Source organism: Janthinobacterium sp. UMAB-56, from assembly GCF_900095265.1.
Lineage (GTDB): Bacteria > Pseudomonadota > Gammaproteobacteria > Burkholderiales > Burkholderiaceae_D > Janthinobacterium.
On sequence record NZ_LT607651.1, the window covers coordinates 73,541 to 130,634 of the forward strand.

Below are 57,094 nucleotides of genomic sequence, written 5' to 3' on the forward strand. Positions count from 1 at the left end.
GCTGGGCCGCCAGGCGGGCCTGGCCGCGCGCGACAGCTATGCGGCGCACACGGCGCTGTTGCGCCAGGCGGCCAAACTGGGCCAGCTGGTAGCCGACCGTTCGCACCTGAGCCTGGACCCGGACGCGGGCGCCAATCACCTGAGCGCCGCATTTACCGCCACCCTGCCCGACCTGGCCGAGAGCCTGTCGGATATCGCCGGGCGCGGCGCCGCCTATATCGACACGGGCCTGTTCGAGGCGAATGAAGATCAACTCGTCAACGCCAACACCCTGATCGCGCGCCACGAACTGGAACGCCTGCCGGCCCGCTTCGACGAAATCGTCGCCGCCAAGCCGCAATTGCGCGCCAGCCTGCAGCCGGCACTGAAAGCCGTGCCGGCCGCGCTGGCCTTCCTGGAACGCACGAAAAACGAAGTGACGAATTCCTACGACCAGACCTCGGGCGCGCAATTCCACGCGGCCGGCATGCAAGCCATCGATGCCCTGCACGCACTGTCCGGCGCCTCGGCCAGCGCCCTCGACGGCTTGCTGGCGCAGCGCATCGCCCGCGACGAGGCGCGCCGCGCCCTGATCCTGGCAGCCATGTTGCTGGTGCTGCTGGCTGCCGCCTACCTGTGCGCGGGCTTCTATGCCGCCTTCGCACGCGATGTGGCGCAATTGCGCGTGGCCGTCGGCGCGGCGGCGGCGGGCGACCTGTCGCAACGCATCAGCTCGCAGGCGCATGACGAAATCGGTGACCTGGTACGCGACTTCGGCGCCATGACGCACGGCCTGGCCACCCTGGTGCAGGAAATCCGTGGCGGTGCGGCCGTCATCGCCGCTGCCGGCGCCGATATCGCCCACGGCAACGCCGCCCTGTCCGGCCACACGGCCACGCAAGCGGACGCGCTGGGCGCCACGGTGGACTCGATGCGCGAGCTGACGGCCACCGTGGGCCGCAACGAAGCCCACGTAGGACAGGGGCGCACCCTGGTGGCGTCGGCGGCCGAGGTAGCCCTGCGCGGCGGACAGACCGTGGGCGCCGTGGTCGAGACCATGGCCTCGATCAAGGCCAGCTCGCACAAAATCGTCGACATCATCGGCGTCATCAACGGCATCGCCTTCCAGACGAATATCCTGGCCCTGAATGCGGCAGTGGAAGCGGCGAGAGCCGGCGAGCAAGGACGCGGCTTTGCCGTCGTGGCATCCGAAGTGCGCAACCTGGCGCAGCGCTCGAACGAGGCGGCGCTGGAAATCAAGCGCCTGATCGGCGATTCGGTCGCCACCGTGGATGCGGGCGGCGACCTGGTGAATGCCGCCGGCAGCACCATGCGGCAAGTTGTCGATGCCGTGCAGCAAGTAGCCGAGGTGATCGGGCGCATCAGCAGCGCCGGGGCCGAGCAAAATGGCGAGATCACCCGCATCAACCAGGCGCTGGCGCAAATCGACGACATGACGCGCCAGAATGCCGGCCTGGTGGACGAGGCGCGCGCCGGTTCGCAGCGCCTGCACCAGGAAGGCGAGGCGCTGACGCAGGCCGTCAGCCGCTTCCGCCTGGGACCACACGACGCGCCCGGCACGCGCCAGGCGAGCGCCGCAGCCGTGCGCGACGGCCTCCCCAGCGTGCGTCCGGCCGGCCTGTGGAGCGCCAATAAACCGCGCGTCATATCACAAAATCGCGCAGAACGGCGCAAGGCTAGCTAGCCTAAAGTGTGCGCGTAGGACTGGGACTACAATTTCGCCTCAAATGAGACTACAAAGTGGCGACTGCTAATCTTATGTTCGCCACTTACATAAGCTTTTAAAGTAGCTACATCGCGCTCTGCACTGCGTAGTCGAAAAAAGTGCCGTCACCACACGGCGTCGGCAACTGTTTTTGACCAGCAACGCAGCAGTCGCACTCCGATGTAAAAAGCCTGTGAGGAATACTATGAACCATACTCAACTTATCACCCCGGTCCAGAAGAACCAATTGCTGCCGCGCGCCATGCCGGCCGCCGGACGGGAAATCAAGCTTGCGTCGCGGGTTAGCCTCAGCAGTGCCCAACAGAATGAATTGCTGGCAGCCCTGCCGCGCGCCGCACTCGAATCGCTGTTCGAAGACCTGGAACTGGTAGAACTGCCTTTCGGCAAAGAATTGTATGCCTACGGCAACAGCATGGAATACAGCTATTTCCCCACCACCGCCATCATTTCGCTGCTGTATGTGATGGAAGATGGCGCCACGACGGAAATCGCCGTCGTTGGCCATGAAGGCGTGGCTGGCGCCTCGCTGCTGGCAGGTGAGCGCGCCATGTGCACGGCCGTCGTGCAAAGTGCCGGCTACGGTTATCGCCTCAAAACGCAAAGCTTGCGCGACGCCTTCAACCAGGGCGGCGCCCTGCCCCAGTTGCTGATGCGCTATACGAATGCCCTGTTTGCGCAAATGGCGCAGAACGCCGTCGGTGGCCGCCACAGTTCGATCGAGCAAAAGCTGTGCCGCTGGCTGCTGGACCGCCTGGACCGCTCACCATCGAATGAATTGAAAGTAACGCAAGAGCTGATTTCCATCATGCTGGGCGTGCGCCGCGAAAGCATAACGGCCGCCGCCGGCAAGCTGCAGGAAGAAGGCTTGATCCATTATCGCCGCGGCAATATCACGGTGCTGGACCGCGCCGGCCTGGAATGCTATGCGGGCGAGTGCTACAAGGTCGCCAAGACGGAATATGACCGTTTGCTGCGCGACGTCTCACGCTGCTGATGGGGAGCTGCCGCTGACCCGGCAGCACGGACAAAAAAATGGCCGGGCTGCATGCCCGGCCATTTTTTCATCACAAGCAAATTACGCTTCGGCATCTGCATCGATGTCTTCCGGCTCCGGCGTCAACGGCAGGGGAATCACGGCTTCCACGCAAGTCCCCTTGCCTTGCGGCCCCGGGCGCACGGTGAGGGTGCCGCCCAGCAGCAAAGCCCGTTCTCGCATGCCCAGCAAGCCATGCGACATGGGTTTTTGCAGCGCATCTTCGGTAATGCCGATGCCGTCGTCGATGACGCGCAGCACCAGGCCATGCTCATTGCGTTTCAAGGTCACGCTGACCATGCCGGCCCGTGCATACTTCAGGATATTCGTCAGCGATTCCTGCACGATACGGAACAGGGCAATCGTCAGGGTGGCTTCGCGGTTGTCGATATTGATGGCCACGTCCGTTTCACAGCGCACGGCACTCATGCGCGCAAAATCCTCGCAATAACTTTCGATGGCGGCGCACAGGCCCAGGTTGTCCAGCAGGCTGGGGCGCAAATCCTCGACGATGCGGCGCTTGAGTTCCACCGTTTCCAGCAAGGTGGCCTTGGCGCGGCGCAATTGCGCGGCCAGTTCCGGCTGCGTGTGCGTCAGTTGCTGCGTGACGGCGCCCAGGTCCATGCTGATGGCAGTCAGGTTGGCGCCCAGCTCATCGTGCAGTTCGCGCGCCAGGCGCGCCTTTTCCACTTCATTGACGCTGATCAAATGGCGCGACAGCACGGATAATTGCTCCGTGCGCTTGCTGACCGTCGATTCCAGGGTGTCATTGGCATTTTGCAGCGCATACTCGACGGCCGCGCGATTCTGGAAGCTGCGCCGCACCAGTTGGTAAAACATGATCAGCACGAGGATGGCCAGGGCATTGATGCCGATGCCAAGCAGCACGGCTTTCTGGTACTCATGGTAAAAAGCGGCGCTGCCGGACGACAGCGCTTCATTCTGCTCGCGCGTCATGATCACCACTTGCAGGCGAATCTCGTCCATGGTGGCGCGGTCATCAGTCACGCGGGAAATGTTGACGATCTCGGCCAGCCCGCCCTGCTTGTAGACATCGATGGACTGTTGCAGCATCGACATCTTGCGACGGATCAAGCTTTTCAGCTGGGCCAGGTTCTTCAGCTGGGTAGGACTGCCTGCCAGCAAGGTTTGCAGTTCGTTGAATTCGTTTTCGATTTCCGTGGCAGCCGTCTTCGACGGCCCCAGGTAGGTTTCGGAGCCGGAAATGAAATAGCCGCGCAAGCTGCTTTCCGCATCGAGCACGAGCACGTTCAAATACTGCAGGCGGTCCGCCACGCGGGCACTCTGGCTGAGCAAGGCGTTCGTGCCCTTCAGCGATTGCAGATTATGATAGAGACTGAAACCATTGAGTACAAGCAACAAGGCGCAAGTGACGCACAGGATGGTTTTGTACAGGGGCAGGCGGTGATTCGGGGCCGGTTCAGCGGTGAAATACATCCTGGTGTGCATCCTTAGCAAGGTTCGGCGCGGGAGAAAGCGCCGGCGCCGGCCAATTATAGTCCTCGCCACAGACTGCTGCACTGCACAATGCGTGCTGGCTAGCTGGCTGAGCGATCATGTTTCCATGATCGCACCGCTGCGCTAGTCAAGCAAATTGTTTTTCATTGCGTAATAGGTCAAGTCGCTGTTAGATTGCAAGCCCATTTTTTCCATGATGCGCGTACGGTAAGTACTCACCGTCTTGATGCTCAGCGACAAGGCCACACCGATATCGGATACGGTGGCGCCGCGCGCCAGGCGCAGAAAGACCTGGAATTCCCGGTCCGACAATTCCGTATGCAGTGCGGCATTCGTATCGCGGTCGAACGACTGCGCCAGCAACTCGCCCACGGTGGAACTGACGTAGCGGCGCCCCTGGAATACGGTGCGCACGGCCGTCATCAGCTCATCGGCCTCGCATTCCTTGTTCAGATAGCCGTTCGCGCCCATCTTGAACAGGTTCAGCGCGTACTGCTGCGCGGGATAGCCGCTCAGTATCAGCACGGGCAATTCCGGCTGGCCCTGGCGGATCGTGCGCAAGGTATCGATGCCGCTCTGATCGGGCATGGCGATATCGAGCAACAGTACATCACAAATTTCGCGGCGGGCGATATCGAGCGCTTCGCGCCCGGTACCGGCTTCCGCCACCACACTGAAATCGCTTGACGACGAAAAAATCTGTTTGAATCCAGCTCGTACTATTTGGTGATCATCACAAATGGCAACGCGTATCATTGTTTCCCCTTAAATTTTCCTGGCCTGGGAAAGACTACCGGAACCTGAACGCTGCTCCGGTTCAGCGTCACTAACAAAAACGCAACATTAGTATTATATTCAAAAAATGGCATGCCGCAGGGTTGCGGCAGCACCCAGGCGGCACGCCCATACGGCATAGTCAGCGGTATCGGACAACCCCACCTATATTGGTGCGCATCTTATTTTAGCAAGTTTAATATCGCAATTAATTCGTTGCGTATCCACACGCGGTCCATCGGTTCCTCCTGCGGCAAGGCGGGCACGGCCGGCAGCACCGGCAGCTCATCGACGACGGCATACGACGCGCCACGGCTATCGAGCTTGTTGCGCGCGCCGCTGATGGTAAAGCCCTGCTCGTACAGTAATTCGCGGATACGGCGTATCAGCAGCACCTCATGGTGCTGATAATAACGACGGTTGCCACGTCGTTTGACCGGCTTGAGCTGAGAAAACTCCTGTTCCCAGTAGCGCAACACATGCGGTTTGACGCCGCACAATTCGCTCACCTCGCCGATTGTGAAATAGCGTTTGGCCGGAATGGGCGGCAAGGCGATCAACTCGGTTTTACTGACGCGCTCGTTCATCGCCACTCACTCAGGCAGCACGGGCCAACGGACTGGTCTCTTCGACCATGCTTTTCAGCTTCTGGCTCGCATGAAAAGTCACGACACGGCGCGCCGTGATAGGGATTTCTTCGCCCGTCTTCGGGTTGCGGCCCGGCCGTTGCGGTTTGTCGCGCAGCTGGAAATTGCCGAAACCGGACAATTTGACGGCCTCGCCGCGCTCGAGCGCATTGCGGATCTCGTCGAAAAAGGTCTCGACCATATCCTTCGCTTCGCGCTTGTTCAGGCCCACTTGCTCGAACAACAGTTCGGCCAGCTCCGCCTTGGTCAAGGTGGGTAAATCTTTTTCCGCATCCTGGCGCACTTTGGCAACCAGCATGGCCCGATGCAGATCGGCGGCCAGTGCGGACTGCAGTACGGCGGAATCGACGTCGCTATTATTAATTTTCCTGCCCTGCCTTTTCTGTGCGCCCGAGCCCGCCAATTGGCAAGCCCGTCAACGGTTGACGACGGAAAGGCCGTCACACCAGGCGACGGCCTTTCCGATAATTACGAACGCAGTTTCGCGTCGTGGCCCTGCTTGGCCGCATCGATCAGGACAGCCATCAGGCCATCGACGACATCGTCTTGCAGGGTATTTTGAGTATCTTGCAAGCTAATCCGGAAAGCAAGGCTTTTTTCATCCGCTTCCAAGCCTTTTCCACGATATTCATCAAATAAAACAATGGCTTGCACGATACGCGCTGCCGGGCTTGCCTTGGCGGCAAGCTGGAAGCTGTCGAGCAGATCCTGCACTGCCACCGATTGCTTGACGACTACGGCCAGATCGCGGCTGGCGCCAGGGAACTTCGAGATTTCCTGGTACGCAGGCACGACTCTTTGCGTCAGGGCAGCGGCGTCGACTTCGAACAGCACGGGCGCCAACGGCAAGTCGTACTTTTGCATCCAGCGCGGGTGCAATTCACCGATGAAACCGATCACCTTGCCATCGAGCTCCACGTTGGCGGAACGACCAGGATGCAGGGCCGGATGCTGCGCCTTGGTGAAACGCAAGACCAGCGGCGCGAACAAGGCCTCCAGGTCCGCCTTCACGTCAAAGAAGTCGACCGTGCGCGAGGCCTGGCCCCACTGCTCCTCAGCCACCGCGCCGTAGGCCATGGCGGCCACGCGTTTTGGCTGGGCGTAGCCGGCCACCGACAGGGGGCCGTTTTCCACGCTGTCGTCACGCTGGTAGATGGCGCCCACTTCGAAGATGCGCACACGGTTCGTCTTGCGGTTCAGGTTGTAGCGCACATTGGCGATCAGGCTGCCGATCAGCGAAGAACGCATCACGCTCATCTGGCTGGCGATCGGGTTCTGCAATTTGATCGGCTGCGTGTTGCCCGAAAAATCGCGCTCCCATGCCGTATCGACAAAGCTCATGTTAACCACTTCCTGGAAGCCCAGGTCGGCCAGTTCATGCCGTACCGCAAACAGGGAGCGGGTGTTTTCCGGCGCAATCTGCATCACGTTCGCGGCCACGGGCGGCAAGGTCGGGATGTTTTCAAAGCCGTACACGCGCGCCACTTCCTCGATCAGATCTTCCTCGATCTCGATGTCGAAACGGTAGCTGGGCGAAGTCACGGAAAACACGCCATCGGCCAGCGTGAATGGCAGGGCAAGGCGCGTGAAGATATCGGCGATCAGCGCATCATTGAGTGGCACGCCGATGACTTTTTGCGCGCGCGCCGTGCGCATTGCTACGGGTTGGCGTTGCGGCAAGTTCACCACGTGGTCGTCGACGGGGCCGACGGTGGTTGCTGGCGTGCCGCAGATTTCTACGATCAGGGCCGTGATGCGCTCGATATGCTCGACGGTGGTGGCAAAATCGACGCCGCGCTCGAAGCGGTGCGCCGCATCCGTGGAGAAATTCAAACGGCGCGCGCGCCCTTGAATCGCGTTCGGCCACCAGAATGCCGCTTCCAGGTAAATGCTGTCCGTATCGTCCGACACGGAGCTGGCGTCGCCGCCCATGATGCCGGCCAGCGATTCGATCTCCTGCTCATCGGCAATGACGCCGATCCACTCGTCGACGGCAACCGTGTTGCCGTTCAACAGCTTGACGGATTCACCCGCCTTGCCCCAACGCACGTCGAGGCTGCCGTGGATCTTTGCCAGGTCAAACACGTGGCTGGGACGGCCCAGTTCCAGCATGACATAGTTGGAAATGTCGACCAGGGCCGACAGCGGACGCTGGCCGCTACGCTCGAGGCGCTGCTTCATCCAGTCCGGCGTGGCGGCACGGGCGTTCAAGCCGCGGATAACGCGGCCCGTGAAACGGCCGCACAGGTCCGGCGCGCTGACTTTTACGGGCAGGATTTCGTCGCTGGACACCGGCACGGTACGGAACTGCGGCACATTCAGGGTCACGCCCGTGAGAGCCGACACTTCGCGCGCCACACCCAGCACGGACAGGCAGTCCGCCTTGTTCGGCGTCAACTTGATGGTGAATTTCAAGTCGTTCAAAGCAAAGTAATCGCGGAAATTCTGGCCGATCGGCGCGTCGTCCGGCAATTCCAGCAAGCCGGCGTTTTCTTCCGACAATTTCAATTCGCGCGCGGAGCACAGCATGCCTTGCGACTCGACGCCGCGCAACTGGCCCACCTTGATTTCGAAGGGCTTGCCATCGGCACCAGGAGGCAATATAGCGCCAGCCATCGCGCACACGACTTTCAAGCCCGGACGCACGTTGGGCGCGCCGCAAACGATGTTGAGCATGGTGCCCGTGCCGACATCGACCTGGCACACATTCAGGCGGTCCGCATTCGGATGTTTTTCCATCTCCAGGACCAGGCCTACCACCACGTTCGAGAACGGCGGGGCGACAGGGTCGACGTCCTCGACTTCGAGACCGGACATGGTCAGCAGATGGGCCAGTTCGTCCGAATTCATCTTCGGATCAACCATGGTACGGAGCCAGTTTTCGGAAAATTGCATAATCAAGCCTTCAAATGGTCAAAGCTCACAGCGCGAGCGCACAGGCGCTCAAGCGCCATGAATCAAACGGAACAACGCTTAGTTGAATTGTTTCAAGAAACGCAAGTCGCCTTCATAGAACAGGCGCAGGTCGTTGATGCCATAGCGCAGCATCGTCAAGCGTTCCAGGCCGGAGCCGAAAGCAAAACCGATGAATTTCTCGGGATCGAGGCCGAAGTTCTTCACCACGCTCGGATGCACCTGGCCGGCGCCCGACACTTCCAGCCAGCGGCCCTTCAAGGGACCCGAGCCGAAGGCGATGTCGATCTCGGCCGAAGGTTCCGTAAACGGAAAGTACGATGGACGGAAGCGCACTTGCAGGTCGTCCGTTTCGAAGAAGGCCTTGACGAAATTCAGGTACACACCCTTCAGGTCGGCAAAGCTGATGTCTTCGGCGATCCACAGGCCTTCGACCTGGTGGAACATCGGCGAATGGGTGGCATCGCTGTCGACGCGGTAGGTGCGGCCGGGCGCGATGACCTTGATCGGCGGCGTGTGCGTGCGCGCATAGCGCACCTGCATCGGGCTGGTGTGCGTGCGCAGCAGCAAGGGCTTGCCATCGGTGTCGTTGCCATCGATGTAGAAGGTGTCTTGCATGGAACGGGCCGGATGGTTTTCCGGGCTGTTGAGCGCCGTGAAGTTGGTCCAGTCGTTCTCGATTTCGGGGCCGTCGGCCACGTCGAAGCCGATCGAGCGGAAGATTTCTTCGACCCGCTCCCACGTGCGCATCACGGGATGGATGCCGCCGGGCATGCTGCCACGGCCCGGCAGGGTCACGTCGATCGCTTCTGCATTCAGACGGCCTTGCATTTGGGCATCGGCCAGTGCATCACGGCGCGCCGTCAGCGCGTCTTCGATTTGCACTTTGACGGCATTGATCAAGGCGCCCTGCGCCTTGCGCGCGTCCGGGTCCAGCTTGCCCAAGCCCTTCATCATTTCGGTAATCTGGCCAGTCTTGCCCAGGTAGCGGGCTTTGGCGTTTTCAAGTGCGGCAGCGTCTGCGGCGGCGATAAAGTCAGCCTGGGCCGAGACGACGAGTTCTTCTAGGGAGTTCATGCGGCTTTTCCTGTTTTGGAAATCAATCCTGGATTTAGTAATCTAGAACCCAACAATCAAAAACGGAAACGGGGCATAAGGTTCACACCCCTGCCCCGCTCTTTATAACGTCACCCTACGGATGACGTTGTGCAATCACCGATGCTTACGCAGCGATTTTTGCTTTAACTGCGTTGACAATCGCAGCGAATGCTGGCTTGTCCATCACAGCCATATCGGCCAGGACTTTACGGTCCAGTTCGATATTTGCTTTTTTCAAGCCGTTCATGAATACGCTGTACGTTACGCCATGCTCACGGGAAGCGGCGTTGATACGGGCGATCCACAGGCGGCGGAAAACACGCTTCTTGTTGCGGCGATCGCGGTAAGCGTATTGACCAGCGCGCATAACTGCTTGCTTGGCAACACGGTATACACGGCTGCGGCGACCACGGTAGCCTTTAGCTTGAACAAGAATCTTTTTATGACGGGCACGAGCTGTAACCCCACGTTTTACTCTAGGCATAGTAACTCCTTAAATTGAGTGTGAGATTAAGCAGTCGGCATCATGCGGTAGACGGATTTCACGTCAGACGCAGCGACATTGGTGGTACCGCGCAGAGCGCGTTTCAGCTTGGTGGTTTTCTTGGTCAAGATGTGGCGTTTGAACGCATGACCACATTTAACAGTACCACCCGGACGCACGCGAAAACGTTTTTTCGCAGAGCTTTTGGTCTTCATTTTAGGCATAGCAATCTGTCCTCTTACGGACAGCTCCATTTATAACAGGATTGCAGGTGGCAACACGACGCTGCGCTTAGATGCCTGCTTTCACATGTTGTGCAGCGGATGCGAGTCCACTACAGTTTGCGCGGCCCGCACATTGCTGAGCGGGCCGCGCAAATTCTGCCTGGAATCTGGTGCTGCACCAATGCTGGCGCACGCAACGTCGATCCACAGTAAAACGCTATTGTAGCTTACTTCTTCTTCTTAGGCGAAAGAACCATGATCATTTGGCGGCCTTCCATCTTCGGGAACTGCTCGACCTGGCCGAACGGCTCCAGGTCGGCTTTCAAGCGTTCCAGCATGCGGAAGCCAATATCCTGGTGCGCCATCTCACGACCGCGGAAACGCAAGGTGATCTTGGTTTTATCGCCATCCTCAAGGAACTTGATGAGATTACGCAACTTGATATTGTAGTCACCATCATCAGTCCCCGGACGGAATTTGACTTCCTTCACGAGGATGATCTTTTGCTTCAATTTGGCTTCGTGAGCTTTCTTTTGCTCCGAATACTTAAATTTGCCGTAGTCCATCAAACGGCACACCGGTGGCTGCGCGGTAGGCGCAATTTCCACCAGGTCGACGTTTGCCTCTTCCGCCAGGCGGAAGGCTTCAGCCAAACTTACGATACCGAGTGGCTCGTTATCGACCCCGCTTAAACGCATTTCAGGGGCAGTGATTTCGCCATTGATGCGATGTGACTTGTCAGTAGCTATTGTAATTTCCTTTAAAAATCTTGTAAGACGGTCGTGCAGCGAGTTTCCTCGTCAGGCCTTGGTGTCGACTTCATGTTTGAGTCGCTCAATCAGGGCATCGACGGACATGACGCCCAGATCGACATTGCCCCGCGCCCGCACGGCCACTGTATTCGCATCCCGCTCTTTGTCGCCAATTACTAAGATGTAAGGCAATTTTTGTACGGAATGTTCACGTATTTTATAGGTAATCTTCTCGTTACGCAAATCAGCCTGTACGCGCAGCCCCGCTTTGCGCAGTTTTGTTGTAACTTCCTGTACATAGTCGGCTTGCGCGTCGGAAATATTCAATACCGACACTTGCACCGGCGACAGCCACAGTGGCATGGCGCCCGCATAGTGTTCGATCAGGATGCCGATAAAACGTTCCAGGGAACCGACGATCGCGCGGTGCAACATGATGGGCACCTGGCGCGTGTTATCCACGGCGACATATTCGGCGCCCAGACGGCCCGGCATCGACGGATCGATCTGCACGGTGCCCACTTGCCATGCGCGGCCCAGGCTGTCTTTCAGATGGTATTCGATCTTCGGACCGTAGAACGCGCCCTCGCCCGGCAATTCCGTCCATTCCACGCCACAGGCGCGCAGGGCCGAACGCAAGGACTCCTCGGCGAAATCCCACGACTCTTCCGTACCGATGCGGTTATCCGGGCGCAAGGCCAGCTTCACGTCGATATTCGTGAAACCGAAAGCCGTATACACATCCATCGCCTGCTGGTGGAAAGCCGTCACTTCGCCGGCAATCTGCTCTTCCAGGCAAAAGATGTGGCCATCATCCTGCGTAAAGCCGCGCACGCGCATCATGCCGTGCAAGGCGCCCGACGGCTCGTTGCGGTGGCATTGGCCGAACTCGCCGTAGCGCAATGGCAGGTCGCGGTAGCTACGCATGCCATTGTTGAAAATCTGGATATGCCCAGGGCAATTCATCGGCTTCAGCGCATAGGCGCGATTTTCCGATTCCGTGATGAACATGTTTTCACGATAATTATCCCAGTGGCCGGTTTTTTCCCACAGACCACGGTCGAGAATTTGCGGCGCCTTGACTTCCTGGTATCCATTGACCTGGTACACATTGCGCATGTATTGCTCGACTTGCTGCCAGATCGACCAGCCCTTCGGGTGCCAGAAGATCAGACCGGGCGCTTCTTCCTGGAAATGGAAGAAATCGAGCTGTTTGCCCAGCTTGCGGTGATCGCGTTTTTCCGCCTCTTCCAGGTTGTGCAAGTACAGTTCCTGGTCTTCTTTCTTGGCCCAGGCCGTGCCATAGATACGCTGCAGCATCTCGTTTTTCGAGTCGCCGCGCCAGTAGGCGCCGGCCAGCTTCATCAGCTTGAAGACTTTCAGCTTGCCCGTCGATGGCACGTGGGGGCCGCGGCACAAGTCCGTGAACTTGCCTTCGGAATACAGCGACACTTCCTGGTCGGCCGGGATCGAGCCGATCAGTTCAGCCTTGTACGCTTCGCCGATGCCCTTGAAGTAGGCGATGGCTTCGTCCCGCGCGACAACCTTGCGCGTGACTTGCTCATCCTTCTTGGCCAGTTCCGCCATCTTCTTTTCGATCGCCGTCAAATCTTCCGGCGTGAACGGACGCTTGTAGGCGAAGTCATAGTAAAAGCCGTTGTCGATCACGGGGCCGATGGTCACTTGCGCGTCCGGGAACAACTCCTTGACGGCATACGCCAGCAAGTGGGCCGTCGAGTGGCGGATCACTTCCAGGCCGTCGGCATCCTTGTCCGTGACAATCGCCAGTTCGGCGTCTTGCTCGATCAGATAGGAGGTATCGACCAGCTTGCCATCGACCTTGCCGGCCAGGGCAGCTTTGGCCAGGCCGGTACCAATATTGGCCGCAACCTGGGCCACGGTGACCGGGCCGTCAAATTGACGGGCGGAACCATCGGGAAGTCGGATTGTAAGCATATTGATCTCCATATCGGCGCTGGCGCCAGGTAAAACTGCGGTGTGATGGGCAAAATAACTGAAAGGAAAACGCAGACGCAAAAAAACGCGGACTAGCCGCGTTTTTCACTTTCTTGAGACAAAGGAAACCCGTTCGACTAGCGTCACTCCCAAAGCTTGGTAGTAGTTCGCGGTGTCATAACCGGTTTTACCTTTCTCTCTAACTGAATTCTGGTGGGCGGTGAGGAATTCGAATCCCCGACCCCTTGGATGTCGACCAAGTATTCTAACCAGCTGAACTAACCGCCCGTAAAACTTTTGTTGATCATTTTATTTCAAACGACCGCTTGCGGCTTGCGCCAGCTTAAAAAACCATCTACTGCTAAATTCTGGTGGGCGGTGAGGAATTCGAATCCCCGACCCCTTGGATGTCGACCAAGTATTCTAACCAGCTGAACTAACCGCCCCGAAGACCAGCATTATAGAGAGGCTTTCCCAGAATGACAAGGGCTGTTTTACAGGAAACTTTAATCTGTTTTTCATCCGCTTCCCGGGCGTCAGCCCTCTTTATCTAGGGTTGACCCGGCGTGCACGGAATGCCGCTAGAATCGCGACATGAACTCCACCTTATTCAGCTGGCTGAAAACCCTGAGCCGCGTCTGCGGTTTCGAAACCGCCGACTCCTTCCCGCCCGGCCACCCGCATGCGCGCACGCGCTGGAATGGCGCGTACTTCGATATCGCTTCCGACGTGAAGCCGGACGAAATGGAGCGGCGCCTGTGCGCGGCCATCACCAACACGCCGAGTGTCTTCGCCTACATCAGCAATCCCACGCCGCGCATGCAGCGCGCGCTGCTGAACGTGATCCACGACCGGCTGCGGCGCCAGCCCGGCGCGGGCGCCACGGACCTGGTCGTGTTATTGATCAATGCCTACGCCAGCGACCACATCACGGAAGCCGTGCCCGGCCTGCGCACCCTGATCTTCAACACGCAACATGAAGACACGAATCTGCGCGTGCATGCCATCCTGGAATTGCTGGTGGGCACGCCACGGGGGCTGGACGTGATCGACATATAGTCGTCATGCACGATGGGTGGGAACATAACGCGCCCGCAAGCGCATGAACGGCGTTTCCACCCATCTGTATAAGAGCCAGCCTGTGGCGACGCTAACGGCGATACTGAACAGTATCGCCATGAGGCTATCGGGCCCGTAGCCCAAGTCCTGCAAATAGGGCCGCAGCAGGATACACAGTTGCTTGTGCAATAGATAAATCGCATACGACCACAGGGCCAGGCTGGCCGCACCCGGAACCCGCAGTTTATAGAGTGCACTGCCAGGACTCAGTGCCGCCACCAGCAACAGGCTGAAACTGGCGGCCAGGGCAGGATAGCCAAACACCGTCACCCAATAACCATAGTGATCGCCGAGAAACACATAAAACATCAGCGCCGTGCTGACAATTCCTGCCAGCAAGGTCCGATTGCCATAGGCGGTGAGGCGCGCCCAGGCGCTCGGGTGATGGTTTTTCAGCAAGGCCAGCGCCACGCCCGCCACCAGTTCATCGAAACGGCACCAGGACGCGTAATAAATATACTTGTAATAGCCAAGGCCGCCGCGCGGCACTTGCACGTATTCATCCCACAGAGTGGCGCGCACCAGCATGCCAACGATAACGCTGGCGGCCACGGCCAGCCAGGCCCACTGCAGGGATCTGCGACAAGCGGCGATCAATAGCGCCACGGCAGGCAGCAGCACATAGAACTGCTCTTCCACGCATAGCGACCAGGCATGCGAAAACGCCGTGCCCGGCGTCAGATTGATGTTCTGCGTAAAGGTCAGGAATTTCCACAGCGGCAGCAGCGCGCTCTCGCCGCGAAACGCGGGCCACAGATAATACAGGGCCAGCACGACATAAAAGTTGGGCAAGGTGCGCAGGAAGCGCCTCGCATAGAAGCGCGGCAAGGAAAAACCGTGTGCGCCGCGCAAGGAGGCAAAGATCTGGTTACCAATCAGATAGCCGCTGAGGGCAAAGAACAGGTCCACGCCCGTCCAACCGATCTCTCCCCAGAAACCAAACGCCCCGCCGTCGCTGACGAACAGCAAATAATGATTCATGAAGACGAGCACGATGGCCAGCGCGCGCAAGGTATCGAGGCCGGCCAGGCGCGAAGAAGACGAAGATGACGACATGGATATCAGCAAGGAAAAACAACGGTGGCGCCGATCATGCCACGCCGCAACCTTCCGTGGCCAACTTTTTACAGGCGGCCATGGCGAATCCCGCTAAAATATGCCGACCCCGCTTTCCCTTCCCGCAACAGCATAGGATATGTCCAGCATGAGCAGCGCACTCCACTTCAAGTCCATCAACTACACGGGCCAGGGCAGCGGCCCGCGCCTGATCGTCACGGGCGCCGTGCACGGCAATGAAACCTGCGGCACCAAGGGCATCGGCCGCGTGATGGCTGAACTCGACAGCGGCGCCCTCTCCATCGTGGCCGGCAGCGTCACCTTCGTGCCCATCACCAATCCACTCGCTTACGCCAAGGGCGTGCGCAGCGGCGACCGCAACCTGAACCGCAATCTGTTTCCGAACGAGCATCCACAGGATTTCGAAGACCGCATCGCCAATTGGCTGTGCCCCTTGCTGGGCCAGCATGACGTGCTGCTCGACTTGCACTCGTTCAATGCTGACAGCCAGCCCTTCGTCATGGTGGGACCGCGCAACAACGATGGCCCGCTGCAAGCGTTTCAGCAGGAAGACAAGGAGCGCGCACTGGCGCGCCGCCTGGGCGTGCGCCGCTTCGTCGATGGCTGGCTGCATGCCTATGGCCAGGGCGTGCAACGCCGCCTGGGCAATAGCGACCAGGTAGGCCTGGTCTTGCGCTACGGCGTGGGCACGACGGAATACATGCGCTCGACGGGCGGCTATGCCCTGACCCTGGAATGCGGCCAGCATGCTGATCCGGCCGCACCCGATGTTGCTTACCGCGCCATCATGAACACCTTGGCTTTTTTGGGCTTTATCGACGCGCCAACAGTGCCGCCGATCGCGGACGCCGACATGGAGGCGCTGAACATGGTCGTCGTGCACGACAAGCTGCATGCGGATGACCGCTTCATCAAGACCTGGTCCAGCTTTGACAAGGTCAAGCAAGGTGAACAGATTGGCACGCGCGCGGACGGTACGCCCGTGACGGCCGAATTCGACGCCTACATCCTGTTCCCGGACGTCAACGCGCAAGCCAATGCCGAGTGGTATTACCTGGCAAGAGTCGCCGCCAGTTTTTGATCAGTGGCCGACGGACTTTGAAAACAGGTTAATCACCAGCACGCCGGCAATGATCAGCCCCAGGCCGATCAAGGCCGGCGTATCGAGGCTTTGCTTGAACCAGAACCAGCCGACGGCGGAAATGAGTACGATGCCCACGCCCGACCATATGGCGTAGACGATGCCGGTAGGAATGACCTTCAAGGTCAGGGACAAGCACCAGAAGGCGATGCTGTAGCCAAGCACGGTGATGACGCTGGGCCACAAGCGGCTGAAGCCGTCTGATGCCTTCAAGGCGCTGGTAGCGATCACTTCGGCAACGATGGCGATGGCCAGGTAAAAATACGTCATGGCGAGGCTCATGCTGGCATCCTTTATTGTGGACTGAGCAGTTTCAAGCCCAGGATGCCGGACACGATCAGGGCGATGCAGGCAATGCGCGCGGCGCTGGCCGGTTCGCCCAGGACCATGATGCCGAAGATGGCCGTGCCCACGGTGCCGATGCCGGTCCAGATGGCGTAGGCCGTGCCCAGCGGCAAAGTACGCAAAGCCAGGCCCAGCATCACCACGCTGCCCAGCATGGAAATGGCCGTCAATACGGATGGCACGAGGCGCGTAAAGCCGGCGCTATACTTGAGGCCAATGGCCCAGCCAATTTCCAGCAAGCCCGCCAATACCAGAATAATCCACGCCATCACGTCTCCCGAGGCGGCAGGGTCGTCCCCGCCATACAGCCCCCACATCGAGCGGGGTCGTCCCCACAGGAGCAAAGGGAAAAGTATACCATTGGGTGAAAACTCTTGCCGCAAGCACATTTTTCTCGTGCTGTTGCCAAAAAATAGGCTGATGGCGGCATAATTGCCGCAACTATTCACTCTCGGGAACAATGATGCTACTTCTGGCCCAAATACTTACCGCCCTCATCCTGCTGCTGCACGTGTATATCGTGCTGCTGGAAACCGTGCTGTTCGATGCGCGCGGACGCAAGGTGTTTGGCCTGTCGAAGGAAAAAGCGGAGATCGTGCGTCCCGCCATGTCTAACCAGGGTTGCTACAACGGATTTCTCGTCGCCGCGCTGGCGCTGGGCTTTTTGCACCCGGACGCGGCCATCGCCCACGCGTTTACCGTTTTCGGCCTGGCGTGCATCGCCGTCGCCGGCGTGTGGGGCGCAGCGACCGTCATGACGCGCATCCTCTACCTGCAAACGGTACCAGCCGTCATCGCCCTGCTGCTGTTTCACTTTGCCTGATTCCTGCCGGGGCGGCCTGCCGGCTGCCCCTCCCTGCTCCACGCTGCCTGCGCCTACCCCAAATGGGTGATGTTTCCAAAAAACATGCCCGATACAATTCCTTGTAGCAAGAAAAAAGATACCACCAGACACCATGGTGACAAGTCATAGTCCACAGGGGAAATCATGCAAACCTATCCAAGCACCATTGCCGTCACTTTGCTCGGCGGCCTCATGCTGTCGGCCTGCGGCGGCGGCACCGACAGTGGCTCGGTCAGCGCCGCCACCAGTGCCGGCAGCAGCGGCGGCACCTCGGCAAACTGCCAGTACAGCAATCTGATCAGCGACGCGGAACGCAAGCAGGCCAGCGCCTGCGGCATCCAGGTATCTGGCAACTACGCTCAGGCAGACTCGGGATTCGATAGCCTCGTTGCCGCCTGTAAGCAGGGAGAAAAAGCCAAAGCGGATGCCTACTACAGCGGCACCTACCAGAAAATGGTCGACTATGCGCGCAGCGTGAGCAAGGAGCTCGGTTGCGGGCAAAACAATGGTCCCACCTTGCCCAACAACAGCACCGCAAGCAACTATAATTTCTGCGTCAAAAGCACATCGGTCAATGGTAAGCTCAGCTATGAAGGCGCTTGCTACGGCCCCGTCAAATCCGGCGAAGGCGGCTGCGGCAGCGGGTATAACTATGTCAGCCAGTACGCCAGCGTCAGCACGTGTACCTCCGGCGGCAAAAGCTGGCTGGAAGCGCGTTAAGGAAAGCGGCGGCCGTCGCTGCCGCCCCCCGGAATGTATTGCGTCCACCGCTTGCCGCCATGAGGATCGACTATGACGCCATCGCTCGCCGTCGCCAGCCAGGCGCTGATTACCCTGATCTACGATGCCGCCACGCGGCATGGCGCCTGGTCGCACTTCCTGGCTGCCTTTGCGCAACAACTGAAGTCACACGCGGGCTTGATCTGGGCCAATGATTTCAGCAACCGCTCGGTCGACGTCCAGTTGCCAGGCAGCGGCCTGTCTGCCATGTATGGCTTCGAATCGGATGCCATGACCAGCTTTGCCAGCTACTACGGCGCGCGCAATGTCTGGCTGGAAGACGCCACCTTGCACCGCGAAGGCGCCGTCGTCACCGGCTCCATGCTGTTTCCCGACCATTGCCTGAAGAAAACCGAATACTGGACGGACTGGCTGCGCCCGCAAGACATCTTTTATACGGCGGCGGCCATCGTCGAATTGCGCGCCGAGCGCTCCACCAATATCACCGTGGTGCGTCGCGAACGGACGGGCGCCTACGACGCGGGCGAGCTGGCGCTGATGCACAGCCTGATGCCCCACTTGCAGACGGCCTTTGCCCTGCAACGCAAGCTGCGCCGGCTGGAAGTGCTGTCCCATAGTTCCACCCAGGTGCTGGAATTGCTGCCATTTGGCGTGCTGCTGCTCGACGCCACGTCACAATTGCTGTACGCCAACGAGCGGGCGCTGGCCATGACGGCTGCGACGCGGCTGCTGCAACTGCGCGAAGGCGCGCCCCTGTATTGCCCGCGCGAAGCGGACAACGGCGCGCTGCGGCGCATGCTGCACGAGGCGGCCCATACGGGCACGACGGCGGCAGGCGGCCCCGGCGGTGTGCTCAAGCTGAACGGACTGACGGGAGAACAGCTGCGCCTGCGCGTCACGCCGCTGCCCTCCTGGCACAGTCCGTTCGGCGCGGCCAGTGCCATCGCCGTTTTCCTCAGCGACAGCAGCGACCTGATCACCTCCCTGGCGGCCACCCTGCGCAATTTCTATGGCATGACGGTGGCCGAGGCGCGCTTGACGGAAGCACTCGTCAACGGCTATTCCCTGCAGGAATACGCCGAACGCCAGCGTATTTCCATCCATACGGCGCGCACGCAGATCAAGAGCGCCACCGCCAAGGCCGGCGCCCAAGGCCAGGTGGATCTGGTGCGCATCGTGCTGACGGGCCCGGCCGTACTGCAGCGCAACCCACTGCCCGCCTGAGCTTTCAAAAACGCGGGCCGCCAGCACGCTTTCCATTTATATCGTAATATGACGATATTAGAATTTGCAAAACACGATATATACATCGCTAAAAAGCGAATTGTAAGTTCAGGAGAAATAACATGGATATCGACGCCATCCACAAGGCACTGGCCAACCCGGTGCGCCGGCAGATTTTGCAATGGCTGAAAGAGCCGGAACAGTATTTCCAGGAACAGGACCACCCGCTGCACCTGGGCGTGTGCGCCGGCCTGCTCGACCGCCGCCTGAATCTGTCGCAATCGACGGTCTCGGCACACCTGGCCAGCCTGCAGAAGGCGGGCCTGGTTTCGGCCACCAAGGTGGGCCAATGGAGTTTCTTCAGCCGCAATGAAGCCACCATCGCGGCCTTTCTCGAGCACATGCAGCAAGGTTTGTAAGCAAGCAATACCGTCGCCCTCCCTTCACATTGACGCCTCACCGGCACCCACAAGGACAATCATGGCAACTTTATTCGACCCCATCACCATCGGCAGTTTACAACTGAAAAACCGCATCATCATGGCGCCGCTGACGCGTTCGCGCGCCGGCAATCCGGGCCGCGTGCCCAACGCCCTGATGGCCGAGTATTACACGCAGCGCGCTTCGGCCGGCATGATCATTTCCGAAGCGACGGCCGTCACGCCGCAGGGTGTGGGCTATGCCGATACGCCGGGCATCTGGTCCGAGGAACAGGTGGAAGGCTGGAAACACATCACCCAGGCCGTGCATGACGCGGGTGGCCTGATCGTGCTGCAACTGTGGCATGTGGGCCGCATTTCCGCGCCAGTATTTCTCGATGGCGACCTGCCTGTAGCACCCAGCGCCGTCAAGCCGGCAGGCCATGTCAGCCTGGTGCGCCCGAAACAGGAATACGTGACGCCGCGCGCGCTGGACACGGAAGAGATCCCCGGCATCGTGGCGGCCTACCGCCTGGGCGCCGAGAATGCGAAAAAAGCGGGCTTCGACGGCGTGGAAATCCATGGCGCCAACGGTTATTTACTCGACCAGTTCCTGCAAGACAGCACCAACTTGCGCACCGACAACTATGGCGGCTCGATTGAAAACCGCGCCCGCCTGATGCTGGAAGTGACGGACGCATGCATCGACGTATGGGGTGCGGACAAGGTCGGCATGCATTTGGCACCGCGCCGCGACGCGCACGACATGGGCGATTCCGACCCGCGCGCCACCTTCGGTTACGTGGCACGCGAGCTGGGCAAGCGTGGCATCGCTTTCATCTGTGCGCGCGAAGCGCTGGGAGAAGACCGCCTGGGTCCGTATCTGAAGCAGGAATTTGGCGGCGTGTACATTGCCAACGAAAAAATGGACAAGGCAGCGGCCGAAGCCTTGCTGGCCAAGGGCGAAGCCGATGCAGTGGCCTTCGGCTTGTGGTTCATCGCCAACCCCGACCTGCCGATCCGCCTGCACAGCGACGCGCCACTCAATCCCCTGAATCCGGACACGCTGTACGCCCCGGACGGCGCCGGCTACACGGATTACCCGGCAATGGCGGCACAGGTTTAAACAACACTCCGAACGACAGCCGCGGCACTTCGTCGCTGCTGTCTGCCCCTCAGCGCCATCGGCGCCGTGCCGGCCGGGCCGCACGGCGCGCCTGCACGCTGCTGAAGACGCGGCGTATCACCTCGGCCGGTACCGCGTGCTCACGCAAATAGGCTGTCGCCACCGTCCGGCCCAGGGCGTGATGAAACGCCACGCCACGCTCGACAAGCTCGGCCATCACTTTGTCCGTTCGGACATTGTTTCCATGTACATCATCGATGCTGTTTTTCATGCCATGGCTCCCTATGGGTTGGATCAACGCAGCATCAAGTTTTGACCACTTTGTGTGTATTTAGTGCCCGACACAGTGACCAAGCATCGTTAAAATAGCGGCAGCCACCGCCCCGACACCGCATGAATAGCGGCCTCGGCTGCTTGTCGCCGTCGCCAGCCCCGTATAGAATGCCTGCGCAGAATTTTGCTTCAAGGAAAATGGCCGCCAGCGCCATCCGATTAAGAACAGTGTCACTGAAGGGTATCGATGGACGATTTATTTGTACAGGCAAGCGACTTGCCGACCTGGCACCAGCGCAGCGCGCTGCGCGTGCTGCACCTGTTCGGCTGGCGCATGCGCTTCCGTCCCCTGCCAGGGCCGCGCGGCATCGCCGTCGTCTACCCGCACACGTCCAACTGGGATTTCATGGTGGGCTTGTTCGGCAAATGGGCACTGTCGCTGCCGTTCCGCTGGCTGGCCAAGGATTCCCTGTTCCGCGGCCCGATGGGCAAGGTGCTGCGCTACCTGGGCGGCGAACCCGTCGACCGCAGCACCACCAGCGGCACGATACAGCGCCAGGCAGAACGCATGCAGGCCGCCGACTGGTACTGGCTGGCCATCACGCCGGAAGCGACGCGCAGCTACCGTCCAAACTGGAAAAGCGGCTTTTATCATCTGGCCGTGGCCGCCAAAGTACCCTTGCTGCTGGTCTACATCGACTATCCGAACAAGGTGCTGGGCGTCGTCGACCATCTCACTTTGACGGGCGACAAGGACGCCGACATGGCCGCCATCGCCGCCGTGTATGCGGGCCATCTGGGCTTGCACCCTGAAAAAGCGGCGCCCATCGTGCTGTCCGACAAGCGCCCCGGCGCCTAAGCAAGCCCCATCAACACCATGCCGGCGGCCGTCAAGGCCACGCCGGCCAGGCGCAGCACGCGCTCGGCCAGTACCTGACCGATGAATCGTCCCGCACACAACAAGGTGGCCGAGGCCAGCATGAAGCCGAAAGCCGCCGAGGCGGCCGGCAATTCCTGGCCATGCGCATTGCCATGCGCCAACGCAAACATGCCCACGATCCCCATGCCGAGCCAGTTCGGCAACGCCAGCGCCAGCGCGATGGCCAACCCGAGCAGCGCCACCGTGGCGGCGATACCCGTTTCCAGCCCTGGTACAGTCAAGCCCGCCATGCCGGTCACCGCGCCAAGCAGCATCATGCCGAGAAACGTGGCCGGCTGCACCAGGCTGCGGCGCTGCTGGCCACCCCACAGGCCCACGCCCAGCATGGCCAGCAAATGGTCGATGCCCGTGAACGGATGGGCGAAACCGGCGAGGAAGCCGGCGCTCTCGCCATGACCGGGGTGGGCCATGGCTGGCAGCGCCAGCAGGCACAGCGTGGCCACGGCGGCCGTTTTCTTCATCAGTTTTGCGCTCATTGCAACTCCTTGCCTGGTTGATCGAGCAAACCTTGCTCGCGGATAAAATCGATAACGACCTGCACGCCGTCGCCGCTGCGCAGGTTGGTAAACACGAAGGGGCGCTCGCCACGCATGCGTTTGGCGTCCTGCGCCATGATGTCCAGGTTGGCGCCCACATACGGCGCCAGGTCCGTCTTGTTGATAATGAGCAAATCGGAACGCGTGATGCCGGGCCCGCCCTTGCGCGGGATTTTTTCGCCGCCGGCCACGTCGATCACGTAAATGGTGAGATCCGACAATTCCGGGCTGAAGGTGGCGGCCAGGTTATCGCCGCCCGACTCGACCAGGATCAAATCAAGATGCGGAAAATCGGCCTGCATGCGCGCGATGGCTTCCAGGTTGATGGACGCGTCTTCGCGAATGGCCGTGTGCGGACAGCCGCCCGTTTCCACGCCCATCAGGCGCTCGGCCGGCAAGGCATCGGCGCGCAGCAGGATTTCCATGTCTTCCTTGGTGTAGATGTCGTTCGTGATGACGGCCATGTCGTAGCGTTCGCGCATGCCCTTGCACAGCATTTCGCACAGGGCCGTCTTGCCCGAGCCGACAGGCCCGCCGATGCCTACGCGCAGGGGGTTGGAGGTAATCGATGTCATGTTGTAGTCTCTCGTTGTAGTGTTCAGGATCGGTACAGGCGGCTGTACTGCACTTCGTGCCGCATCGACAGCAGCGACAGGCCGGGCGCCCAGTTGCCCATCTCCTCGTCTTGTAACGTTTGCGCCGTCACGGCCGCCGCTTCCAGCTCAGGGCGCAGCGACAGCAGCAGGCGCTGGCCCGCAACCTGCCCCAGCGGCACGGATTTCACGCAGACCAGCACCTGGTTTTCCGCCCAGGCGAACAGCATGGCCAGCAGCGCCTCTTCGCGCGGAATGGCCAGCGCCGCCACGGCGCAGGCGTAGGCCGTGGGCAGTGCCACTTCCGGCTGGCCCTGCAGCATGTCGATCAGCACGCCATCGGCCACGCCCAGTTCGGCCAGCAGGCGGGTCAAGGAGTATCCCATCTGGATGGTTTCGGCGCGAAACTCCGCCGTGTCGCGCGAAGCGATGAAGCGCTCGCTCCAGCGCTGCACGGCGCACAAATCCTGCGCCGTGAAGGCCTGCATCAAGCGCCAGCACAGCGGCGCTTCCCAACGCGCCACCACCTGCGTCAGATGCTGGGCTATCCACGCGCGCGCCGTGGCCGCGTCATGCACCAGGCTTGACTCCAGCGCCGCCTCCAGCCCCTGCGAATAGCTGTAGGCGCCGATCGGCAAGGCCGGGCTGGCGAATTGCAGCAAATGCAGCAGGGCCGACGCCTGCATCAGGCGGCGCCTGGCACGTCGCCGGGACGATGGATTTTCTGCCGCAGCGGCACGGGCGCCAGCAAGTGCTGGCCGTGGCCGTCGTGGTGGCCATGGCCGCCGCCATACGCACCCGCCTCCGGCTCGAACGGCGCACTTTCTTCCGTCACAGTCGCCTGCAAGCCTTCCAGCATCTCCTTTAACACCACATCCTTGCGGATGCGCAGAAAGCCGTCGCCCACCTGCGCCTGTGTGTGGCGGTTGCCCAAATGAAAGGCGCAGCGCAGCAAGGTGTGCGCATCGAGGCAGCGCACCAGATAGGTCGGTTCGCGCGCGGCGACGATCTGCACCACCCGCCCTTCCGGCCCTGTCAGGCGCTCGCCATCGCGCAGCACCGTGCCGCGCACGGTGAACACGGCCACGTCGTCGCCATTCGACAGCACGGCGCGCAGCCGGCATTTTTCGCGCTGGTCATAGGGCAGCACAAGTTGCGCGAACGCGATGCGTTCGTCGTCCGGCCCCAGCTTGGTATGCAAAGTAAGCATGATGTCTCCCGCTTAAAATAGAAAATAGCGCTGCGCCATCGGCAGCACGGCGGCCGCCTCGCACACAAGCAGCTGGCCGTCGGCGCGCACGGCGTAGGTTTCCGGGTCCACTTCCATGTGCGGCGTGGCGCTGTTGTGTATCATGTCGTGCTTGCGCAAGCCGCGCATATTCTTCACGGCGATGACGGATTTGTTCAGTTTCAACTGGTGGCCGATATCGAGCTCGTAGGCCGCCTGCGAGACAAAGGTGAACGACTTTTTCAGGCCGCCGCCGAAGGCGCCGAACATCATGCGGTAATGCACGGGCTGCGGCGTGGGGATCGACGCGTTCGGGTCGCCCATCTGCGCGGCGGCGATCATGCCGCCCTTGAGTATCATCGATGGCTTGACGCCAAAGAAGGCCGGCTTCCACAGCACGATGTCGGCGATCTTGCCCGCCTCGATGGAGCCCACCACGTGCGAAATGCCATGCGTGATGGCCGGGTTGATCGTGTACTTGGCAATGTAGCGCTTGGCGCGGAAATTGTCGCTGCGCGCCGTGTCGGGCGCCAGCGGCCCCCGCTGCACCTTCATCTTGTGCGCCGTCTGCCAGGTGCGCATGATCACTTCGCCCACCCGCCCCATCGCTTGTGAGTCCGACGACATCATCGAGATGGCGCCGATATCGTGCAAAATATCTTCCGCGGCGATGGTTTCGCGGCGGATGCGCGACTCGGCAAAGGCCACGTCTTCGGCAATGGCCGGGTCCAGGTGGTGGCATACCATCAGCATGTCCAGGTGCTCGTCGAGCGTGTTGACGGTAAACGGGCGCGTCGGATTGGTCGACGAGGGCAGCACATTGGCTTGTCCTACGGCGGCGATGATGTCGGGCGCATGGCCGCCGCCCGCCCCTTCCGTATGAAACGTGTGGATGGTGCGGTCCTTGAAGGCGGCCAGCGTGTGTTCAAGGAAACCGCCCTCGTTGAGGGTATCGCTGTGCAGCGCCACCTGGATATCCATGCGGTCCGCGACAGACAGGCAATTGTCGATGGCCGCCGGCGTGCTGCCCCAGTCTTCATGCAATTTCAGGCCGATGGCGCCCGCGCGCACCTGTTCTTCCAGCGGCAGCGGCAAGCTGACGTTACCCTTGCCCATGAAGCCCAGGTTCATGGGAAAGGCATCGGCCGCCGCCAGCATGGCGTGCAAGTGCCATGGTCCCGGCGTACAGGTGGTGGCAGCCGTGCCCACGGCCGGCCCCGTGCCGCCACCCAGCATGGTGGTCACGCCGCTCATCAAGGCTTCTTCGATCTGCTGCGGGCAGATGAAGTGGATGTGCGTGTCGACGCCGCCGGCCGTGACGATCAGGCCTTCGCCGGCGATGATCTCGGTCGCGCCGCCGATGGGGAGCGTCACGCCAGGCTGGATGTCCGGATTGCCCGCCTTGCCGATGCCGAAGATCAGGCCATTTTTCAGGCCGATATCGGCCTTCACGATACCCCAGTGATCGAGGATGACGGCATTCGTGATGACGGTATCCATCACCTCGGCCGCGCAGCGCTGCGACTGGCCCATGCCGTCGCGGATCACCTTGCCGCCGCCGAATTTCACCTCTTCGCCGTAGATGGCGTAGTCATGCTCGATCTCGATGAACAGTTCCGTGTCGGCCAGGCGGATGCGGTCGCCCGTGGTGGGGCCGAACATCTCGGCGTATGCGCTGCGGGGAATGCTGGCCATCTCAATCCTTTCCCGGTGGAGTGTCTTGCAGTGTGCCCATCACTTCGCCATTGAAGCCATAGACCTTGCGTTCGCCCGCCAGCGCCACCAGTTCCACCGTGCGCTGCTGGCCCGGCTCGAAACGCACGGCCGTGCCGGCCGTGATATTGAGGCGCATGCCGTAGGCGCGCCAGCGCTCGAAGGCCAGCGCCGGGTTGACTTCAAAAAAGTGGAAGTGCGAGCCGACCTGGATCGGCCGGTCGCCCCGGTTGGCCACCACCACGGTGGCCGTGGCGCGCCCGGCATTCAAGCTGATTTCGCCTTCTTCCAATCTGTATTCGCCTGGGGTCATGATCGGCTCCTGTCAATGTCACTTGTTTGGTTACGGTATCGGGTGGTGCACGGTCACCAGCTTGCTGCCGTCGGGGAAGGTCGCTTCCACCTGGATGTCGGGGATCATCTCGGCGATGCCGTCCATGACGTCGGCGCGCGAAAGTATCTTCGTGCCGTCCGACATCAGCTGCGCCACCGACTTGCCGTCGCGCGCCCCTTCCATGATGGCCGCGCTGATCAGGGCCACCGCTTCCGGATAATTCAATTTCAAGCCGCGCGCCAGGCGCCGTTCGGCCAGCAGCGCGGCCGTAAAAATGAGCAGCTTGTCTTTTTCGCGGGGTGTCAGGTCCATGTTTTTCCTTGCGCTTCTTTCATGATTAAGTGTTCCAGATGCGGGGCACGACGGCGGCGCGTCCCAGCATGGCGGGGCGCAGCAACTGCCAGGCGGCCAGCATGACGCGGCGCGCCGCCTCGCTGTCGCCGCACAGCAGGCGCACCACCACCAGCGCTTTCATGTGCGTGGCGCCAAACGCGGCGCCGGCTGGCACGGCGATGTCGCGCACGGCCGCCAGCACGGCCGGTGAAACGGACATGCCGACGGCGATCAGGGTGGCGCACACCGTGTGCCCCGCCAATCCCAGCGGGCTGAGCATCAGCGCGCCACCGCCGGCCAGCACGCCCTGCTCCCACCACAGCAGCTTGCCGCCACGGCGAATCTGCACCTGCTGGCTGATGCTGCCGCTATTAAAAATTTCGCCCGAGGCGCTGCGCCCCAGGCAGACGATGTCGCAACCGATGTAGCAGGCGTCCGCCGCCAGTTCCACGTCGTGGCGCAGGCGCACGCAAGCCTGGTCGAAGAAAATACTCTCCTGCGGCAGCCACTCGATGGCGGCGCCTGCCCCAGCGCGCAGCACGATGTGCTGGCCCGAGAGATGGCCATTCGCGCGGTACCATTTGGCGGCGCCCGGCGACGTGAGCAAGGCGTGCGCGCCCTCGCCCACTGTAGCGTCGACGGCCAGCTGGTCGCCGCCCACCACGCCGCCGGGCGGATGGATGATGATGGCGTGGCAGACGGCATCGCCTTCCGGATACAGCGGCTTTTGCACGCGCAAGGGGCCACTGTGCGTGCGCTCGACCAGACGGCTGACGCCATCGTGCAGCGCAAAACCCAGGCGCAAATGCGCCTGCCAGGCACTGTGTGCGCTGGCGCCATTCGTTGTAGCTGGACGGGTGCTGTCTGGCATGCGGGGCAATCGCGTAAATAAGCGATTACCTAAGCAGGATATGTGCCAGCGTCAGGAGGAAGGAAAAGTGAACATGGCGCACCGCGCTGCAGCGGGCGCACCACAATGGTGCATTGGCCGCACCGAGACGCCTAGGCCACGGCCAGCATGCGCCGTTCGCGCAGCAAGGCCGTAAACGGTGCGGCCGCCAGTGGACGGCTGAAATAATAGCCCTGCATTTCGTCGCAGCCGTGTTCCGTCAGGAAGTCGACCTGCGCGCGCGTCTCCACCCCCTCGGCGATGACGCGCATGTCGAGGTTGTGCGCCAGCGAGATGACGGAACGGGCGATGGCCGCGTCGCTGCTGCTGGTGGTAACGTCGTCGACAAAGGATTTGTCAATTTTCAGCACGTCGATGGGAAAGCGCTTCAGGTAGCCCAGGCTGGAATAGCCGGTGCCGAAGTCGTCGAGCGAAATGCCCACGCCGATATCCTTCAGGCGCGTGAGGGCAGCCACCGCCTTGTCCGGGTCACCCATCACCGTGCTTTCCGTGATCTCGATGCCCAGGCAGGCCGGCGCGATGCCGTATTTGCGCAATACCGCCTCGACGAAAGGCACGGTGCGGTCCTGCGCGAACTGCTTGCCCGACAGGTTGACGGCCACCTTGATGCTGCCCAGGCCCGCGTCGTGCCAGACGCGGATCTGCGCGCAGACGCTTTCGAGCACCCATTCGCCGATGGCCGTGATCGAGCCGTATTCCTCGGCCAGCGCAATGAACAGGCCGGGCGGCACCTTGCCCAGCACCGGGTTATTCCAGCGCAGCAGCGCTTCCGCGCCCAGCATGGCCCCCGTGCGCAAACACATCTGCGGCTGGTAATGCACTTCGAATTCATCGCGGCAGATGGCGCCGCGCAACTGCTGCTGCATGGCCAGGCGGGCGCGGATATCGCTGCCCATGCGCTCCGTGAAGAACGCATAGTGGTCGCGCCCCATTTCCTTGGCGCGCACCAGGGCCGTGTCGGCGTGGCGCAGCACGTCGTCGAGGCTGTCGCCGTCGGCCGGGCACAGGGCGATGCCGATGCTGGTCGTCAGCGCCAGGCGCTCGCCATCGACGCTGAGTTCTTCGCGCAGGCCGGCCAGGATGGTTTGCGCCAGCGCCAGCGTGCGCCCCAGCAAGGCATCGTCCTGCAGCAGGATCTGGAATTCGTCGCCGCCCTGGCGCACCACCGTATCGCCCTCGCGCACGCAGCCGGAGAGGAAACGCGCCACCACTTGCAGCGCCTTGTCGCCCACGGCCTGTCCATGCGAATCGTTGATGTTCTTGAAGCGGTCCAGGTCCAGACACATCAGCACCACTTGCTGGCTGTCGCGCACGGCGTTCGCGCGCGCCTGCTCGAAGCGCTCGCGCAGCAGCACGCGGTTCGGCAAGCCCGTCAGCGCGTCGTGGTAGGAAAGGAAATCGATCAAATGCTGCTCGGCCTTGCGCTCGCTGATATCGAGGAAGACGCCCACGTAGTTGACGATGGCGCCATCGGGCCCGTACACGGTGGAGGCGCTGAGCAGGCAGGGATAAGTGTCGCCGCTCTTGCGCCGCGTCTGCACCTCGCCCGACCAGCAGCCGCTGCTGCGCAAGCCCTGGCGCAGGGCCTGCAGCACCGCTTCGCCCGTGTGTTCGGCGTGCAGGCGCATGATGTCCGTGCCCACCACTTCCTGCGCCGCGTAGCCGGTGATGCGCGTAAAGGCGGGATTGGCCGTGACAATGACGCCGGCCGGGTCGGTGATCAGGATGGCGTCCTGGGTCGCTTCGAAGACCTGGCCCGACAGGCGCAGCAATTCTTCGTTGGCGCGGCGGATCTGCACTTCGCGCGCCAGGTTACTGGCCACCTGCTCCAGTTCGGCCGTGCGTTCGGCCACGCGCCGTTCCAGGTTGGCGCGCTCCTGCGCCAGCTGCAGCTGCGCCCGCGCCAGGCGCACGTGGGCATCGGTACGGGCCAGGATTTCCTCGGCCTGGAAAGGCTTGGCGATGAAATCGACGGCGCCCAGCGCAAAGCCGCGCACCTTGTCGTCCGTATCGTACTGGGCCGACAGAAAGATCACCGGCACCTGACGCAGGGACGGTATCTCCTTCAGGCGGCGGCACACTTCAAAGCCATCGAGGCCAGGCATGCGCACATCGAGCAGGATCAGCTCAGGCGGGCGCGCCTGGGCCGTCCACAGTGCCAGTTCGCCGTTCGGCGCCTGACGCACCGCATAACCGGCGCCGGCCAGCAAATCGCTCAACAGCTTCAGCGAAGCCGGTGTATCTTCAACGATCAGTACTTCGCCCTTGGCATTCAGTTCCGAAAAATCGCGGTGCATGTAGCAGTTCTCTCAGCTTTGGATGAGGCGCGGCGGTCGATTGCCACGCTGGACAAGACATTTCTTTGCGATGAACTACGTACTATCATCATAATCTTTATTGCAATTTAGCACCATGTATCCACGCTACTTCGTCCGTCTTTTCATCGAATCCGATGTTGTCAGCCCACACTCTCAAGTGTGCGCCAGCGCCGCCTCGCTCTCCAGCAAGACGCACAGCTGGCGGTACTGATGCTGGTCGAGCATGGCCTGCAACGGCGCCAGCAACGGTGCTGCCGCCGCAGGCAGGGCCGCCAGCAGCTGGGCCACCCTGGCCAGGTTCAATTCGCGCAGCGCCACCAGCAAGGCTGCGCGTTCTGTCCCTGCCAACAGCAGCAAATCCTGCGCCCGCAGTGGCGGCGGTGCCTCGTGCGCCGCAACAGGCAGCGGCACGGCCACCTGCACGGGCGCTTCGGCCGCCTGCGCGGGTATGCTGAAACGGAAAGTGGCGCCCTGCCCCGGCGTGGACTCCACCGTCAGTTCGCCTTTCATCAGCTGCACGAATTCGCGCGAGATGGCCAGGCCCAGGCCCGTGCCATCCTTCGGCCCCGCGCTGTCGGCCTGCACGAAGGGCTCGAAAATGCGCTGCTGGTCTTCCGCGGCGATGCCGATGCCCGTGTCGCTGACGGCGAACGACAAACGCCACGTGGCGTCAGCGCGCCGCTCGCCGCGCACGCGCAAGGTGATCTTGCCGCCGCCGGCGAACTTGACGGCGTTCGACATCAGGTTCAGCAGCACCTGGCGCAAGCGCGTCGCGTCGAGCAGCACGGCCGCCGGCAGGTCCGCGCAATCGAGCTGCAGGGCCAGTCCCTGCTGCTCGGCGCGCATGCCCAGCATATCCATCACTTCCTGCAACAGGGGCGCCAACGCCACCACGGCCGTCTGCGCCTGCAAGCGTCCCGCCTCGCCCTTCGACAGTTCGAGGATTTCATTGATCAGGGTGAGCAAATGATTGCCGGAGCGGTGGATGATGGCCAGGTTGCGCTTTTCATCGTCCTGCATGTTGGGCGAGGCGGCCATCAGGCGCGAAAAACCGATCACGGAATTCAAGGGCGTGCGCAGTTCATGGCTCATATTCGCCAGGAAGGTGCTCTTGGCGCGGTTTGCCGCCTGCGCCTGGCTGACGGCCACCGACAGGGCGCTCGTGCGCTCGGCCACCAGTTCTTCCAGATGATGGCGATGGCGCAGCAGTTCCAGTTCGGCCTCGCGGTGCGCGGTGATGTCGTAGTTCGAACCCACCAGGCGCAAGGGCAGGCCGCAGCCGTCGCGGAAAATCACGGCAACGGCCTTGATGTAGCGAATGGCGCCATCGGGCCACAGGATGCGGTACTCGTGCGTAAACGCCTGGCCGGCGCCCAGCGCGGCGCGCAGGGCCGCCTTGGCGGCCGGCACGTCGGCCGGCACCAGCGCCGCGCGCCAGATCGCCGCCGGCGCCACGCCGCCGCCCGCATCGGCCTTGAACTGCGCGTACATCTGCTCATCCCACTGCAATGCGCCGCCGCTGACATTCCAGTCCCAGATACCGATGCTGGCCGCGCCGGTGGCCATCTGCACGCGCTCCTCGCTGCGCTGCAAGGCGCGGTAGCGGCTATCGAGCAGCGCCACCATGTCGCGGATGGAACGGTACAGAGTGCGCAGCTCGCCCAGAAACCACGCTTTCGGCGGCGTGCCAAACGCCTCGCCCTGCCCCGCCTTGACGCCGGCTGCATACTGGCCGATGGCCTTCAGGGGCTTGAGCATCAAACACCACATGAGCAGCCAGATGCTGGCCACCAGGATCACGTCGAGCGCCACAATCATGGCGCCGATGCCCAGCGCGCGCTGCCGCAGCTGCGCATACAGGGGGGCCGGCGTCGCGTACACGGCAACGCTGCCGATGACTTGTCCACCGATGGTCACGGGGCGCCGCTGCATCAGCCAGCCCGGTTCGGCGGACAGCGAGGAAAGGGTGTCGATGGCCCCGGCCGCATTGCGGCGCAAAACCAGCGCGTCCTTGCCGATGCCCGGCGTGAGGGAGCTGGCCACCAGTTCGCCCTTGCCCAGCATGCTGCGCAGGATGGCCTGCATCTGCTTTTCATCGAGATTCCACAATGGCAGCTCGATGGCCACTGCCAGCTGGTCCGCGCTGACGGACAGGCTGTGATGCAACTGCTGCCAGCGCTGCTCGCGTTCGGACTGGTAAAACAGCACGGCAAACACCAGCAGCAGCACGGTGACGACAAAGGTCAGCGCCACGCTGACGGCCAGCACGATGGATACGCCGCCCAGGCGGGCGGCTTTGGGTGCGTGAAACGTCATGCGTCCTCGCCCTGCGGCTCGCTGGCCAGCTGCGCCAGCAAGGCGCACAGCGGCTGGTACTGGTGCTGTTCCAGCATGGCGGCGATGTGCGCGGCCAGCTGCGGCAGGCTGGTCGCCACGCCGGCCAGCACGATGGCGCTGCGCCGCAAATCGAGCGCTTGCACCGATTCGAGCAGCGCCTGCCGTTCGGCCGCGCCCAAGTGGCCCAGCGCCTGCTGCAGGTCAAAGGCGGCCGCCGGCACGCGCAATGGCACGGCGCCAGTGCGCTGGAAACGCACGTCCAGTTGCTGCTCCAGCATGGCGAACAGGTGCTCCTGCTCGATCGGCTTGCGCAGGAAGCCGTCGGCGCCGGCCGCCAGCGCCTCCTGTTTTTCCTCTTCGAAGGCGGAGGCGGTCATGATCACCAGACGCGGCTGCACCAGCGCCGTTTGCGCGCGCAGCCAGCGCGTCAGCGCCAGGCCGTCCATGTCCGGCATGCGCCAGTCGCTCAGCACCATGTCGTAGCGCTGCGCCGCCAGCATGGCTTGCGCCTGCGCGCCGCCCGCCGCCTCCTGCAGCTGGAAGCCCAGCGGCGCCAGCAAGCCGGCCAGCAGCTTGCGGCAGTTGTCGTCATCGTCGACCAGCAGCACCCTGCGCCCGCGCTGGGCCGCCGGCAAGCGCGCCACGCGGCCCGGCGCCAGCGCCGCGATGGCCGGCTGCTGCAGTACCGGCGCGCGCAGGTCGAAACGGAAGACGGAACCGGCCCCCAGCGTGGAGTCGACGCGCAGCTCGCCGCCCATCAGGCGCACGAATTCGCGCGAAATGGTCAGCCCCAGCCCTGTACCAGCCTGCGCTACTGCGCTATCGGCCTGCACGAACGGTTCAAAGATGCGTTCCAGGTCCTCTTCCGCGATGCCGCTGCCCGTATCGCGCACGGCGAACACCAGCGCAACTTGCCCCTTGTCTGCCGGCTGGCACGCCAGCGACAAGGTCACGCTGCCCTGCTCGATGAACTTGAGCGCGTTCGACAACAGATTCAGCAGCACCTGGCGCAGCTTGGCGCCATCGAGGCGCACCAGCGGCGGCACGCCGGATCGCTCCAGCTGCAGTGCGATGCCCTGGTCGTTCGAACGCATGCGCACCATTTCGAGCACTTCGTCGAGCAAGCCATTCAAGTCCACGGGCCCCGTTTGCAGCTGCATGCGGCCCGCTTCGATTTTCGACAATTCCAGGATATCGTTGATCAAGGTCAGCAAGTGGTGGCCGGCGCGATTGATGATGGCGAGGTTATGCTTTTCCTCCTCGAACATGCTGCTCGAATCGGCCATCATCTGCGAAAAACCAATCACGGAATTCAAGGGGGTGCGCAATTCGTGGCTCATATTGGCCAGGAAGACGCTTTTCGCGCGATTCGCCGATTCCGCCTCGGTGACGGCCACCGACAGGGCCGCCGTGCGCTGCTGCACCAGTTCCTCCAGGTGGTCGCGGTAGCCAAGCAATTCCTGCTCGCTGTGCTTGCGCTCGGAAATGTCGACGATGCCGCTGCGCACCAGGCGCCGCCCTTCCATGGGCAATTTGACGAGCCGCACTTCACAGGGAAAAATGCTGCCGTCGGCGCGCCGCACATGGCGTTCTACCAGGACGGGCTCGCCCAGCATGGCGCGGCGCAGATGCTCTTCCATCATCAGCCCCAGCGGCAGGCCATCGGGCTGCTTGCCGCTATACAGGTCGAACGGCCCGCGTGCCAGCAGCGCCTCACGCGACAGGCCCAGCATGCGCTGCGCGCTGCTATTGGCGTCGACGAAACGGTCCAGGTCAAGGTCGTACACCAGGATGGCTTCCGGCGCATGCTCGACCAGGATGCGGAAGCGCTGCTCGCTCTCGCGCGCCTCGCTCTCGGCGCGGCGCAGGCGCCGCCGCTGCAGCAGCAAGGCGCTCAGCAAGCCCGCCATCAGGATGAAGACGCCGCTCACCAGCAGCACGGCGACGCGGTGCTCGTGCCACAGTTGCGGCGGACGGTTGAAGAACAGGGTCTGCGGTGGCAGCCGGCTGATATCGGCATCCCAGCGCTGCACCTGTTCCCAGTCATACATGGGTACCGGGCGGGCCGGCGGCAGCAAGGCGCCCGGCGCGGCAGGCGCCTTGCCATCGAGCGCCGCCAGCGACATCTGCGCCACCTGTTGCGCGGCCCGTTCGATGTGCAGCAGGGAGCCGCCAAGGATGCCCTTGCCGACCGTTGCGTTATACATGCCAAAGGCCGGCACATTGGCCAGTCGCGCCAGTTGCTCGGAGAATTGCACGGGAGTGGCGATGTTGCCGCCCACGTCGCGGTTGACATTGCCCGTCACCAGCAAGGTATGGGAGGGCAAGTGCGCCACCGCCGCGCGCATCTGCTCCAGGGTGTGGCCATCGAGATACTGCATGGCCACCTTGCCCTGCCACGCCAGCGCCGCCTGCTGCATGTTGCGCTTCAAGACCTGGTCGGCCTCGCTGGCGCCGACGGCCATAACGATGGTTTTGGTCTCCGGAAACAGCGCCATGGCTTGCGCCAGGGTACCGGGAAAATCCACATTCGCTTTTTGCTGCCAGATGGCAGCAGGACTGCCGGGCGGCAAGGCCTTGCCCGAGGTATTGATCGCCAGCACCGGCACGCCGCGCGCCAGCGGCGCCAGGTCCGACAACAGGAAATCGAGCGCCGGCTGCTGCATGGCGATGATCAGGTCGGCCTTGCGCCCCGCCATCTCGGTGTATCTTAAAAGCAACAAATCGCGCATGGCATTGCGCTGCGCCGGGTCGCGCTGGGTATTCAGGTTGAGGTGCTCAACCATGATGTCTTCGCTGGCCAGGCCAGCGGCGGCCATGGCGGCCACATAGGTGCGTGTGTACGATTCCACGCCGGCGCGACCATAATCGTAAGCGTTGAGGAACAGCACGCGCTGGCCCTGGTGCGGCGCCGCTGCGGCCGGCAAGGCTGCCGCGACACAGAACGCCAGCAGCCATGCGCGGCAGCAGCGGTGCACCGCTGCCCTGCCCATCCCGCTGCCAGGCCGCAAGCCGCCCGACACATCACGCATCATTCGCCATGCCCATGCTTACTCCCGCCTGTCACCATGTTTCATTCACGCTCTGAGTGCTCAGCCACTGACACTTACAAAAACATGATAACGTCAACTGCAGGGGCAAGTCTATTCCTTAGGGCAATCTTTTCACAATGCACCCGCTCGCAGCGCCAAGCATGCTCATGCGGCGATGCCGCCGATACCGAACAATTCCAGCTTCAGCCCTTTTATGCCAGACGGCACATAAATCGCAATCGCCTGCGCCTTGATCATGCTGTCATACATGCTCCCCTTGCTGTCGATCGAAAAGTAGTACGTGATGGGCCGTACCGGCACTTCGGTGGGAACCTGGGCCATATGGCGCAACTCCGCACCTGGAAGCGCCCTGCTCAGCAATAGTTCGATCGTATCCGGCGATGAAATTTTGAATTGCAACGGCACCGTGGCGACCAGTTCCAGCGCCGGCATATCGGCGCTTACCGCAAGACAGAGTTCGGTCTGACGATCGATACGCGTGGCATCGAGCAAGCCATAATAGTGGGTGTTTTGTTGCGCGTCGTTGGACAGCGCAATCGGGAAGTAACGCGACAGGAGCACTGTATCGATCAGGTCGCGAATGATGCCATCGAGTTTGCCGAAACCGGGAGCCGCATCAGCGTGACAATAAGCCGGCAAGTCGCTCAGTGTGTATTTTTTCGAAAACGTCATCAAGCCACCGGCCAACGCCATCATTTTTTCAAACAAATAGACGGGATGGTGGCGCCGGTAACTGGCGCAATGACTGAGCGCGGCGCTGGCCGTGCTCAATGTATGGAGCATCCAGAACGAGGAAACATCCGCGCCATGAAATTCCACCGTACTATTGCCCGGTTGACGGTGGCGACTGTACAGCGCCTCAATTTTCGCGCCCATGCGCTCGATCAGCGAGTCGAGCAGTTTCTGCAGCGAAGAGTCGGCGCCTATGGCCAGGCCAGGTGGGATGAACGAGGCATCGATGTCAAAGCTGCCATTGCCAGCGCGGTACAAACGGATGACCGGGATGGCAAGGTAATCATCCAGGGGATCCAGTTGTGACAGCAGCGAAACGCGCTTCTTCAGGTAAGCCACATCTATGCTGACTGCCTCACTGTACAGGTCCGGGGTTTCGATATCGGCCTGGACATAACGCGCGCCTGCAGAGCTCAAATTGCCGCCATGTGCCTGCAGCGCCGGCAGCGCGGCATAAAAAGTAAAACTATGTTCGCTGGACGGCAGTTTGGATAGGTCAACCGCATTGGGCAATACATCGCCAAGCGGCGCTTCAAACAGTTCCCCATCCTGAAACACGAGCGACATGGCGTCCGCCCGCAGGCGATTGTTGGCCAGTGCATCCGCATTCCAGCAAATACCATGCACGCCCCATAAATGTGGATTAATCAAGGAAGCCAGACGTTGCAGGCGCGCTTCATGGTAGCGGTCCAGCTGCTGGAATTGCTGGGGACCGATGGCCAGGCCCTCGGACCAAAGTAATTTGGATGGCAAGGTCATTGCGTTCTCCCTATTGAGCGTTGGAATCATGCTGCCTTGCCAGTCTGCAGTGGTCCGCCTGGTAGTCCTTGATGTTGCGCAGCAACCCTGCTCAATTATTTGCGCAAACGCAATTGACCTTTGAGCAAACGCTCGGATACTGGCCATTCCGCCGCAAAGACACAGGAAAAGTGAGATGGAGGACTTGCTGCCGTATTTCGAACGCGAACTGGTGATGCTGCGGCGCCATTGCCGCGAGTTTGCCGAACGCTATCCGAGAATCGCCGGAAAATTGCACATGTCCGGCGAGTCTTGCGAAGATCCGCACATCGAACATTTGATCGAATCGGTTGCCATGCTGGCGGCACGCATCTCAAAACGGCTCGATGACGATTATCCGCAATTGACCGAAGCCTTGTTCGAAGCCCTGTTCCCGCATTATCTGCGCCCCTTTCCATCGTGCAGCATCGTGCGCCTGTCCGCCCCAGCGCCCGGAGCAGGCGTATTGCACCTGCCTGCCGGCAGCGAAATGGACTCAGCGCCTGTGCGCGGCGTGCGCTGCCGCTTCAAGACGGTCTACGACATGACGACAGGTGCATCGGCACTGGACAGCGCGGTTTTCGATGCGATGATCAAGGCGCCGCCAGGCGTACGCCTGCCAACATCAGCGACTTCCTCGCTGAACATCGGCATCAGCCATCTCGCTGCGGCGCCCGCATCACTGCGCGTTTTCATCGATGCCGAAGCTTCTTTTTCCGCCGTATTGCGCGATGCCATGTTCATGCAGACAGTCTGCGCTTTTGTGTCGACCGACGCGCTGCAATGGATGGCCTTGCCCGCCGTGCCGGTGATGCCTGTCGGCTTCGGCGACATGGATGCCTTGATACCTTTCGGCGCCCGCTCGCAGCCTGCCTACCGCATCCTGAGCGAGTATTTTGCGTACCCCGAAAAATTCAATTTCTTTGACCTCGATATCGCGGCGCTGAGTGCAGCCCTGCCGCCTGATTGTCAGCGCTTTACCCTGCATCTGTGCGTGGCCGGTTTGCGACCCGATTCCGCTGCGGCGCGCATGTTGTCCAGCATTTCCAGCGAAAACCTGAAGTTAGGCTGCAGTCCGGCGATCAATCTCTTCCGCCAGGAAGGCGTGCCGATCGCCGTCACCCGGCAGAAAACCGACTATTCCGTACTGGCCCATGCTACCCATGCCCATGGTTACGAAGTCGTCACTGTCGATGCGGTGCGTTTGCTGCGCCAACGCGGCAGCGAAAGCACGCTGACCGAATTTCGCCCGCTGTACAGCCTGCGCCATGGCGAAAGTACGGCGCGGCAAGGCCATTACTGGGTCGTACGCCACGATATGGCTTTGGCCATCAAAAGTCCTGGCCATGAAAAGAAAATCACGCTGGTCGATAGCGACTTCAATCCCTTGATCCATGAAAAGGCCAGCCTCTCGTTGTCGCTGACATGCAGTAACCGCGATCTGCCGCTGTCGCTCAAATACGGCCAGCCGCAAGGGCACTTGCAACCGTGCGGCGGCGGACCTGCACTGCTCATGCTGCGACGCCCCAGCCAGCCGCGCCGCTTTTCACCGGGCGCGGGCTTGCACTGGCGCCTGATTTCGCATCTGACGCTGAATCATCATGCACTGGTCCAGGAAGGCCTGCCGGCGCTGCGCGAAATGCTGACGCTGTATGACTTGTCCCAATCGGCCACCTCGCAACGCCAGATCGGCGGCATCGTCGCGCTGGCGCACTCGCCGACCACGACCTGGTTGCGACACAAACGCGGCACATCGCTGGCGCATGGCGTGGAAGTGTGCATCACGCTCGACGAGGAAGCGTTCGTCGGCAGTGGCATGCACCTGTTTGTGCAGGTGATCGATCACTTCCTTGGGCTGTATGTACAAATCAACAGTTTCATCGAACTGGTGGTGCTGTCACTGCAAAGCGGAGAGGAGCTGATCCGATGCAAACCAAGAAGCGGATTGCAGAATCTGGTGTAATCCACCACTTGCTGGCCGAGCCCTACCGCTACCAGTTCATACAGGCAGTGCGTATTCTGCTGTGCTGGCTAGGTGGCCAGAACGTATCTCACGCGCAAGCCTTCGGCCAGGTGTTGCGCTTCAAGAACAGCTTTTCGTTGAGTTTTCCAGCCAGTGAAATCGAGCAGCTCTCGCTTGATGACAATGAACAACTGATCTTGATACCGACGTTCATGCGTTTTCTGGGCGTCGGCGGCACCTTGCCCTTGCACCACTCGGAACGCATTGCCGCCTGCCGCTTGTCGAGCAAAGACGACGGCGTCTCGGCCTTCCTCGATATCTTGTCACACCGCATGGTCGTGCTGTATTACCAGGCGTGGGAAAAGTATCGACTGGAATCCACGCTCCAGACCCAGGCAAAAGATGCACAATTGCCTTTGTTGCTGGCACTGGCCGGCGTGCGGGGGGCTGCGCTGCCGTCGAGCGCCGAGCCTGATGCCGTGACGCAAGAGGTTGCGGCCTGGTACGCGGGTCAGCTGCGCTGCCGCCCCGTCTCCGCGCAAGCGATTGGCCCCGTACTGGCCGAGTACTGCGGCGTGCCGGTCGCCCTGCAACAATTTGTCGGTAGCTGGGACTATCTGGCAAAAAATCGGCGCAGCCTGCTAGGCAGTGCCAACTTTACCCTGGCGCGCGGCGCAACAATTGGCCTGCGGCTTTGGCGCCAGGACATGCGTGTCTGCCTGCATATCGGGCCGCTGGATCCCGCCCGCCTGCAACGCTTCCTGCCGCGCAGCGCAGGTGCGGCGGCTTTGGCAAAGATGCTGGCGCTGTTTGGCGTACCAGACTTGCAATATGAAGTGCGGCTGATATTAAGTCCGCCATGCATTACTCCGCTGCTCCTGAGCCCCGCCCCTGCAGAAAGACGGCGCCTGGGCTGGACGACGTTCTTGCAGACAGCACAAGGCAAGGTAGGCGGCGCCGAAGTGCGTTATTTGCTGCAACTGGCTTGAGCAGTCCATCCCTGGAAAGCGAGGCAAACATGAAACATGCGGGACGCGGCGTCATCCGGCTCGGAGACGCAACTGATCACGGCGGCAAGGTCACCAGTGCATCATCCGGCAGCACCGTGATGGGCAAGACGGCGGCACTGGCCGATGACACGACCTTCTGCCCCAAGTGCAAGGGCAGCTTTCCAATCACGCCGGATGGCGCCGGCGCAAAACACATGGGCAAGCCGTACGCCTATGACGGCGATGCCACCGCCTGTGGCGCCCACCTGATCACATCGCTATAACGGAGGCAGGCCATGCATGCAAGCATCCAGGAGGCACTGTCGGCCTTCGACCTCGCTGCGCAAGAACGGCGCCTGCTGAGAATCGATTTCCCCCATGAAGATGGACCGGATGGCGCCATCCTGCTGGTCAATTCGCTGAACGCCAGGGAAGAGGTGTCGCGCGACTTTCGTTTCGAGGCCGAACTGCTGTCCGATGACGCGCATATTGCGCTCAAGGCCATGATGGGCCGAATGGTAAGCATTTCCATGGTGCGCGACGATGGCACGCTACGTCACTTTAACGGTTATGTAGGCGAATTTTGCCTGCTGCGCGCCGATGGCGGCTTTGCCTGGTACCGCATGGTGCTGCAACCATGGCTGGCCTTCGCCCGGCTGCGCCAGGACAACGTCTCCTTCCATGGACAAAGCGTGATGCAGCTGACCGAAACGACGTTTGCGCACTACGGGCAGCGCGACTGGAAAACCAGCATTCATGGCGACGATCCACAGCTCAGCTGCGCCAACCAGCACAATGAAACCGACTACAACCACCTGCATCGGCGCTGGGAGGCGCTGGGCTGGCATTACTGGTACGAGCACCGCGCCGATGGCCATACCTTGTGGCTCGCAGACAACAGCACCTCGGCTGGCATGATCGCCACGGCGTCCGGCGACGGCGCCATACGTTTCCACTCCGAATCGGGTTCCATGGAAGACGATGGCCTGCAACAGTGGCAAGCCGTGCGCCGGCTCGGCTCCGGGCAGCTGACATTGGCCAGTTTCGACTATAAAAATCCGCAACCACGCCTTGCCAGCGGCTACTCCCTGAATCGTCAAGGGGATGTATTTGCCCATGAATTGTACGAAAACACGGGCGCCTACGGTTACAAAAATGCCGATGACGGGCACTCTCTGGCACAACGCCGCATGGAAGAAAGCGACCATTTGCGCCAGTACTTCGAAGCGGCCGGCAATCATCGTGGCGCACAAGCTGGGCTTTGCTTCCGGCTCGATGGACATTTCAGCGCCGAAGAAAAACGCTACCAGCCTGGCCAGGAGCGCCCCGACAGCATTGCCGAACGCGAATACCTGATCGTGTCAGTGGTGCATAGCGCCAGCAATAATTATCAGCTTGGCACCAGCGCACCTTCCCACTATGTCAACAATATGGTGTGCGTGCGCCGGGACATCCGTTGGCGGCCGGGCCGTGGCTACAACAGCACGCCGTGCGTGGTTGCCGGCGTGCAGACGGCGCTGGTGGTCGGGCCGGCCGGGGAGGAAATCCATACCGATGCCCTGGGACGCATCCGCCTGCAATTTCACTGGGACCGCCTGGGTGACTTCGATGAGCGCAGCTCGCCATGGATACGCGTCATGATGCCGATGGCGGGCCCGCAAATGGGGCAAATCGCCCTGCCGCGCGTGGGTCAGGAAGTGGTCGTGCAATTCCAGGATGGCAATATCGACCACCCTATCGTCATCGGCGTGGTCTACAACAGTGCCAATCCGCCGCCGTGGCAATTGCCGCAACAGCGCGCCCTGTCCGGCTGGCGCAGCCGCGAACTGGGCGCCCGCAGCGCCAACCATCTCGTGCTCGACGATACCAAGGGAGCGATCCAGGCACAGCTGCGCAGCGAGCACCAGGATAGCCGGCTCTCATTGGGCAACATCACCCGCATCGACGAGAATGCCGGCCGCAAGGAAGCGCGCGGTGTGGGCTTTGAACTGGCCAGCAGCGCCTGGGGCGCCCTACGCGCTGCCAAAGGCATGTTGATCACCACAGAAACATCAACAGGCACCGGCGCCGTCAAGCAACTCGACGAAACCCAGGCCCGCCTGGCGCAGGCACGCCAACTGCAAGAGGGACTGGCCAGCATGGCCGTTGACGCGGGTGCGCAAGACAGCAGCGCGCAACAAGGCGCCGTCGCCGACGCCATCGAGCAGCAAAACGCCGCCATCGAGGGCAGCGGCGGCGATTTCCCGGAACTGTCCGAAGCGCATCTGGTGCTGGCCAGCCCGGCCGGCATTGAACTGAGCACAGCCCAGTCCATCCACCTGGCCGCCAGCGAGCATGTGGCGTTCACCAGCCGCAAGCATATTGCACTCGCCAGCGGCGACAGCATGTTTGCCAGCATCGCCAAAAGCTTCCGCCTGTTCGTGCACAAGGCCGGCATGAAGCTGATCGCCGCCAGCGGCAAGGTGTCCATTGAGGCGCACAGCGACGAGGTGGAAATCCTCGCCCATAAAGTGCTGTCGCTGATCAGCGAAGCGGACTGGGTCAACATCAAGGGCAAGAAAGGCATACGCCTGCACGGCGCCAACCACATGCTGGAAATCAGCGACAAGGTGCAGTTCTTCACCTCGTCCCCAGTACTCTTCAACGGCAACCTGGAAACCTTGGCGCCGAAGAGCGTGTCGCAGGAATTCAATGAACGGCCAGTAGCGCGTTTTGATCAGGCCGTTCGACTGCTGCAAGTCGATGGCACACCCGCTCCCGATATAGCTTTTGAGTTAATACGCGAAGATGGCCACAGAATCAGTGAAAAGAGTAGCAGTGACGGCCTCACCCCAGTACAGAAAGGAGACGGCATGGATAGCTACACAATACGCTACAAGGGAGAACTTCCATGAATGACGATACGGATTTGAATGAGCATGGCAATCATCAAGGCGAGTTTCGGCAGACTGTTGGTGGGTGGGCTGAATACACCGTAAATATGACAGAAATCAACGACACGATCCGTCATGACGTAACCATTCCCCCTGGGAAAATAATTCCTATCATCTTTTTACCAGGCGTGATGGGTAGTAATTTACGCATGAGCAAGGTACGCCAGAAAGAGCTGGACAAAAGCGATAACATCTCTTGGCGGCCAGATGACATGATGAGCGCGGCCGGAAAATGGAGTGTCGTAGAAGGTTATGGCATCGGTGGATGGTATAAAAATGCATCACCGAGAGATCGACAGATGGCCCTTGACCCAAATGAAACCGAGGTCGAATATTATATTTACAGCACATATCAAGGAAGATTTGAACCTAGTGGCAGCCTCACAGGACTTTCCGATTTTCGTCACACTAACATTCCACATGATTTTGTTGGAGTGCCGCCATTGATTGCCATTAGTCCAAGAAAAATAAAAGAGAATGCAAGGTACAACATTCCAGGAATAGTAGATACCAGCTTGCCCCCATCCTTGCGTGAAACACCGGCACAAATTGCACGTTGGCGCGGCTGGAGCGAGATACTTTTTATTGGGGCTTATGGTGAAATGCTAAAGACTGCCGAATTTTTCATGAATAACATTGTCAGAGAAAAAAATATTCTTCCCCATTGGCAGATAAGAGATATTCATTCTAAGAAAAATCAAGGTCCATATCCTGAAATTTCAAAATTAGTGCTACAAGCACCCAGCGCCTTCGGTGCCACATCCGGTGCTGCAATTACCGAGACTGATCTAAAAAAAATATCTCCATGCTGGTATCCTGTTCACGCCATGGGCTACAACTTCTTGCAGAGCAATGCTACCTCCGCCGGCGTCATCGCTGAGCGGATACGAGGGCTTGTCAAAGGCTATGTGGGCTGCGGATTCAAATGCGAAGAGGTCATTCTCGTCACACATAGCATGGGAGGTCTGCTTGCCCGCACCTTGATGCATCCAAGTTATGGAAATCTTGTTAACGACAAGGAAGTAAAAGTACTTGGCGTCTATCATAACGTCATGCCGTCGATAGGTGCGGCAAGCGCCTATAAACGTATGCGCTTCGGTTTTCTTGAAAAGTCTGGCCCATTCAATAAAAAAACGGCTCAAGTTCTGGGAATTGACGGAGAGCATGCAACTGCAATGGTAGCAAATGCTCCAGCTGCATTGGAAATGATGCCAGGCGTTGCCTACGGATCGAATTGGCTTAAAGTCGTGGACGACAAAGATCGAATTTTATGGAGCTGGCCGCAAGAAGGTCAGAACGCACTCGATAGCATTTATCTACGACAAAGCCATAATTGGTGGCGCCTTATTAATCCAATGTGGGTAAATCCAGCAAACATTTCCAATGAAAAAGGTGGCGGACTAAAAAATGTAACCCAGCGAATAAAAGATGCTTTTGCGTTTTCACAGTCCATCGAAAAATACTTCCACAAACAAACATACGCTAGTTACTGCGAATCAAAAGACTACCTATCTTATGGCGAGGTCATCTTCAAAGTTACTGACGGTATGGGTGGTGGACTGACAGATTTCTTTAAGAAATTTACTCCTCCTCATGCAGAGAAATGGAAACTAATCAACGATGATGCAAAAGGAATCCTAACCGTTCAAACTGGATCACGCATACTAAAACTCAAGTTGCAGTCTGCAAAAGAACTTGGAGATGAAACAGTTCCAGCAATCCGGTCTGCCCGCCATATTACAGGAAATATTTTTCGTCATGGATTAGCAGATGGTAGCGGCTATGAACACCAAAATAGTTACTTGAACAAAAACGTGCTTGCATCTATGCTTTACTCCATAATTCAAATTGCAAAACTAGCAAATTGGGATAAAAAATGAAATCTATTTTTATTAAATATATTTTAATAATTTTCATATTTTCCTCCATAATTGCCTGCACAAAAAATTCTATTACCAAGGAGGAAATTGTGCCTGAAAAAGCGAAATTTAATGGGCAATTAGAAAGAATGTTTTCAAAAACTAAATTATTATGTTTCGGCCGCTATGCCTTGAAAGTTCCAGTCGAATCAAAACTTATTATTGGAAGCAACACTATTGACGTGGAAAAAATAACAACAAAGAATTTACATTCTAAAATAGAAAAAGATATTGAAGAAATTTTTAAAAAAAATAAGAGCGCAGAAATCACATACAACCTTGAAGGCCCAATTAAAAATAGTTGGCAATTGCGCTATTACAATAGTATTCATGCAAAGGAAATGAAATTTCTATTTTTTAAGACTTATATTACAAAAGGAGATTTTACATTTATTGCTGGAGATGCTGTAGATGTGGATATCGGGGAACGAGAAGAAGAAATTGCTCGTCGACAGCTGCTTCTCGCAAAAAACATACGGCTGCGTGATACGGAGGAAATCCCTTCAGATCCAGGGGTTTGCTTCGAACATGGCTTCTTGGCAGAAAATTTATATAAAGAGCAAGAGATTGATAACGTCGGAATTCATTTTCCAAGTATTCCTGATATAACTTTTTCGGTGAGCTCCAACAAGGATGCATACAGCGATCACTCTTCAGAGGAATTTGAGAAGCGCCTGCGTGGCGAATTATCCTTGCTCAACCGCATACAGAGTGCAAAAGACATACAGGGAGCGACTTATCCCAAGCGGAACTTGTTACGCGAAGGGAAGCGGGACGTTCAGCATTGGAAGGGGGAAGAGTCACTCATCCTGCGCCCTGATGGAGTACATGATTTTGAATGGGCATTGGTAGGCAAACCGAAAGACATCGCAAATCCATCTGTGCTGGAAGTCAAGATGTACACCAAAGTCGCCCACAACATGGTCGGCGCCGCCGAAGCCGCGTCGCTGACGGACGAAGAGGCCATCGCCTTGTGGGACAAGCTGCTGTCCGGCCTGAAGTTCCGGGTGAAAGTGCCGGGTGCGCCGCCGGGTTCGTATTACATCGATCCGGACCAGCCAGCGCAGTGACGGCTGGGAAAGCTCATGCTGGCGTGCTGCCCGCCATTGCGCTAGCATGCTCCTTTTGCCCGGAAAACCTCCATGACCATCATCCTGCGCCCCGCCCTGCCCTTTGACACCGACGCCCTGTGGGCCTTGCGCACGGTGGCCGTGCGCGTCAGTTGTGCCACGTATTATGCGCCGGAGCAAATTGCTGTATGGACGGCTTCGACCGTGCCGCCTGCGTATGCCGCCATGCTGGCCGCCGGTGGCGGCATCGTGGCGATGCAGGACGGGGCCATCGCCGGCTATGCCATGCTCGATGTGGACAAGCAGGAAGTCGATGCCGTGTTCGTCGATCCCGCGCGCGCTGGCCTGGGCCATCGGCAAGCACCTGCTGGCGGCGCTGGAGCAGCTGGCGCGCGAGCGCGGCATGGTGCGCCTGCAATTGTCCGCGTCGCTGAACGCCGTGCCGTTTTACCGGGCCGCCGGCTTTATCGCCTTGCGCGAGGAAGCGTATGCGCATCCCAGCGGCATCAGCCTGGCCAGCGTGGCGATGGAAAAGGCGCTGGCGGCCGCCTGAGCTTTCAGTCTTGCGTGGCAGCGGCTTCGGACTCGGCCAGGCATTGCTGCACCTTCGCGATCAGGACGCGCACTTCGTCGTCCCCCAGGTCCAGCGGGTCCCCCTGCGCGCCGACGGTGATCATGCAGATGGCTGAGCCGTCGTATCAGGCGTCAAGGCGTTCTTCTTGATGATTCATATGACTTGGTCGTCCCATACCCGTAACTCCGGCCCGCACCAGCCCGTCACCATGTCGAGGGTGTCCAGTATCACGTCTTCCAGCGGGCCCTCCTGCGCACCGTCCTGCATAGACGGCCGCAGTTCGTGCAGCAAGGCGACCACTTTCGCCGCCGTCACGCCGCTGGCCTTATAGCGCAGCAAGATGGCGCGCAGCGTGAGCAAACCTGCCCTGGCGTCCAGCGCGGCGAACAAGTCCCGGTCGATATCGGCGATGATGGTTTGCGTGGTGTGCGCCATCTCAATCCGCCTCCCACGCGATGGCCGCTGGCCGCGCGCCGCCTGTCCTGAAAAACGCGACAAAGGCACGCTGGCATTGTTGTACGTCCACGCACCAGGCTTCCGGATACTCGTCCACCTGGCCGTTGGACAGCAGATAGCTGCAAACGCCGTCTGCCTCTTCGTCGCCCACGGTATGAAAACTCAGCTCATCTTGCCCCGACAGATACATCAGCCAGGCATTGCCGCCATTGCGCAGCATGCACAGGGCCGGGCCCTGCTCCGCTTCCGTCGCCCTGGTCAGCCACAATTCGCACTGAGCCAGCGCACGCGCCTCAACCAGCGCCTGTTCCAGCGCGAGGATATTATCAACGGCGCGCGTCTCTCCATGCAGAGTCAATGCCATGGTCATGCCTTGCCTCCGCTCAAATCGCTCATCGCCAGAGCCGTGCTCAGATACAGCTTGCCGCTCAGGTCTTGCAGCAGGCTGCTGTGGCGCAGGCGGTCCATCACGGGCCCCTTCACTTCGGCCAGGTTCAGGCTGATGCCGCGCTTGATCAGCGCCCTATTGAGCTCGATCAAGCCCAGCAAGGCCGTGCTGTCGATCTGGTTGACGGCCGACAGCACCAGCACCAACTGGCGCGCCGTCGGGTGGCCGCGCAATTCGTCCTCGACACGCTCCGTGACGGCTTCCACGTTACCGAAGAACAAGCCCGCATCGATGCGCAGCAACAAGACGTCGGGCAAGGTTAGCGCTTCATAACGTTCCACGTTGCGGAAGTGTTCGCTATTCGGAATGCGGCCCAGTACGGCGATGTGCGGACGGCTGGCGCGCCAGATCAGGGTGCCCATCGACAGCAGCACGCCGATCACCACGCCCGCTTCCACGCCCAGCACCAGCACGCCGGCAGTGGTCGCCAGCAGGGCCAGCGCATCGCTGCGGTCGTAGCGCCATGACAATTTCAAGGTGTCCCAGTCCAGCAGGCTGGCCACGGCAAAGATGATGGTGGCTGCCAGCACGGGCAGCGGCAACAGGGCCAGCCAGCCCGTGGGCGCCACCAGCGCCAGCGCCAGCAAGCCCGCCGTGATGATGCTGGCCAGCGGCGTATTCGCGCCCGCCTGGAAATTGACAGCCGAGCGCGAGATGGAACCCGTGACGGGAAAGCCTCCCGACAGCGCGCTGGCCACATTGGCCGCGCCCAGGCCCAGCAGTTCGCGGTTGGTGTGCAGCTTTTCGCCGCGCTTTTGTGCCAGGGTCTGGGCGGCGGACATGCTCATCAGGAAGACGATGAAGGCGATCAGCAGCGCCGGCGACAGCAGCGTGCGCCAATGCGCGCCGGAGGTGGCCAGGTTCAGGCCTGGCAAGCCGCTGGGCACGTGGCCCGTCGTCTGCACGCCCATCGCTTCCAGGCCGCCATAGGCGACGAGCGCGATGCCGGCCAGCACCAGCGCCATCGGCGCCAGGCGCGCGCCCACGTCGGCCGCCGACTTGTTCAGGCCGCAGCGTTGCAGCAGGCGCGACAGGTAACGCCTGGCCAGCCACAGGAACAGCAGGCCGGACAGCCCGAGTACCAGGCTGGGCGCATGCCAGTGGGGCATGGACGCACCCAGCAGGGGCGTGATCTGCCCCCAGATAATCAGGATCGCGGCGCCATTGCTGAAACCGCTGATCACGGGGCGCGACAAAAAGCTGGCCATGAAGCCCAGGCGCAGCACGCCGCACAGCAGAAGCACGAGGCCGCTGATGAAGGCCAGCTGGGCGGCCAGCACGATGTATAAGGAGGAACCAGGGTCTGCCAGCGGCGCCAGCGCGGCGGCCGTCATCAAGGAGACGATGGCCATGGGGCCCACCGATTGCGTCATGCTGCTGCCGAACAAGGCGTACAGCACGGGCGGCAGGATGCTGGCGTAGATGCCCACCACGGGCGGCAAGCCTGCCACCAGCGCGTACGCCATGCCTTGCGGCACCATCATCATGGCGACAACGATACCGGCGGTGAGGTCCCCGGCCAACAGAGGACGCCGGTATTGCCTGAGCCAAAGCAGCATGATGAAATCCCGAAAACTGAAAACCGAAGCCTATCATGCGACGCGGCTGGCTGACAGGGGTGGCGTGCTTAGTCTGCCAGCAATTGCGCCTTCACGGCATCGAGGATTTCGACCGACAGGGCTTCGTCATCGATGGCGCGCGCCAGCACCATGGCGCCCACCATGGCGGCAAACGTGGAAATGGCTTGCTGACGCCGTTCCTCCGGCGCGCCTTCGGGCAGCAAGCCCTGCAGCAAGGCGAACTGCTGCTGCGTAGCCTTGGTAAACGCGGGACGCGCGCCGGGCGACATGCGCGCCGCATCGACGCCCATGGCCGCCGCCGGGCAGCCGCCGCCGGGCTGGTCGCGGTGCCGGGTAGTCAGATAGTTGTCGATAATCGCCGGCAGCGCCCGCTGCGGATCGCTGGCGACCTTCGCCTGCCAGCCATCCAGTGATTTCTCCAAGGCATGCTGGCACGCCTCGATCATCAAGTCTTCCTTGGACGCGAAATGACCATAGAAGCCGCCATGCGTGAGGCCCGCGTTCTTCATCAGGTCGGCCACGCCGATGCCGTCATAGCCTTTTTCACGAAACAGCTTGGCGGCCACATCCACGATGCGCTCGCGGTTCAGTGCCGCCTGCTCTCTGCTCACTTTCATGCTGCCCTCCTACATTTATGTCGTTCATCATATAACTTTACGCCTGTTTGCGCCACTCTGTTAGCAAGCGCACCGTTCGATGCTTTTGCCGCGCCGATACTGGCCCTTCGTTTACAGGGAGACCAGCATGAACGAAAACAAGGACCAGTCCGCCGGCAACTTGCAGCGCAGCATACAACAGGAACAGGATCAAGAAGACAAGCAGCGCGATGCCGCCAAGCCAGGCAAGGAAAGCCAGCAGCCCGTGCAGACGGGCCACCGCAGCCATCCCGCCCCTCCCTTGCCGGCCCAGCATCTGGACAAGCCTGGCATCGAAGGGCAGATGCAGTTGAAACCGCGCTTCCTGGCGCCCGACTATTGCGGCAGCGGCAAGCTGGCCGGCATGGTGGCGCTCATTACGGGCGGCGACTCGGGCATCGGCCGCGCCGTGGCCGTGCTGTACGCGCGCGAAGGGGCAGACGTGGCCATCATCTACCTGAATGAACACGCTGACGCCAACGAAACGAAGCGCTGGGTGGAAGCGGAAGGCCAGAGCTGCCTCTTGATTCCCGGCGACGTGCGCGACCAGGGCTTTTGCCAGCAAGCCGTCAGCCAGGTGCTGGAGAAGTTCACGCACATCGACGTACTGGTGAACAACGCCGCCTTCCAGGAACACGCCGAGTCCTTGCTGGACCTGAGCGAGGAGCGCTTCGACCTCACCATGAAAACCAATGTCTACGGCTACTTTCACATGGCCAAGGCCGTGCTGCCCCATTTGCAGCGGGGCGCGTCCATCATCAACACGGGTTCCGTGACAGGCTTGCAGGGTTCCAGGCACTTGCTCGACTATTCCACCACCAAGGGCGCCATCCATGCGTTTACCATGGCGCTGGCCAGCAACCTGCTCGACAAGGGCATCCGTGTCAACGCCATCGCACCCGGACCTGTCTGGACGCCACTCAACCCCGCCGACAAATCGTCCGAGGACATCCGGAAATTCGGCCAGGACACGGACATGCATCGGCCGGCCCAGCCAGAGGAACTGTCGCCCGCCTACGTCTTTCTGGCCTCGCCCGCCTGTTCCAGCTACATCACAGGTATCGTCCTGCCCGTCACCGGCAGCGTGGGAGCATAGGCCAGGGCACGCGCTCAGGGAAACGTCACGCACAAATGCATTGACTTTGCTCCGGCTTCTCGCTAGCTTACGCACACAGCCTGCCACCCGGCAAGCCTACTCACGCGTGCGAGAAAAAATGGATGCCGACTTAGATCAGCTTATCCTCAGCGGCGCCCCTGGCGGTGTTGTCATCACGAACGAAGACCATGTCGTTGTGCGCTGGACGGCCGGGGTGCAGCGCATTTTCGGCTATGCCAGCGGGGAGGCGCTGGGCTGCAAACTTTGGGAACTGATCTCGCTGCCCGGACAGGCCGAGGCGAATGTGTTGATCGACGAACAGCTGACCCTGCAAGGCTGCTACGACCGCGAATCGCTGCGGCGGCGCAAAGATGGCGAACTCATCTACGTTGACGTGGCGTGCCAGTCCGCACAGGCTGGTGCGAATGGCCCTCGCTACCTGATCTCCACCATGAAAGACACGACCTTGCTGAGGGCGGCGCGCGACGCCCAATTCGTCGACGCGCGCTACCGCGTGCTGTTCGAATCGACGCCAGACAGCGTCATCATGGTCAATGCCACGGGCGCCATCGTACTGGCCAACCAGCAGGCGCAGCGGCTGTTCGGCTACGCGGAAGGCGAATTGAGCGGCAAGCAAATCGATAGCCTGCTGCCGCCACGCCTGCGCCATGCGCACGTGGGACACCGCGTGCGCTATTTCGACCAGCCGCGCACGCGCACCATGGGCGCCGACCTGGAATTGCTGGGCTTGCGCAAGGACAACGTCGAGTTCCCGGTGGAAATCAGCCTGTCACCCATCCAGACGGAGATCGGCACCTTCGTCATCAGCGCCATCCGCGACGTCAGCGACCGGCGCCGGGCCGAGCAGAAGTTCCGCGGCCTGCTCGAATCGGCGCCGGATGCCATCGTTATCGTCAACGGCGATGGCGAGATCGTGCTCGTCAACTCGCAGACGGAACGGCTGTTCGGCTATTCGCGCGCAGAGTTGCTTGGGCGCAATGTGGAAGTGTTGATCCCGGCCCGCTACGCGGCCGAGCACCCGCATCATCGCCAAGCCTTTTCCACCGCACCGCGGGCCCGCTCCATGGGCGCAGGGCTGGAACTGTACGGCTTGCGCCGCGATGGCACCGAATTTCCTGTCGAAATCAGCCTGTCGCCGCTGGAAACAGAGGAAGGTGTGCTGGTTTCCTCGGCCATCCGCGACATCTCCGAGCGCAAGCGCATCGAACGCACGCTCAACGAACAGAAAGTCGAACTGGAGCGGGCCAGCCAGGCGAAGGACCGTTTTCTCACCAGCATGTCGCACGAGCTGCGCACGCCGCTGAACGCCATCCTCGGCTTTGCCCAGCTGCTGGCCAACGAAGCCCTGCCTGCGACCGCGCTGCAAAAACGCACCTTCGTGCAAAACATCGTCACCTCGGGCCGCCATCTGCTCACCTTGATCAATGAAATCCTCGACCTGGCGAAGATAGAATCAGGCAGCTTGAGCCTGTCGATGGAAGCGGTGACGCTGCCCGCGCTGATCGAGGAAGTGCGCGTGATGGTGGAAGAGCAGGCGCAGCAGCGCCAGCTTGAGATGAGCTTCTCCGCCTGCGGACCGCTGACGGTGAGGGCCGACCACACCCGCCTCAAGCAAGTCCTGCTGAACCTGCTGTCGAACGCCATCAAATACAACCGCCCGGCCGGCAAGGTCGCGCTGGAAATTTCGCAACCCGACGCGCTGTGCGTGCGCCTCGCCATCCGCGACACAGGCAAGGGACTGGACGACGCGCAGATGGCCGAACTGTTCCAGCCCTTTAACCGCCTGGGGCAGGAAGCCGGCAGCGAAGAAGGCACGGGCATCGGCCTGGTCGTCACCAAGCGCCTGGTCGAACTGATGGGCGGGCGCATGGGCGTGCACAGCAGCCTCGGCGTGGGTAGCGTGTTCTGGATCGAACTCGACACCATGGCCGCCCCACCCGACAGGGGCGCGCGGGATACGGATGGGCTGTCCCAGCCCCCTGACCTCGCTGCGGATAATGCCGCCGGTCAGGCCCTGCTGCTGTACGTGGAAGACAATCCTGCCAGCCTGCGGCTGGTGGAAGACATCGTCAGCTTCCTGCCCCACCTGCGCATGATCTCGGCCACCGACGCGCGCCAGGGCATCGCGCTGGCGCTGGAACACTGCCCCGATGTCATCCTGATGGATATCAACCTCCCCGGCATGAATGGCAACCAGGCGCAGCGTATCTTGCGCGACGATACGCGCACCGCGCACATTCCCGTCATCGCCCTGACGGCCAATGCCATGAAGGGCGACATCCGGCATGGCCTGGCCGCGGGCTTTTTCCGCTACCTGACCAAACCCGTCGAGATTGTCCAGCTCAATGCCGCCATCGACGAAGCCCTGCAACTCAGGCGCACCACCCTGCCATTCAAGCCGGAACGGTAAACGCGCGCTTTTTCATCGCCGCATCGTGGCCTTGCGCGCTGCGTGCATAGCCCGCCCATGGCGCATTGCTGACGTTCCATTCAGCGCCCGCCTGCCGCTTGTCCTGTTCATCCTACACGCCCGGCAGCCGGCTAGCGCGCGCTACGCCAGCGAACAGAGCGCCTGCGCCGGCAAATGTAAGTGTTTGTAATTAGGCCGAATCGCTGTCAACGCTATTGCCACTCAGCGCGTTTTTGGCTCAGTGACAGGGGAAATGCCTCTCCTGAACGACAACCCACTTCTCGAGGAACTGCACCATGAAAAAAGTAATCGCTACTCTGATCGCCGGCTTGTTCGCTACCGCAGCCTTTGCTCAAACGCCAGCCGCGCCTGCCAAGGCCGAAGCCAAGCACACCAAGGAAGTGGCAAAAGCGGAAGCCAAGGAAACCAAGGCAGTCGTGAAAGCCGACGCCAAGGAAGCCGCCGTCGCAGCCGATGCGAAAGCCGATATGGCCAGCGCCAAGGCCGATGCCAAAGCCACCAAAGCCAAAGCCCATCACAAAGCAAAAAAAGCCATGGCCAAGGCTGACGAAGCCAAAACTGAAGCGACCGCAGCAGCAGCCAAGTAATCAGTCGCGCGCGTTTCTTGCGCCGCATTAAAAGACAGCTTCGGCTGTCTTTTTTCGTTTCCATGCCCACATCAAGCATCAATGGCCGCCAAAACACCTGATTGCAAACAAGTGTAAACAAGGTCAGTAAAGCAGACGCAACCGTTGCTGCCACACCGGCAAAGTAAGCGCAAATGCAGGCGCGGGAACGCATCTGCCGGGTCGGCGCTTGCTTGATCACTTCGAGTACCAGGGACAGCTTCGGCTGTCCTTTTTGCCTGGCGCGGCGCCAAATAGCGCATCTTTCTGCGCGCCTTCATGCAAAACTCATCGAACAGGCCAGCTTGCGCGCGACAAAGCGGCACACATGCGGGACACTGGCAGTCCGACCATCGCCGCGAAATTCATCCCATGCGCCACTTGCCCTTTCTCCTGATTGCTGCCCTGTGCCTGCCTTGCGCCGCCAGCGCGCCAGACACCCCTGCCACCCTGGAACAAGTCCTGCAAGCGCAGGACCGCGACAGCCACGGCGACCTGCGCGCCGTCGTCGTGCTGCGCGATGGTGCCATCGTGGCCGAACGCTATTACAACGGCGAGACGGCCGACACCCTGCACGACATCCGCTCGGCCGGCAAGAGCATCACCGCCCTGCTGGTGGGCGCGGCAGTGGCGCGCGGCCAGCTGACCACCAGCAAGACGGTGGGCGATTACTGGCCCGGAGTAGCCGGCAGCCCGGCGGGCAAGGTCGCTCTTGACGACTTGCTGACCATGCGTTCTGGCCTGGCCGCCTTTGACGAAGACGAACAGTCGCCAGGCAATGAAGACAAACTCGATGAGGCCCCCGATCCCGCCGCCTTTGTGCGCGCCATACCGGCTGCCACGACGCCGGGCAGCATATACCGCTACAACTCGCTGGGGTCGTACATCGCGGGCAGAGTGGTGGAAAGCGCCAGCGGCGCCGACCTGGAAGACTACGCCGCCAAGGTCTTGTTCGCACCACTGGGCATCACCCGCTGGAGCTGGGGCCGCGACGTGGCCAAGCACCCGAAAGGCCAGGGCAATCTGTCGCTGCGCGCGCGCGACACGGCAAAAATTGGCCAGATGGTGCTCGACGACGGCGTCGTCGATGGCCGGCGGGTGATCGACGCCGCCTGGCTGCAAGCGGCACTGGCGCCGCGCGTGGCCATCGGCGCCGTGGACCGCTACGCCGACAGCTACGGCTATTTCTGGTACGCGAAGACGCAGGACATCGGAGGACAAAAGATCGCCGTGCATTTCGCCTCGGGCAATGGTGGCAACAAGATCTACGTGATCCCTGCGCGCCGCATGGTGATCAGCATCGCCTCGAGCGCCTATGGCAAGGGTTATGGGCAGCGCCGCTCGGAAGACATCCTGAAGGCCATCCTGAAGGCGGATGCAACGCAGATGTAAGCGTTTGTAATGGCCGTCAACCCAAGCGTCCGGGGGCGCGTTTTATGCTCAGTGACACGGGAATCATCCCGCCACCAACAGACATACCAGACAAACCACCACCGAGGACTGCACCATGAAAAAAGTAATTGCTACCCTGATCGCCGGCCTGTTCGCTACCGCTGCCTTTGCCCAGACGCCTGCAGCGCCGGCAGCCCCGGTCCCCGCCAAAGTGGAAGCAGCCCACACCAAGGCCGTCGTGAAAGCCGATGCCAAGGAAGCGCAAACGGTCGTAAAAGCGGACGCGAAAGAAGCGAAAGCAGTCGTCGCCGCCAAAACGGATGTGGCCAGCGCCAAAGCGGAAGCGGCCACCACCAAGGCCAAGGCGCACCACAAAGCCAAGAAAACCAAAGCCAAGGCTGACGAAAAGCTGGCATCGGCCACCGCTGAAGCAGCGCCAGCCAAGTAATTCCGACACACTTTACTGACCACACCACAGCAAGGATTTCATCATGAAAAAAGTTATCGCTACCCTGATCGCCAGCCTGTTCGCCACCGCCGCTTTCGCCCAAACGCCAGCCGCTCCTGCTGCCCCGGCAGCGCCAGCAGCCAAGGCTGAAGCACCGGCAGCGCCAGCCGCCGTCAAGCCAGCAGTGCACAAGAAAGCCAAGCATCACAAGGCGAAGAAAGCCGCAGCGGCAACGCCAGCAACTCCGGCCGCTCCAGCAGCTTCCGCACCGGCAGCAGCGCCAGCCAAGTAATCGCGGCCGAAAAAACAAAAAAGACAGGATTTTCCTGTCTTTTTTTTCGTCCGTTTTTTCTGCTATTTATTTCGGCATCAGCACCGTGTCGATGACATTGATCACGCCATTCGATTGATACACATCATAGGTACTGATGTTGGCGCTATTGCCGCTTTCATCCATCACGACGATGTTGTGCATGCCGTTCATGGCGAACATCAGCTTGCCCCCGCTGGCAGTGGGCAAGCTCGCCTTGCCATCGTGCATCTTGATTTCCTTGGCCAGAGCCTTGAAGTCGTATTTTCCCGGTACCACGTGATAGGTGAGGATCTTCGTCAGGGTGGCCTTGTTTTCCGGCTTGACCAGCGTCTCGACGGTGCCGGCGGGCAGCTTGCCAAACGCCGCATTCGTCGGCGCGAACACGGTAAACGGGCCCTTGCCTTTCAGGGTGTCGACCAGGCCGGCGGCCTTGACGGCAGCCACAAGGGTGGTGTGATCGGCAGAATTGACGGCGTTATCGACGATGTCCTTGGACGGATACATGCTCTGACCACCCACCATGGTCGTCATGTCGGCGGCAAAAGGGGCGCTGGCGGCCAGCATGGAAGTGATGAACAGTGCTGCGGGAACGAAGGTGCGCATGATGGTATCTCCTGGATGACTGCGTTTGCATGATTGCAGGAGTACTTACGCGGCCGTTCCGCAAATGGATTCAACTTGCAGAAAACAAAAAACGGCGCCGTGCAAGCGCACGACGCCGTTCCAGACAGGCTCCCTCGTCGCGGGCCGGAAGGATCCAGCCCGCGGTGCCGGGAAACTAGTTGGCCACCACTTGCGGCTCCGTCTCGCCCCAGCCGCCGCCCAGGGCGCGGATCAGCGCCACGGTGGTGACGGCGCGGTTGCCGCGCAATTGCACGGCGTTGCGCTCGATGGATGCCAGGTTGCGCTGCGAGTCCAGCAAATCGAGGTAGCTGGAACGGCCCGCGTCGTAGAGCTTTTGCGCCAGGTCGGCAGAGCGGCGCGCCGAGACGACGGCTTCATCGATCTGCTGCGTTTGTCCC

At 60.9% G+C, this 57,094-nt stretch carries 55 protein-coding genes and 2 tRNA genes (1 of these 57 only partly in view); 23 read left to right on the forward strand and 34 right to left on the reverse strand.

What is annotated here, in order from left to right:
* Together K0F85_RS00350 and K0F85_RS00355 are read left to right on the forward strand one after the other, a co-directional pair.
* Positions 1–1,684, forward strand: a 1,684-nt coding sequence (locus K0F85_RS00350; RefSeq protein WP_219114048.1) for a methyl-accepting chemotaxis protein, incomplete at its 5' end; no start/stop codon positions are given.
* Between the two features lie 226 nt (positions 1,685–1,910).
* Positions 1,911–2,720, forward strand: a complete 810-nt coding sequence (locus tag K0F85_RS00355) for a Crp/Fnr family transcriptional regulator (RefSeq protein ID WP_219114049.1) — start codon at positions 1,911–1,913, stop codon at positions 2,718–2,720.
* 81 nt (positions 2,721–2,801) lie between these two features.
* On the opposite strand, the gene K0F85_RS00360 is transcribed toward K0F85_RS00355, so the two are convergent.
* The 12 genes from K0F85_RS00360 to K0F85_RS00415 form a co-directional block, all read right to left on the reverse strand.
* Complete coding sequence (locus K0F85_RS00360) at positions 2,802–4,217, reverse strand: CHASE3 domain-containing protein (protein ID WP_219114050.1); 1,416 nt, start codon at positions 4,215–4,217, stop codon at positions 2,802–2,804.
* 144 nt (positions 4,218–4,361) lie between these two features.
* On the reverse strand, positions 4,362–4,994 hold the full coding sequence (locus K0F85_RS00365) for a response regulator transcription factor (protein ID WP_034783185.1): 633 nt from the start codon (positions 4,992–4,994) through the stop codon (positions 4,362–4,364).
* Positions 4,995–5,194: 200 nt separating this feature from the next.
* Positions 5,195–5,599 (reverse strand): MerR family transcriptional regulator, encoded by a 405-nt coding sequence (locus tag K0F85_RS00370; protein ID WP_219114051.1) that lies wholly within the window; start codon positions 5,597–5,599, stop codon positions 5,195–5,197.
* Between the two features lie 10 nt (positions 5,600–5,609).
* Positions 5,610–5,957 (reverse strand): integration host factor subunit alpha, encoded by a 348-nt coding sequence (locus tag K0F85_RS00375; protein ID WP_219114052.1) that lies wholly within the window; start codon positions 5,955–5,957, stop codon positions 5,610–5,612.
* A 170-nt stretch (positions 5,958–6,127) separates the two neighbouring features.
* Positions 6,128–8,554, reverse strand: coding sequence for a phenylalanine--tRNA ligase subunit beta (gene pheT, locus K0F85_RS00380; RefSeq protein WP_219114053.1), 2,427 nt, complete (start codon positions 8,552–8,554; stop codon positions 6,128–6,130).
* Positions 8,555–8,632: 78 nt separating this feature from the next.
* Positions 8,633–9,649 carry a phenylalanine--tRNA ligase subunit alpha gene (gene pheS / locus K0F85_RS00385; protein ID WP_219114054.1) on the reverse strand — a complete coding sequence of 339 codons (1,017 nt, stop codon included), beginning with the start codon at positions 9,647–9,649 and terminating at the stop codon, positions 8,633–8,635.
* 145 nt (positions 9,650–9,794) lie between these two features.
* On the reverse strand, positions 9,795–10,154 hold the full coding sequence (rplT, locus tag K0F85_RS00390; protein ID WP_010399214.1) for a 50S ribosomal protein L20: 360 nt from the start codon (positions 10,152–10,154) through the stop codon (positions 9,795–9,797).
* Positions 10,155–10,180: 26 nt separating this feature from the next.
* The gene (gene rpmI, locus K0F85_RS00395) at positions 10,181–10,378 is read right to left on the reverse strand and encodes a 50S ribosomal protein L35 (protein WP_010399216.1); all 198 of its coding nucleotides are present in this window, start codon (positions 10,376–10,378) and stop codon (positions 10,181–10,183) included.
* A 227-nt stretch (positions 10,379–10,605) separates the two neighbouring features.
* Positions 10,606–11,166: a translation initiation factor IF-3 gene (gene infC, locus K0F85_RS00400; protein ID WP_374198634.1), complete on the reverse strand. Its 561-nt coding sequence runs from the start codon at positions 11,164–11,166 to the stop codon at positions 10,606–10,608.
* 12 nt (positions 11,167–11,178) lie between these two features.
* Positions 11,179–13,086, reverse strand: a complete 1,908-nt coding sequence (gene thrS, locus K0F85_RS00405) for a threonine--tRNA ligase (protein ID WP_092714741.1) — start codon at positions 13,084–13,086, stop codon at positions 11,179–11,181.
* A 211-nt stretch (positions 13,087–13,297) separates the two neighbouring features.
* Positions 13,298–13,374, reverse strand: a tRNA-Val gene (locus K0F85_RS00410).
* Between the two features lie 81 nt (positions 13,375–13,455).
* Positions 13,456–13,532, reverse strand: a tRNA-Val gene (locus K0F85_RS00415).
* A gap of 148 nt (positions 13,533–13,680) precedes the next feature.
* Between K0F85_RS00415 and K0F85_RS00420 the strand changes: the two genes are divergently transcribed.
* Positions 13,681–14,145, forward strand: a complete 465-nt coding sequence (locus K0F85_RS00420; RefSeq protein ID WP_219114055.1) for a hypothetical protein — start codon at positions 13,681–13,683, stop codon at positions 14,143–14,145.
* A 3-nt stretch (positions 14,146–14,148) separates the two neighbouring features.
* Here K0F85_RS00420 and K0F85_RS00425 read toward each other — a convergent pair whose 3' ends face one another.
* Positions 14,149–15,261: an acyltransferase gene (locus tag K0F85_RS00425; RefSeq protein ID WP_219114056.1), complete on the reverse strand. Its 1,113-nt coding sequence runs from the start codon at positions 15,259–15,261 to the stop codon at positions 14,149–14,151.
* Between the two features lie 139 nt (positions 15,262–15,400).
* Between K0F85_RS00425 and K0F85_RS00430 the strand changes: the two genes are divergently transcribed.
* Positions 15,401–16,363 carry a succinylglutamate desuccinylase/aspartoacylase family protein gene (locus K0F85_RS00430; protein WP_219114057.1) on the forward strand — a complete coding sequence of 321 codons (963 nt, stop codon included), beginning with the start codon at positions 15,401–15,403 and terminating at the stop codon, positions 16,361–16,363.
* Here K0F85_RS00430 and K0F85_RS00435 read toward each other — a convergent pair whose 3' ends face one another.
* Both K0F85_RS00435 and sugE read right to left on the reverse strand, forming a co-directional pair.
* Positions 16,364–16,693, reverse strand: coding sequence for an SMR family transporter (locus K0F85_RS00435; protein WP_219114476.1), 330 nt, complete (start codon positions 16,691–16,693; stop codon positions 16,364–16,366).
* Between the two features lie 23 nt (positions 16,694–16,716).
* Positions 16,717–17,037: a quaternary ammonium compound efflux SMR transporter SugE gene (sugE, locus tag K0F85_RS00440; RefSeq protein ID WP_034783172.1), complete on the reverse strand. Its 321-nt coding sequence runs from the start codon at positions 17,035–17,037 to the stop codon at positions 16,717–16,719.
* A 191-nt stretch (positions 17,038–17,228) separates the two neighbouring features.
* On the opposite strand from sugE, the gene K0F85_RS00445 reads away from it, so the two are divergent.
* From K0F85_RS00445 to K0F85_RS00465, 5 genes are all read left to right on the forward strand, one after another.
* Complete coding sequence (locus K0F85_RS00445) at positions 17,229–17,591, forward strand: DUF1304 domain-containing protein (RefSeq protein WP_374198626.1); 363 nt, start codon at positions 17,229–17,231, stop codon at positions 17,589–17,591.
* Positions 17,592–17,756: 165 nt separating this feature from the next.
* Positions 17,757–18,332, forward strand: a complete 576-nt coding sequence (locus K0F85_RS00450) for a hypothetical protein (protein ID WP_219114058.1) — start codon at positions 17,757–17,759, stop codon at positions 18,330–18,332.
* A gap of 72 nt (positions 18,333–18,404) precedes the next feature.
* Complete coding sequence (locus K0F85_RS00455; RefSeq protein WP_219114059.1) at positions 18,405–19,577, forward strand: helix-turn-helix transcriptional regulator; 1,173 nt, start codon at positions 18,405–18,407, stop codon at positions 19,575–19,577.
* A 122-nt stretch (positions 19,578–19,699) separates the two neighbouring features.
* Positions 19,700–19,996, forward strand: coding sequence for a helix-turn-helix transcriptional regulator (locus tag K0F85_RS00460; protein ID WP_219114060.1), 297 nt, complete (start codon positions 19,700–19,702; stop codon positions 19,994–19,996).
* 61 nt (positions 19,997–20,057) lie between these two features.
* Positions 20,058–21,122: an alkene reductase gene (locus K0F85_RS00465; RefSeq protein ID WP_219114061.1), complete on the forward strand. Its 1,065-nt coding sequence runs from the start codon at positions 20,058–20,060 to the stop codon at positions 21,120–21,122.
* Between the two features lie 49 nt (positions 21,123–21,171).
* On the opposite strand, the gene K0F85_RS00470 is transcribed toward K0F85_RS00465, so the two are convergent.
* Positions 21,172–21,393 (reverse strand): hypothetical protein, encoded by a 222-nt coding sequence (locus K0F85_RS00470; RefSeq protein WP_219114062.1) that lies wholly within the window; start codon positions 21,391–21,393, stop codon positions 21,172–21,174.
* Positions 21,394–21,642: 249 nt separating this feature from the next.
* Between K0F85_RS00470 and K0F85_RS00475 the strand changes: the two genes are divergently transcribed.
* Positions 21,643–22,254, forward strand: coding sequence for a 1-acyl-sn-glycerol-3-phosphate acyltransferase (locus K0F85_RS00475; protein ID WP_219114063.1), 612 nt, complete (start codon positions 21,643–21,645; stop codon positions 22,252–22,254).
* On the opposite strand, the gene K0F85_RS00480 is transcribed toward K0F85_RS00475, so the two are convergent.
* The 12 genes from K0F85_RS00480 to tssK form a co-directional block, all read right to left on the reverse strand.
* Positions 22,251–22,811: a HupE/UreJ family protein gene (locus tag K0F85_RS00480; RefSeq protein ID WP_257572429.1), complete on the reverse strand. Its 561-nt coding sequence runs from the start codon at positions 22,809–22,811 to the stop codon at positions 22,251–22,253. The genes K0F85_RS00475 and K0F85_RS00480 overlap by 4 nt on opposite strands.
* A complete protein-coding gene (gene ureG, locus K0F85_RS00485; protein ID WP_219114064.1) occupies positions 22,808–23,446 on the reverse strand; it encodes an urease accessory protein UreG in 639 nt (212 codons plus the stop codon). Before ureG ends, K0F85_RS00480 begins: the two co-directional genes overlap by 4 nt.
* A 23-nt stretch (positions 23,447–23,469) precedes the next feature.
* A complete protein-coding gene (locus tag K0F85_RS00490) occupies positions 23,470–24,150 on the reverse strand; it encodes an urease accessory protein UreF (RefSeq protein WP_219114065.1) in 681 nt (226 codons plus the stop codon).
* On the reverse strand, positions 24,150–24,674 hold the full coding sequence (ureE, locus tag K0F85_RS00495) for an urease accessory protein UreE (RefSeq protein WP_219114066.1): 525 nt from the start codon (positions 24,672–24,674) through the stop codon (positions 24,150–24,152). Before ureE ends, K0F85_RS00490 begins: the two co-directional genes overlap by 1 nt.
* A gap of 12 nt (positions 24,675–24,686) precedes the next feature.
* Positions 24,687–26,387 (reverse strand): urease subunit alpha, encoded by a 1,701-nt coding sequence (gene ureC, locus K0F85_RS00500; RefSeq protein ID WP_219114067.1) that lies wholly within the window; start codon positions 26,385–26,387, stop codon positions 24,687–24,689.
* Between the two features lies 1 nt (position 26,388).
* The gene (locus tag K0F85_RS00505; protein WP_102121717.1) at positions 26,389–26,718 is read right to left on the reverse strand and encodes an urease subunit beta; all 330 of its coding nucleotides are present in this window, start codon (positions 26,716–26,718) and stop codon (positions 26,389–26,391) included.
* A gap of 30 nt (positions 26,719–26,748) precedes the next feature.
* Positions 26,749–27,051: an urease subunit gamma gene (locus K0F85_RS00510; protein WP_034751936.1), complete on the reverse strand. Its 303-nt coding sequence runs from the start codon at positions 27,049–27,051 to the stop codon at positions 26,749–26,751.
* 25 nt (positions 27,052–27,076) lie between these two features.
* Complete coding sequence (locus K0F85_RS00515; RefSeq protein WP_219114068.1) at positions 27,077–27,943, reverse strand: urease accessory protein UreD; 867 nt, start codon at positions 27,941–27,943, stop codon at positions 27,077–27,079.
* 131 nt (positions 27,944–28,074) lie between these two features.
* Positions 28,075–30,279: a GGDEF domain-containing response regulator gene (locus K0F85_RS00520; RefSeq protein ID WP_219114069.1), complete on the reverse strand. Its 2,205-nt coding sequence runs from the start codon at positions 30,277–30,279 to the stop codon at positions 28,075–28,077.
* A gap of 174 nt (positions 30,280–30,453) precedes the next feature.
* The gene (locus tag K0F85_RS00525; RefSeq protein ID WP_219114070.1) at positions 30,454–32,616 is read right to left on the reverse strand and encodes a HAMP domain-containing sensor histidine kinase; all 2,163 of its coding nucleotides are present in this window, start codon (positions 32,614–32,616) and stop codon (positions 30,454–30,456) included.
* Positions 32,613–35,672: a PAS domain-containing hybrid sensor histidine kinase/response regulator gene (locus tag K0F85_RS00530; protein ID WP_219114071.1), complete on the reverse strand. Its 3,060-nt coding sequence runs from the start codon at positions 35,670–35,672 to the stop codon at positions 32,613–32,615. The genes K0F85_RS00525 and K0F85_RS00530 overlap by 4 nt, the downstream gene beginning before the upstream one ends.
* Positions 35,673–35,834: 162 nt before the next feature.
* The gene (tssK, locus tag K0F85_RS00535) at positions 35,835–37,181 is read right to left on the reverse strand and encodes a type VI secretion system baseplate subunit TssK (protein ID WP_219114072.1); all 1,347 of its coding nucleotides are present in this window, start codon (positions 37,179–37,181) and stop codon (positions 35,835–35,837) included.
* 175 nt (positions 37,182–37,356) lie between these two features.
* On the opposite strand from tssK, the gene tssF reads away from it, so the two are divergent.
* The 7 genes from tssF to K0F85_RS28465 all read left to right on the forward strand — a co-directional run bounded on the left by tssF (position 37,357) and on the right by K0F85_RS28465 (position 46,626).
* A complete protein-coding gene (tssF, locus tag K0F85_RS00540) occupies positions 37,357–39,162 on the forward strand; it encodes a type VI secretion system baseplate subunit TssF (RefSeq protein WP_219114073.1) in 1,806 nt (601 codons plus the stop codon).
* Positions 39,126–40,151, forward strand: coding sequence for a type VI secretion system baseplate subunit TssG (gene tssG / locus K0F85_RS00545; RefSeq protein WP_219114074.1), 1,026 nt, complete (start codon positions 39,126–39,128; stop codon positions 40,149–40,151). Before tssF ends, tssG begins: the two co-directional genes overlap by 37 nt.
* Positions 40,148–40,435, forward strand: coding sequence for a PAAR domain-containing protein (locus tag K0F85_RS00550; protein ID WP_374198627.1), 288 nt, complete (start codon positions 40,148–40,150; stop codon positions 40,433–40,435). The genes tssG and K0F85_RS00550 overlap by 4 nt, the downstream gene beginning before the upstream one ends.
* A gap of 12 nt (positions 40,436–40,447) precedes the next feature.
* Positions 40,448–43,045: a type VI secretion system Vgr family protein gene (locus K0F85_RS00555; protein ID WP_219114075.1), complete on the forward strand. Its 2,598-nt coding sequence runs from the start codon at positions 40,448–40,450 to the stop codon at positions 43,043–43,045.
* On the forward strand, positions 43,042–44,964 hold the full coding sequence (locus tag K0F85_RS00560) for a triacylglycerol lipase (RefSeq protein ID WP_219114076.1): 1,923 nt from the start codon (positions 43,042–43,044) through the stop codon (positions 44,962–44,964). Before K0F85_RS00555 ends, K0F85_RS00560 begins: the two co-directional genes overlap by 4 nt.
* Positions 44,961–46,073, forward strand: coding sequence for a T6SS immunity protein Tli4 family protein (locus tag K0F85_RS28460; RefSeq protein ID WP_257572431.1), 1,113 nt, complete (start codon positions 44,961–44,963; stop codon positions 46,071–46,073). Before K0F85_RS00560 ends, K0F85_RS28460 begins: the two co-directional genes overlap by 4 nt.
* 313 nt (positions 46,074–46,386) lie before the next feature.
* Entirely contained in the window at positions 46,387–46,626 is a 240-nt protein-coding gene (locus K0F85_RS28465; RefSeq protein ID WP_257572432.1) for a GNAT family N-acetyltransferase, read from the forward strand.
* A 174-nt stretch (positions 46,627–46,800) separates the two neighbouring features.
* Here the strand turns inward: K0F85_RS28465 and K0F85_RS00575 are convergent, their stop codons facing one another.
* From K0F85_RS00575 to K0F85_RS00590, 4 genes are all read right to left on the reverse strand, one after another.
* Positions 46,801–47,082, reverse strand: coding sequence for a hypothetical protein (locus tag K0F85_RS00575; RefSeq protein WP_219114077.1), 282 nt, complete (start codon positions 47,080–47,082; stop codon positions 46,801–46,803).
* Position 47,083: 1 nt separating this feature from the next.
* Entirely contained in the window at positions 47,084–47,467 is a 384-nt protein-coding gene (locus K0F85_RS00580; RefSeq protein ID WP_219114078.1) for an Imm1 family immunity protein, read from the reverse strand.
* Positions 47,468–47,469: 2 nt separating this feature from the next.
* On the reverse strand, positions 47,470–49,110 hold the full coding sequence (locus K0F85_RS00585; RefSeq protein ID WP_219114079.1) for a SulP family inorganic anion transporter: 1,641 nt from the start codon (positions 49,108–49,110) through the stop codon (positions 47,470–47,472).
* A 68-nt stretch (positions 49,111–49,178) separates the two neighbouring features.
* The gene (locus K0F85_RS00590) at positions 49,179–49,748 is read right to left on the reverse strand and encodes a TetR/AcrR family transcriptional regulator (protein WP_219114080.1); all 570 of its coding nucleotides are present in this window, start codon (positions 49,746–49,748) and stop codon (positions 49,179–49,181) included.
* Positions 49,749–49,875: 127 nt separating this feature from the next.
* Between K0F85_RS00590 and K0F85_RS00595 the strand changes: the two genes are divergently transcribed.
* The 6 genes from K0F85_RS00595 (at position 49,876) to K0F85_RS00620 (ending at position 56,051) form a co-directional block, all read left to right on the forward strand.
* Positions 49,876–50,862 (forward strand): SDR family oxidoreductase, encoded by a 987-nt coding sequence (locus K0F85_RS00595; protein ID WP_219114081.1) that lies wholly within the window; start codon positions 49,876–49,878, stop codon positions 50,860–50,862.
* Between the two features lie 118 nt (positions 50,863–50,980).
* Positions 50,981–53,293 carry a PAS domain S-box protein gene (locus K0F85_RS00600; protein ID WP_219114082.1) on the forward strand — a complete coding sequence of 771 codons (2,313 nt, stop codon included), beginning with the start codon at positions 50,981–50,983 and terminating at the stop codon, positions 53,291–53,293.
* 296 nt (positions 53,294–53,589) lie between these two features.
* The gene (locus K0F85_RS00605) at positions 53,590–53,901 is read left to right on the forward strand and encodes a hypothetical protein (protein ID WP_219114083.1); all 312 of its coding nucleotides are present in this window, start codon (positions 53,590–53,592) and stop codon (positions 53,899–53,901) included.
* Between the two features lie 390 nt (positions 53,902–54,291).
* Entirely contained in the window at positions 54,292–55,311 is a 1,020-nt protein-coding gene (locus K0F85_RS00610) for a serine hydrolase (RefSeq protein ID WP_219114084.1), read from the forward strand.
* Positions 55,312–55,426: 115 nt separating this feature from the next.
* Positions 55,427–55,759 carry a hypothetical protein gene (locus K0F85_RS00615; RefSeq protein ID WP_219114085.1) on the forward strand — a complete coding sequence of 111 codons (333 nt, stop codon included), beginning with the start codon at positions 55,427–55,429 and terminating at the stop codon, positions 55,757–55,759.
* A gap of 43 nt (positions 55,760–55,802) precedes the next feature.
* The gene (locus tag K0F85_RS00620) at positions 55,803–56,051 is read left to right on the forward strand and encodes a hypothetical protein (protein ID WP_219114086.1); all 249 of its coding nucleotides are present in this window, start codon (positions 55,803–55,805) and stop codon (positions 56,049–56,051) included.
* 66 nt (positions 56,052–56,117) lie between these two features.
* On the opposite strand, the gene K0F85_RS00625 is transcribed toward K0F85_RS00620, so the two are convergent.
* The gene (locus K0F85_RS00625) at positions 56,118–56,675 is read right to left on the reverse strand and encodes a fasciclin domain-containing protein (protein ID WP_219114087.1); all 558 of its coding nucleotides are present in this window, start codon (positions 56,673–56,675) and stop codon (positions 56,118–56,120) included.
* 175 nt (positions 56,676–56,850) lie between these two features.
* Positions 56,851–57,094 carry the final stretch of an efflux transporter outer membrane subunit gene (locus tag K0F85_RS00630; protein WP_219114480.1) on the reverse strand. 1,202 nt of this gene lie beyond the right edge of the window, so the window shows 244 of its 1,446 coding nt (coding positions 1,203–1,446); the start codon falls outside the window, past its right edge — the gene reads right to left on this strand; it ends in the stop codon at positions 56,851–56,853.

Coding starts and splice junctions, on each gene's coding strand:
- K0F85_RS00355 (WP_219114049.1), top strand. CDS start 1,911: ATGAACCATACTCAACTTATCACCCCGGTCCAGAAGAACCAATTGCTG.
- K0F85_RS00360 (WP_219114050.1), bottom strand. CDS start 4,217: ATGTATTTCACCGCTGAACCGGCCCCGAATCACCGCCTGCCCCTGTAC.
- K0F85_RS00365 (WP_034783185.1), bottom strand. CDS start 4,994: ATGATACGCGTTGCCATTTGTGATGATCACCAAATAGTACGAGCTGGA.
- K0F85_RS00370 (WP_219114051.1), bottom strand. CDS start 5,599: ATGAACGAGCGCGTCAGTAAAACCGAGTTGATCGCCTTGCCGCCCATT.
- K0F85_RS00375 (WP_219114052.1), bottom strand. CDS start 5,957: ATGCTGGTTGCCAAAGTGCGCCAGGATGCGGAAAAAGATTTACCCACC.
- pheT (WP_219114053.1), bottom strand. CDS start 8,554: ATGCAATTTTCCGAAAACTGGCTCCGTACCATGGTTGATCCGAAGATG.
- pheS (WP_219114054.1), bottom strand. CDS start 9,649: ATGAACTCCCTAGAAGAACTCGTCGTCTCGGCCCAGGCTGACTTTATC.
- rplT (WP_010399214.1), bottom strand. CDS start 10,154: ATGCCTAGAGTAAAACGTGGGGTTACAGCTCGTGCCCGTCATAAAAAG.
- rpmI (WP_010399216.1), bottom strand. CDS start 10,378: ATGCCTAAAATGAAGACCAAAAGCTCTGCGAAAAAACGTTTTCGCGTG.
- thrS (WP_092714741.1), bottom strand. CDS start 13,086: ATGCTTACAATCCGACTTCCCGATGGTTCCGCCCGTCAATTTGACGGC.
- K0F85_RS00420 (WP_219114055.1), top strand. CDS start 13,681: ATGAACTCCACCTTATTCAGCTGGCTGAAAACCCTGAGCCGCGTCTGC.
- K0F85_RS00425 (WP_219114056.1), bottom strand. CDS start 15,261: ATGTCGTCATCTTCGTCTTCTTCGCGCCTGGCCGGCCTCGATACCTTG.
- K0F85_RS00430 (WP_219114057.1), top strand. CDS start 15,401: ATGTCCAGCATGAGCAGCGCACTCCACTTCAAGTCCATCAACTACACG.
- K0F85_RS00435 (WP_219114476.1), bottom strand. CDS start 16,693: ATGACGTATTTTTACCTGGCCATCGCCATCGTTGCCGAAGTGATCGCT.
- sugE (WP_034783172.1), bottom strand. CDS start 17,037: ATGGCGTGGATTATTCTGGTATTGGCGGGCTTGCTGGAAATTGGCTGG.
- K0F85_RS00445 (WP_374198626.1), top strand. CDS start 17,229: ATGATGCTACTTCTGGCCCAAATACTTACCGCCCTCATCCTGCTGCTG.
- K0F85_RS00450 (WP_219114058.1), top strand. CDS start 17,757: ATGCAAACCTATCCAAGCACCATTGCCGTCACTTTGCTCGGCGGCCTC.
- K0F85_RS00455 (WP_219114059.1), top strand. CDS start 18,405: ATGACGCCATCGCTCGCCGTCGCCAGCCAGGCGCTGATTACCCTGATC.
- K0F85_RS00460 (WP_219114060.1), top strand. CDS start 19,700: ATGGATATCGACGCCATCCACAAGGCACTGGCCAACCCGGTGCGCCGG.
- K0F85_RS00465 (WP_219114061.1), top strand. CDS start 20,058: ATGGCAACTTTATTCGACCCCATCACCATCGGCAGTTTACAACTGAAA.
- K0F85_RS00470 (WP_219114062.1), bottom strand. CDS start 21,393: ATGAAAAACAGCATCGATGATGTACATGGAAACAATGTCCGAACGGAC.
- K0F85_RS00475 (WP_219114063.1), top strand. CDS start 21,643: ATGGACGATTTATTTGTACAGGCAAGCGACTTGCCGACCTGGCACCAG.
- K0F85_RS00480 (WP_257572429.1), bottom strand. CDS start 22,811: ATGAGCGCAAAACTGATGAAGAAAACGGCCGCCGTGGCCACGCTGTGC.
- ureG (WP_219114064.1), bottom strand. CDS start 23,446: ATGACATCGATTACCTCCAACCCCCTGCGCGTAGGCATCGGCGGGCCT.
- K0F85_RS00490 (WP_219114065.1), bottom strand. CDS start 24,150: ATGCAGGCGTCGGCCCTGCTGCATTTGCTGCAATTCGCCAGCCCGGCC.
- ureE (WP_219114066.1), bottom strand. CDS start 24,674: ATGCTTACTTTGCATACCAAGCTGGGGCCGGACGACGAACGCATCGCG.
- ureC (WP_219114067.1), bottom strand. CDS start 26,387: ATGGCCAGCATTCCCCGCAGCGCATACGCCGAGATGTTCGGCCCCACC.
- K0F85_RS00505 (WP_102121717.1), bottom strand. CDS start 26,718: ATGACCCCAGGCGAATACAGATTGGAAGAAGGCGAAATCAGCTTGAAT.
- K0F85_RS00510 (WP_034751936.1), bottom strand. CDS start 27,051: ATGGACCTGACACCCCGCGAAAAAGACAAGCTGCTCATTTTTACGGCC.
- K0F85_RS00515 (WP_219114068.1), bottom strand. CDS start 27,943: ATGCCAGACAGCACCCGTCCAGCTACAACGAATGGCGCCAGCGCACAC.
- K0F85_RS00520 (WP_219114069.1), bottom strand. CDS start 30,279: ATGCACCGCGATTTTTCGGAACTGAATGCCAAGGGCGAAGTACTGATC.
- K0F85_RS00525 (WP_219114070.1), bottom strand. CDS start 32,616: ATGACGTTTCACGCACCCAAAGCCGCCCGCCTGGGCGGCGTATCCATC.
- K0F85_RS00530 (WP_219114071.1), bottom strand. CDS start 35,672: ATGATGCGTGATGTGTCGGGCGGCTTGCGGCCTGGCAGCGGGATGGGC.
- tssK (WP_219114072.1), bottom strand. CDS start 37,181: ATGACCTTGCCATCCAAATTACTTTGGTCCGAGGGCCTGGCCATCGGT.
- tssF (WP_219114073.1), top strand. CDS start 37,357: ATGGAGGACTTGCTGCCGTATTTCGAACGCGAACTGGTGATGCTGCGG.
- tssG (WP_219114074.1), top strand. CDS start 39,126: ATGCAAACCAAGAAGCGGATTGCAGAATCTGGTGTAATCCACCACTTG.
- K0F85_RS00555 (WP_219114075.1), top strand. CDS start 40,448: ATGCATGCAAGCATCCAGGAGGCACTGTCGGCCTTCGACCTCGCTGCG.
- K0F85_RS00560 (WP_219114076.1), top strand. CDS start 43,042: ATGAATGACGATACGGATTTGAATGAGCATGGCAATCATCAAGGCGAG.
- K0F85_RS28460 (WP_257572431.1), top strand. CDS start 44,961: ATGAAATCTATTTTTATTAAATATATTTTAATAATTTTCATATTTTCC.
- K0F85_RS28465 (WP_257572432.1), top strand. CDS start 46,387: ATGCCGTGTTCGTCGATCCCGCGCGCGCTGGCCTGGGCCATCGGCAAG.
- K0F85_RS00575 (WP_219114077.1), bottom strand. CDS start 47,082: ATGGCGCACACCACGCAAACCATCATCGCCGATATCGACCGGGACTTG.
- K0F85_RS00580 (WP_219114078.1), bottom strand. CDS start 47,467: ATGGCATTGACTCTGCATGGAGAGACGCGCGCCGTTGATAATATCCTC.
- K0F85_RS00585 (WP_219114079.1), bottom strand. CDS start 49,110: ATGCTGCTTTGGCTCAGGCAATACCGGCGTCCTCTGTTGGCCGGGGAC.
- K0F85_RS00590 (WP_219114080.1), bottom strand. CDS start 49,748: ATGAAAGTGAGCAGAGAGCAGGCGGCACTGAACCGCGAGCGCATCGTG.
- K0F85_RS00595 (WP_219114081.1), top strand. CDS start 49,876: ATGAACGAAAACAAGGACCAGTCCGCCGGCAACTTGCAGCGCAGCATA.
- K0F85_RS00600 (WP_219114082.1), top strand. CDS start 50,981: ATGGATGCCGACTTAGATCAGCTTATCCTCAGCGGCGCCCCTGGCGGT.
- K0F85_RS00605 (WP_219114083.1), top strand. CDS start 53,590: ATGAAAAAAGTAATCGCTACTCTGATCGCCGGCTTGTTCGCTACCGCA.
- K0F85_RS00610 (WP_219114084.1), top strand. CDS start 54,292: ATGCGCCACTTGCCCTTTCTCCTGATTGCTGCCCTGTGCCTGCCTTGC.
- K0F85_RS00615 (WP_219114085.1), top strand. CDS start 55,427: ATGAAAAAAGTAATTGCTACCCTGATCGCCGGCCTGTTCGCTACCGCT.
- K0F85_RS00620 (WP_219114086.1), top strand. CDS start 55,803: ATGAAAAAAGTTATCGCTACCCTGATCGCCAGCCTGTTCGCCACCGCC.
- K0F85_RS00625 (WP_219114087.1), bottom strand. CDS start 56,675: ATGCGCACCTTCGTTCCCGCAGCACTGTTCATCACTTCCATGCTGGCC.